General features: G+C 59.4%; 49 protein-coding genes, 2 tRNA genes and 1 pseudogene (2 of these 52 running past the window's edge). 15 read left to right on the top strand and 37 right to left on the bottom strand.

Annotated features, from left to right (window positions below; genetic code table 11):
• The 17 genes from EKL29_RS13075 to EKL29_RS13155 form a co-directional block, all read right to left on the bottom strand.
• On the bottom strand, window positions 1–132 hold the 5' end (the start) of the coding sequence (locus tag EKL29_RS13075; RefSeq protein WP_126689898.1) for a thiamine pyrophosphate-requiring protein. The gene continues 1,647 nt to the left of window position 1, outside the view; 132 of the gene's 1,779 nt are visible here — the first part of the coding sequence; its start codon is at window positions 130–132; its stop codon lies beyond the left edge, outside the window.
• Window positions 133–188: 56 nt separating this feature from the next.
• Entirely contained in the window at window positions 189–2,150 is a 1,962-nt protein-coding gene (locus EKL29_RS13080; RefSeq protein WP_126689899.1) for a hydantoinase B/oxoprolinase family protein, read from the bottom strand.
• 2 nt (window positions 2,151–2,152) lie between these two features.
• Window positions 2,153–4,204 (bottom strand): hydantoinase/oxoprolinase family protein, encoded by a 2,052-nt coding sequence (locus EKL29_RS13085; RefSeq protein WP_126689900.1) that lies wholly within the window; start codon window positions 4,202–4,204, stop codon window positions 2,153–2,155.
• 16 nt (window positions 4,205–4,220) lie between these two features.
• Window positions 4,221–4,667 carry a GNAT family N-acetyltransferase gene (locus EKL29_RS13090; RefSeq protein ID WP_120453462.1) on the bottom strand — a complete coding sequence of 149 codons (447 nt, stop codon included), beginning with the start codon at window positions 4,665–4,667 and terminating at the stop codon, window positions 4,221–4,223.
• A 241-nt stretch (window positions 4,668–4,908) separates the two neighbouring features.
• Entirely contained in the window at window positions 4,909–5,421 is a 513-nt protein-coding gene (locus tag EKL29_RS13095) for an Lrp/AsnC family transcriptional regulator (RefSeq protein WP_120453460.1), read from the bottom strand.
• A gap of 140 nt (window positions 5,422–5,561) precedes the next feature.
• A complete protein-coding gene (gene gabT / locus EKL29_RS13100; RefSeq protein ID WP_126689976.1) occupies window positions 5,562–6,878 on the bottom strand; it encodes a 4-aminobutyrate--2-oxoglutarate transaminase in 1,317 nt (438 codons plus the stop codon).
• 218 nt (window positions 6,879–7,096) lie between these two features.
• The gene (locus tag EKL29_RS13105; protein ID WP_126689901.1) at window positions 7,097–8,023 is read right to left on the bottom strand and encodes a glyoxylate/hydroxypyruvate reductase A; all 927 of its coding nucleotides are present in this window, start codon (window positions 8,021–8,023) and stop codon (window positions 7,097–7,099) included.
• Window positions 8,023–8,871 (bottom strand): GNAT family N-acetyltransferase, encoded by an 849-nt coding sequence (locus tag EKL29_RS13110; RefSeq protein WP_126689902.1) that lies wholly within the window; start codon window positions 8,869–8,871, stop codon window positions 8,023–8,025. The genes EKL29_RS13105 and EKL29_RS13110 overlap by 1 nt, the downstream gene beginning before the upstream one ends.
• A gap of 10 nt (window positions 8,872–8,881) precedes the next feature.
• A complete protein-coding gene (locus EKL29_RS13115) occupies window positions 8,882–10,213 on the bottom strand; it encodes an FAD-binding oxidoreductase (protein ID WP_126689903.1) in 1,332 nt (443 codons plus the stop codon).
• A gap of 115 nt (window positions 10,214–10,328) precedes the next feature.
• A complete protein-coding gene (locus EKL29_RS13120; protein WP_120453453.1) occupies window positions 10,329–11,993 on the bottom strand; it encodes an ABC transporter ATP-binding protein in 1,665 nt (554 codons plus the stop codon).
• The gene (locus EKL29_RS13125) at window positions 11,990–12,838 is read right to left on the bottom strand and encodes an ABC transporter permease (RefSeq protein ID WP_126689904.1); all 849 of its coding nucleotides are present in this window, start codon (window positions 12,836–12,838) and stop codon (window positions 11,990–11,992) included. The genes EKL29_RS13120 and EKL29_RS13125 overlap by 4 nt, the downstream gene beginning before the upstream one ends.
• Window positions 12,835–13,791 (bottom strand): ABC transporter permease, encoded by a 957-nt coding sequence (locus EKL29_RS13130; protein ID WP_126689905.1) that lies wholly within the window; start codon window positions 13,789–13,791, stop codon window positions 12,835–12,837. The genes EKL29_RS13125 and EKL29_RS13130 overlap by 4 nt, the downstream gene beginning before the upstream one ends.
• Window positions 13,792–13,815: 24 nt before the next feature.
• On the bottom strand, window positions 13,816–15,402 hold the full coding sequence (locus EKL29_RS13135; protein ID WP_126689906.1) for an ABC transporter substrate-binding protein: 1,587 nt from the start codon (window positions 15,400–15,402) through the stop codon (window positions 13,816–13,818).
• A 47-nt stretch (window positions 15,403–15,449) separates the two neighbouring features.
• Window positions 15,450–16,727 carry an FAD-binding oxidoreductase gene (locus EKL29_RS13140; RefSeq protein WP_126689907.1) on the bottom strand — a complete coding sequence of 426 codons (1,278 nt, stop codon included), beginning with the start codon at window positions 16,725–16,727 and terminating at the stop codon, window positions 15,450–15,452.
• Between the two features lie 10 nt (window positions 16,728–16,737).
• Entirely contained in the window at window positions 16,738–17,406 is a 669-nt protein-coding gene (locus EKL29_RS13145) for a haloacid dehalogenase type II (protein WP_126689908.1), read from the bottom strand.
• A gap of 28 nt (window positions 17,407–17,434) precedes the next feature.
• Complete coding sequence (locus EKL29_RS13150; RefSeq protein WP_126689909.1) at window positions 17,435–18,904, bottom strand: aldehyde dehydrogenase; 1,470 nt, start codon at window positions 18,902–18,904, stop codon at window positions 17,435–17,437.
• Between the two features lie 373 nt (window positions 18,905–19,277).
• A complete protein-coding gene (locus EKL29_RS13155; RefSeq protein ID WP_126689910.1) occupies window positions 19,278–20,738 on the bottom strand; it encodes an NAD-dependent succinate-semialdehyde dehydrogenase in 1,461 nt (486 codons plus the stop codon).
• A gap of 162 nt (window positions 20,739–20,900) precedes the next feature.
• Here EKL29_RS13155 and EKL29_RS13160 point away from each other — a divergent pair, with 162 nt between their 5' ends.
• A complete protein-coding gene (locus EKL29_RS13160) occupies window positions 20,901–21,566 on the top strand; it encodes an O-methyltransferase (protein ID WP_120453438.1) in 666 nt (221 codons plus the stop codon).
• Here the strand turns inward: EKL29_RS13160 and cbl are convergent.
• The 5 genes from cbl to EKL29_RS13185 all read right to left on the bottom strand — a co-directional run bounded on the left by cbl (window position 21,563) and on the right by EKL29_RS13185 (window position 28,027).
• Window positions 21,563–22,522, bottom strand: a complete 960-nt coding sequence (gene cbl / locus EKL29_RS13165) for an HTH-type transcriptional regulator Cbl (protein ID WP_126689911.1) — start codon at window positions 22,520–22,522, stop codon at window positions 21,563–21,565. The genes EKL29_RS13160 and cbl overlap by 4 nt on opposite strands.
• Before the next feature lie 722 nt (window positions 22,523–23,244).
• Window positions 23,245–24,162 (bottom strand): nitrogen assimilation transcriptional regulator NAC, encoded by a 918-nt coding sequence (nac, locus tag EKL29_RS13170; protein ID WP_126689912.1) that lies wholly within the window; start codon window positions 24,160–24,162, stop codon window positions 23,245–23,247.
• Window positions 24,163–24,540: 378 nt separating this feature from the next.
• Entirely contained in the window at window positions 24,541–25,563 is a 1,023-nt protein-coding gene (locus EKL29_RS13175) for an ABC transporter permease (RefSeq protein WP_311779025.1), read from the bottom strand.
• A gap of 23 nt (window positions 25,564–25,586) precedes the next feature.
• Complete coding sequence (locus tag EKL29_RS13180) at window positions 25,587–27,071, bottom strand: sugar ABC transporter ATP-binding protein (RefSeq protein WP_120453428.1); 1,485 nt, start codon at window positions 27,069–27,071, stop codon at window positions 25,587–25,589.
• Between the two features lie 32 nt (window positions 27,072–27,103).
• Window positions 27,104–28,027 (bottom strand): sugar ABC transporter substrate-binding protein, encoded by a 924-nt coding sequence (locus EKL29_RS13185; protein ID WP_120453426.1) that lies wholly within the window; start codon window positions 28,025–28,027, stop codon window positions 27,104–27,106.
• Window positions 28,028–28,534: 507 nt separating this feature from the next.
• Here EKL29_RS13185 and EKL29_RS13190 point away from each other — a divergent pair.
• Window positions 28,535–28,610 (top strand) — tRNA-Asn (locus tag EKL29_RS13190).
• Window positions 28,611–28,731: 121 nt separating this feature from the next.
• Here the strand turns inward: EKL29_RS13190 and lsrG are convergent.
• Genes lsrG through lsrA form a run of 6 tightly spaced genes read right to left on the bottom strand, consistent with a single transcriptional unit; the run spans window position 28,732 to window position 34,603 of the window.
• Window positions 28,732–29,022: a (4S)-4-hydroxy-5-phosphonooxypentane-2,3-dione isomerase gene (lsrG, locus tag EKL29_RS13195; protein WP_126689914.1), complete on the bottom strand. Its 291-nt coding sequence runs from the start codon at window positions 29,020–29,022 to the stop codon at window positions 28,732–28,734.
• A 15-nt stretch (window positions 29,023–29,037) separates the two neighbouring features.
• On the bottom strand, window positions 29,038–29,913 hold the full coding sequence (gene lsrF, locus EKL29_RS13200; RefSeq protein WP_126689915.1) for a 3-hydroxy-5-phosphonooxypentane-2,4-dione thiolase: 876 nt from the start codon (window positions 29,911–29,913) through the stop codon (window positions 29,038–29,040).
• 29 nt (window positions 29,914–29,942) lie between these two features.
• Window positions 29,943–30,959, bottom strand: a complete 1,017-nt coding sequence (gene lsrB / locus EKL29_RS13205) for an autoinducer 2 ABC transporter substrate-binding protein LsrB (RefSeq protein WP_126689977.1) — start codon at window positions 30,957–30,959, stop codon at window positions 29,943–29,945.
• A 13-nt stretch (window positions 30,960–30,972) separates the two neighbouring features.
• Window positions 30,973–31,995, bottom strand: coding sequence for an autoinducer 2 ABC transporter permease LsrD (gene lsrD / locus EKL29_RS13210; protein WP_126689916.1), 1,023 nt, complete (start codon window positions 31,993–31,995; stop codon window positions 30,973–30,975).
• The gene (gene lsrC, locus EKL29_RS13215; RefSeq protein ID WP_120453416.1) at window positions 31,995–33,059 is read right to left on the bottom strand and encodes an autoinducer 2 ABC transporter permease LsrC; all 1,065 of its coding nucleotides are present in this window, start codon (window positions 33,057–33,059) and stop codon (window positions 31,995–31,997) included. The genes lsrD and lsrC overlap by 1 nt, the downstream gene beginning before the upstream one ends.
• On the bottom strand, window positions 33,059–34,603 hold the full coding sequence (gene lsrA, locus EKL29_RS13220) for an autoinducer 2 ABC transporter ATP-binding protein LsrA (RefSeq protein ID WP_126689917.1): 1,545 nt from the start codon (window positions 34,601–34,603) through the stop codon (window positions 33,059–33,061). The genes lsrC and lsrA overlap by 1 nt, the downstream gene beginning before the upstream one ends.
• Before the next feature lie 233 nt (window positions 34,604–34,836).
• Between lsrA and lsrR the strand changes: the two genes are divergently transcribed.
• Together lsrR and lsrK are read left to right on the top strand one after the other, a co-directional pair.
• Entirely contained in the window at window positions 34,837–35,811 is a 975-nt protein-coding gene (lsrR, locus tag EKL29_RS13225; RefSeq protein WP_240629439.1) for a transcriptional regulator LsrR, read from the top strand.
• A 67-nt stretch (window positions 35,812–35,878) separates the two neighbouring features.
• On the top strand, window positions 35,879–37,468 hold the full coding sequence (lsrK, locus tag EKL29_RS13230; RefSeq protein WP_126689918.1) for an autoinducer-2 kinase: 1,590 nt from the start codon (window positions 35,879–35,881) through the stop codon (window positions 37,466–37,468).
• A 20-nt stretch (window positions 37,469–37,488) separates the two neighbouring features.
• Here lsrK and EKL29_RS23315 read toward each other — a convergent pair.
• Window positions 37,489–37,722: pseudogene (locus tag EKL29_RS23315) on the bottom strand (LysR family transcriptional regulator); the annotation flags it as partial.
• A gap of 253 nt (window positions 37,723–37,975) precedes the next feature.
• Here EKL29_RS23315 and EKL29_RS13240 point away from each other — a divergent pair.
• From EKL29_RS13240 to EKL29_RS13250, 3 genes are all read left to right on the top strand, one after another.
• A complete protein-coding gene (locus EKL29_RS13240) occupies window positions 37,976–38,617 on the top strand; it encodes a TetR family transcriptional regulator (protein WP_120453410.1) in 642 nt (213 codons plus the stop codon).
• A gap of 72 nt (window positions 38,618–38,689) precedes the next feature.
• Complete coding sequence (locus EKL29_RS13245; protein WP_126689919.1) at window positions 38,690–40,072, top strand: D-arabinono-1,4-lactone oxidase; 1,383 nt, start codon at window positions 38,690–38,692, stop codon at window positions 40,070–40,072.
• A gap of 19 nt (window positions 40,073–40,091) precedes the next feature.
• Window positions 40,092–40,919: a glycosyltransferase family 8 protein gene (locus tag EKL29_RS13250; RefSeq protein ID WP_126689920.1), complete on the top strand. Its 828-nt coding sequence runs from the start codon at window positions 40,092–40,094 to the stop codon at window positions 40,917–40,919.
• Window positions 40,920–40,964: 45 nt separating this feature from the next.
• Here the strand turns inward: EKL29_RS13250 and EKL29_RS13255 are convergent, their stop codons facing one another.
• Entirely contained in the window at window positions 40,965–42,086 is a 1,122-nt protein-coding gene (locus EKL29_RS13255) for a Gfo/Idh/MocA family protein (protein WP_126689921.1), read from the bottom strand.
• 329 nt (window positions 42,087–42,415) lie between these two features.
• Here EKL29_RS13255 and EKL29_RS13260 point away from each other — a divergent pair.
• A tRNA-Asn gene (locus EKL29_RS13260) sits at window positions 42,416–42,491 on the top strand.
• Between the two features lie 71 nt (window positions 42,492–42,562).
• Here EKL29_RS13260 and EKL29_RS13265 read toward each other — a convergent pair.
• Window positions 42,563–43,774 (bottom strand): MFS transporter, encoded by a 1,212-nt coding sequence (locus tag EKL29_RS13265; protein ID WP_311779020.1) that lies wholly within the window; start codon window positions 43,772–43,774, stop codon window positions 42,563–42,565.
• Between the two features lie 269 nt (window positions 43,775–44,043).
• Complete coding sequence (locus tag EKL29_RS13270; protein WP_120453401.1) at window positions 44,044–45,066, bottom strand: LLM class flavin-dependent oxidoreductase; 1,023 nt, start codon at window positions 45,064–45,066, stop codon at window positions 44,044–44,046.
• A gap of 282 nt (window positions 45,067–45,348) precedes the next feature.
• Here EKL29_RS13270 and EKL29_RS13275 point away from each other — a divergent pair, with 282 nt between their 5' ends.
• Window positions 45,349–46,107, top strand: coding sequence for a phosphate/phosphite/phosphonate ABC transporter substrate-binding protein (locus tag EKL29_RS13275; protein ID WP_126689923.1), 759 nt, complete (start codon window positions 45,349–45,351; stop codon window positions 46,105–46,107).
• Window position 46,108: 1 nt separating this feature from the next.
• On the opposite strand, the gene fusA is transcribed toward EKL29_RS13275, so the two are convergent.
• The gene (fusA, locus tag EKL29_RS13280; RefSeq protein ID WP_120453397.1) at window positions 46,109–48,205 is read right to left on the bottom strand and encodes an elongation factor G; all 2,097 of its coding nucleotides are present in this window, start codon (window positions 48,203–48,205) and stop codon (window positions 46,109–46,111) included.
• 141 nt (window positions 48,206–48,346) lie between these two features.
• Here fusA and EKL29_RS13285 point away from each other — a divergent pair, with 141 nt between their 5' ends.
• The 3 genes from EKL29_RS13285 to EKL29_RS13295 all read left to right on the top strand — a co-directional run bounded on the left by EKL29_RS13285 (window position 48,347) and on the right by EKL29_RS13295 (window position 50,193).
• Complete coding sequence (locus EKL29_RS13285) at window positions 48,347–48,652, top strand: helix-turn-helix transcriptional regulator (protein ID WP_120453395.1); 306 nt, start codon at window positions 48,347–48,349, stop codon at window positions 48,650–48,652.
• A gap of 74 nt (window positions 48,653–48,726) precedes the next feature.
• Window positions 48,727–49,638 carry a ketopantoate reductase family protein gene (locus EKL29_RS13290; protein WP_126689924.1) on the top strand — a complete coding sequence of 304 codons (912 nt, stop codon included), beginning with the start codon at window positions 48,727–48,729 and terminating at the stop codon, window positions 49,636–49,638.
• A 198-nt stretch (window positions 49,639–49,836) separates the two neighbouring features.
• Entirely contained in the window at window positions 49,837–50,193 is a 357-nt protein-coding gene (locus EKL29_RS13295; protein WP_126689925.1) for a colicin E1 family microcin immunity protein, read from the top strand.
• Between the two features lie 18 nt (window positions 50,194–50,211).
• On the opposite strand, the gene EKL29_RS13300 is transcribed toward EKL29_RS13295, so the two are convergent.
• Together EKL29_RS13300 and EKL29_RS13305 are read right to left on the bottom strand one after the other, a co-directional pair.
• On the bottom strand, window positions 50,212–51,321 hold the full coding sequence (locus EKL29_RS13300; protein WP_311779021.1) for a colicin-like pore-forming protein: 1,110 nt from the start codon (window positions 51,319–51,321) through the stop codon (window positions 50,212–50,214).
• A 365-nt stretch (window positions 51,322–51,686) separates the two neighbouring features.
• Window positions 51,687–52,466, bottom strand: coding sequence for a YdcF family protein (locus EKL29_RS13305; protein ID WP_126689926.1), 780 nt, complete (start codon window positions 52,464–52,466; stop codon window positions 51,687–51,689).
• 93 nt (window positions 52,467–52,559) lie between these two features.
• On the opposite strand from EKL29_RS13305, the gene EKL29_RS13310 reads away from it, so the two are divergent.
• Window positions 52,560–53,621, top strand: a complete 1,062-nt coding sequence (locus EKL29_RS13310) for a LacI family DNA-binding transcriptional regulator (protein WP_126689927.1) — start codon at window positions 52,560–52,562, stop codon at window positions 53,619–53,621.
• Window positions 53,622–53,696: 75 nt separating this feature from the next.
• Here the strand turns inward: EKL29_RS13310 and tmaR are convergent, their stop codons facing one another.
• Together tmaR and EKL29_RS13320 are read right to left on the bottom strand one after the other, a co-directional pair.
• Window positions 53,697–54,017: a PTS system regulator TmaR gene (gene tmaR, locus EKL29_RS13315; RefSeq protein ID WP_103796801.1), complete on the bottom strand. Its 321-nt coding sequence runs from the start codon at window positions 54,015–54,017 to the stop codon at window positions 53,697–53,699.
• Between the two features lie 161 nt (window positions 54,018–54,178).
• On the bottom strand, window positions 54,179–55,237 hold the full coding sequence (locus EKL29_RS13320) for an FUSC family protein (RefSeq protein ID WP_179256390.1): 1,059 nt from the start codon (window positions 55,235–55,237) through the stop codon (window positions 54,179–54,181).
• A 207-nt stretch (window positions 55,238–55,444) separates the two neighbouring features.
• Here EKL29_RS13320 and EKL29_RS13325 point away from each other — a divergent pair, with 207 nt between their 5' ends.
• Window positions 55,445–56,197, top strand: coding sequence for a gluconate 2-dehydrogenase subunit 3 family protein (locus tag EKL29_RS13325; RefSeq protein WP_120453387.1), 753 nt, complete (start codon window positions 55,445–55,447; stop codon window positions 56,195–56,197).
• Window positions 56,194–57,671: the 5' portion of a GMC family oxidoreductase gene (locus EKL29_RS13330; RefSeq protein WP_126689928.1), read on the top strand. Its footprint extends 286 nt past the window's final position; only the first 1,478 of its 1,764 coding nucleotides appear in the window; it begins with the start codon at window positions 56,194–56,196; its stop codon lies beyond the right edge, outside the window. The genes EKL29_RS13325 and EKL29_RS13330 overlap by 4 nt, the downstream gene beginning before the upstream one ends.

Here is a 57,671-nt window from a genome sequence, read left to right on the forward strand (position 1 = left end):
GTCGCCCTTCTCATTGGCGCGCTGGATGGCGCCGAGCACGCCGTTAATGCCGTCGCCGGGATAGCCGTAAATACGGGTTACGCCCCAGGCCTTCAGCCGCTGCACAAAGAAATCGCTGGTTTTCATGCTCATCGTTGTCGCCTCCTTGAAAATCCGTGTCAGAGATTAAGGGTAGACGACAATCTGGCTTATTCGCCTGCTAATGCAGGAAAGCGCAGCCGTAAATCGCTGAATATTTGCGCCATATCCGCCGCTTCACCTGCCTGCTCGACGGCGCGAAATACCTGCGTTTTCAGAAAATGACGCCAGCTTACCGGCGCGTCGGCGAGAAAGGCGGTGAGCAAGCGGTAGCGTTCCGGCGTCCAGCGCGCTTCAAACGTCTGGCGCGCCTCGCCGTGATGAAAATGCGCCTTCGCCTGCTGCGGCATCGCGGCGCGCAGCTGCGCTGTCGCCGCCGCATCCACCTCGCCATCGGTTATCACCACGCCATACTGCTCGCGCGCCGCCGCTGCGCTGAGAAAACCGCAGCGCACATCGCTGCGTACCGCCCCGACGTCGCGCTGCACGGGCAGGCCGTAGCCGCCCGCGCCAGGCCCGCGCACCTCAACCACATCGCCCGGCTGGCAGTGGATTACGTCGCGGTTGCCGTGCTCCAGCACCTTGCCGTCGCGCAGGGTGCGAAAATGAGAAAGGCCGCCTGCGCAGCCGCCCGCCGCGCCCGCCGAGGCGAACACCGAACGGTTGCGGTTGCGCGCGGTGACGGTGGTTTCCGGCGTGAAGATCTCAAAGGCCATTTCGGTCGCCAGCCCGCCGCGAAAGCGTCCGGGCCCGGCGCTGTCGGGCGCCAGACCGTAGCGCAGGAAGCGAATGGGCACTTCCGCTTCGTTGACCTCAATCGGGGTGTTTTTCAGGAAGGCGGAAAGCCCGCCCGATCCATCCGGGCCGTCGTGACGCGGCGTGCCGCCCGCGCCGCCGCCGACTGGACCGAGCGATGCCACTACGCTGCGGTTGTGCGCGTCCAGCGTGCGAATATTCATAATCGAGTTGCCGCCCGGCGAGTTCGCTGGCAGTCGCTCCGGCAGCGCCAGTGAAAAAACGCCGACGGTGGCGATTTGCGACAGGGCGCAGGTAAGCGATCGCATGCCGACGGCGGCAGGCGCTTCGCAGTTCATCACCGTGCCTGGTGGCAAGACAGCGCGCGTCGGGCGCAGCGTGCCGGCGTTAAGCAGCAGCCCGGGGTTGAGCGTCGACAGCACGTAGGTGACGCCGACCAGCGCCAGCGGATGGCGCTCGCGTCCGCCGGTCGGCATATTCAGCGACGAGGCGAGCTGCGGATCGCTGCCGGTGTAGTCCAGCTCCAGCGTATCGTCGCGCACGCGCAGGGTGATCGCCACGCGGCAGGGATAACCGCCTTCGCCATCTTCATCAGCGTAATCGGCGTAAAAATAGTCGCCGTCAGGGATGGTGCGGATAATGGCGCGCGCCTGCTGCTCGGCATAGTCGAGAATTCCCTCGATCCCCTGCAGAAAATCAGCGACGCCGAAGCGGGCGATGATCTCATGGATCTTACGCTCGCCGATATTGACCGAGGCGATCTGCGCCTTAAAGTCGCCCCAGTTCTGCTCCGGCACGCGCACGTTAAGGCGCAGAATACGCGCCACATCCTCATTCAGCTCGCCGTTGCGCACGATCCTGAGCGGCGGAATGCGGATGCCCTCCTGCACAATGTCGGTAAGCGAGCGCGACAGCGAGGCGGGCACCGCGCCGCCGATATCGGTATTGTGAATATGGCCGACGACAAAGCAGACGATTTCGCCGGCGTAAAATACCGGCTTCCAGATATGAATATCGGGCGAATGGGTCGCTACATTGCCTGCATAAGCGTCGTTGGTGATGCAGATGTCCCCTTCGCGATAGTCGCCGATCAGCGTCAGCACAGGCGCATAGTCGATGCCGCTGTACCAGGGCGCGCCGAAGCTGCGCGGCGAGGCGAAGGCCAGCCCGTCGCGGCTGACTATCTGGCAGGAGAAATCTTCAGTCTCTTTCACAAAGGTGGAGTGCGCGGTGCGCATCAAAGTAAACGCCATCGCGTCGGCCGCCGCCGCGCAGTAGTTGGCGAGAATTTGCAGGTTACGTCCGTCAATAGCCATGATTACGGCTCCTCGCCCAGGGGGGTAATTAACAGGTTGCCGAAACTGTCCACCTCTACCTGCATGCGCGGCGGCACGCAGGTGGTGCAGTCATCCTGCGCCACGATGACCGGCCCGCGCAGCTGGTGGCCGGGGCGCAGCGCAGCGCGCAGCACCAGATCGACCTGATGGAAGGCGCCATCTATCCACGCCTCAACCCGCTTCGACGCCTGCACCGGTTCGCTGGCCGCCGGGAGCGTTTTCAGCGTGGGTTTCGGCGTGGGTGAAGCGATCACCAGCCGCAGGTTGATGAGCTGTACCGGCGCGGCGGCGTCGCTGTGGCCGAACAGCTGATGATGCTGCCGGTCGAAAGCCGCATGCAGCGCCGCCACGTCAGCGCTCGCCAGCCACGCCGCCTCCAGCGGCACGTCAATCTCGAACGACTGGCCGCGATAGCGCATATCGGCGCTGAACTGCAGCGTGAACGGCATCTCTTTGCCATGCTCCGCCGCCAGCCAGGCCTGCGCCCGCTGGCTCAGGCTCTCCGCCTCGGTCGCCAGCCGGTCCGCCAGCTGCGCGTTGAGATCGCTGTAGAGCGTGCGGATAAAGTCATTGCGGATATCCGCCACCAGCCCGCCCAGCGCCGACAGCACGCCGGGTGTCGGCGGCACGATAACGCCTTTCATATTGAGTTCGCGCGCCAGAAAGCAGCCCATCATCGGCCCCGCGCCGCCAAAGGCGAGGAACCAGAATTCACGCGGGTCGAGGCCAAAACGCGACAGCAGGCCGCTGGTGTCGCTGTACATGCTGGAGATCGCCAGCTCAATGGCGGTTTCCGCGGTCTGCTCCACCGAGACGCCGAGGCGATCGGCCAGCGGCTGCCAGGCCGCGCGCGCGGCAGCGACATCGACCTGCACCGCGTGGTAGCCGAGATCGCCATGGCCAATCATGCCGCAGGCGGCGAAGGCGTCGGTGGCGGTCGGCTGGGTGCCGCCGCGCTGGAAGCAGACCGGGCCAGGCAGCGAACCGGCGCTGTCCGGTCCCATCTGCATAACGCCCTGCGCGTCGATCCACGCCAGCGAACCGCCGCCCTGCCCGACCGAGGTCACCGCCACCGAGGGAATATAGACCGGGAAGTCGCCGATCATCTCGCCGTTGCCCTGCGCCACTTCGCCATTAATAATCACCGCCACGTCGGCGCTGGTGCCGCCGATATCGAGGCTGAGGATGCGATCAAAACCGCAGGCGCTGGCGAGATAGCTGGCGCCGATAACGCCCGAGGCGGTGCCGGAGAGCACCATCTGCACACATTCGCGCTTCGCCTGCTCGACGCCCATCACCCCGCCGTTGGATTTGGTGATGCGCGGCGGCGTCGTCACGCCTCTGGCGCGCAGCGCGCTTTCAAACTTTTCCAGATAGTTGATGACCATCGGCTGCACGTAGGCGTTGATGGTGGCGGTGATGGTGCGCTCATATTCGCGAATAATCGGCCAGATATCGGCAGAGCAACAGGTCAGCAGATCGGGCGCGACCTCCTCGACAATCGCCTTGACCGCCGCCTCGTTATGCCGGTTGCGGTAGCTGTGCAGCAGCGCCACCACGATGCCCTGACAGCCCGCCTCACGCGCTCGCTCAATGGCCGCCAGCACGCTCTGGCGATCCACGGCCTGTAGCACTCTGCCGTCGCGGTCGGTGCGCTCGCGAATAGCGAAAACGCGGTCGCGGCTTATCAGCGGCGTGGGCCGACGGGAAAAGAGATCGTGAATATGGGGGATTTTCAGCCGCGCCAGCTCCAGCACGTCGCAGAAGCCTTCGGTGGCAAACAGCGCCAGCCGGACGCCGCGCCGCTGGATCACTGCGTTAATGCCGACCGTGGTGCCGTGGGTAAAGTAGCCAATTTCTGCCGGGTCAAGGCCGTCGCGCTCGGCAAACTGCGCCAGCCCGGTCAGAATTTCGCTGCCAGGCGCATCGGGCCGCGACAGCACTTTCAGGGTATGGATCTGGTTGGTTTGCCGATCCAGCACGGCGAAATCAGTAAAAGATCCGCCAATGTCTACGCCAACGCGGTAACGCATCTGTGTCGCTCCAGTGTCAGGAGAGAGGGAACTCCATCAGCTTGTGCGGCTCCTGCACTGTGCGCCAGCCGAGCCGCTGGTAGAGCTGATGGGCATCGTTTGTTGAAAGCATCCAGCGCCGCACCGTGGCAAGCTCTGGATGTTCGCGCACGCAGCTTGCCAGCCAGCTGCCTAAGCCATGTCCGCGCCACGCCTCGTCGATAATCACATCGCACAGCCAGCCGAAACGGGTGTAATCGGTAATCAGCCGTCCAAAGCCGATCTGCGCATCGACATGGTAAAGCCCAAACGGCAGCGACGCGGCAACCGCCCGCTCGGTTGTGGCGCGCGACTGCCCTTTCGCCCAGTAAGAGCGTTCGGCCAGCTGGTAATGGATCCAGTCCATGTCCAGCCGTGTCCGTTTGGTGGAGAGGGTAAAGTCGTCGCGCTGCCAGATATGGTCGGCAATTATTAGTGCAGTCATTAATAACTCCTTGTCGCGGCATGGGTTTATAGTAAATGCGCCCGGTCAGCCGACGCGGCTGAAGAGGCGCGGCGAACCAGTCAGATAAGGTGAAAAACGGGCTGAAATGAAATTTTATGCTGCCTGAAAGCGCAGGGTTCGGCACTAAAAAAAGCCCCTTATGGGGCTGAGTGTCCTGAGGCGTTTTTTTCGAATACGATGGCCCCGGTTACCGGGCAAAAAGAAGAGGAAGCTGTTGCGTTTACACCGTGCCCAGCACATCGTTTTGCCGCGTAATCAGCGAGCGCAACGGTACGCTGCTCTTCATTACCGGCGATTTGATCACGATATAGCTAAAGTATTTATCAATGCCGATCTGCGCATCGAGCATCTTCTCAATCACTTCCTGATAGTGCTCAATGCTGCGGGTGATAAAGCGCAGCAGATAGTCGTAACCGCCGGTGATCAGGTGGCACTCCATCAGCTCATCGACCTCGCGCAGCGCGCTCTCAAACTTCATAAAATCTTCGCGGCGATGGCCGGAGAGCGTTACTTCGGTAAAGACCGTAACCGAATCGGTGATTTTGGTGAGATTGATATGGGCTTCATAGCCGGTGATAAAGCCCGCCTGCTCAAGGCGCTTGACGCGCTGCAGGCACGGGCTGGGCGAAAGTCCCACGGCATCGGCGAGATTAACGTTGCTAATACGGCCATCTTTTTGCAGTTGCACCAGGATGTTGATATCAATGCGGTCAAGTTTCATTAAGCCGTTCATACCACCCCTCATTGTTAACCAATTGTGCAGGACGTGCTGATGGTATAACACGCTTTGCGCCGCCAGCGCCAGCGCTAACGTGCGTGTTATCCATCAGGAAAAATTATAATTATTTCAGGAATATCAATGAGGAAGGTGCATTACCCCAGACGGCCGGTGGCGCGCGCCAGGGCGATATCGAAAATATGCAGCGCCTCCTCAAGTTGTGAATCAGTTGTAACAAGCGGAGCAAGGAAGCGCACCACATTGCGCTGAATGCCGCACTTGATCAGCAGCAGGCCCTCCTGACAGGCGCTGTCGAGGATCTTTTGCGTCAGCGCGGCGTCGGGCTTGCCGGTTTCAAAATCAAGAATCTCCACCGCCAGCATAAAGCCGAGGCCGCGCACGTCACCGATACAGGCGTACTTTTCCGCCAGCTGCTGCAGTCGCGCGTGCAGCTGCTCGCCGAGCTGTTCAGCGCGTGCCAGCAGGTTGTCATGCTCCAGCAGATCGAGCACCGCCAGCGCCGCCGCGCAGCCCAGCGCGTTGCCGCCGTAGGTGCCGCCCAGGCCGCCCGGCGCTGGCGCGTCCATTATTGCCGCTTTGCCCACCACGCCGGAGATCGGCAGACCGCCGCCGAGGCTTTTGGCGACCGTCACCAGATCGGGTTTAATGTTGAGATGCTGGAAGGCGAACATCTTGCCGGTGCGGCCAAAGCCGGTCTGCACTTCATCGCAGATCAGCACGATGCCGTGCTGCTCGGTGATGCGGCGCAGCGCCTGCATAAATGCCGGGCCGGCTGGCAGGAAGCCGCCGTCGCCCTGCACCGGCTCGATAATGATCGCCGCCACGCGCTCTGGGGCGATCTGCACCGCAAAAAGCTGATCCAGCGCCTTCAGGCAGTCTACTTCCGTAACGCCATGCAGCGGATTGGGGAACGGCAGACGATAGATATCCGCCGGGAAAGGCCCAAAGTTCTGCTTATAGGGCTGGCTCATACCGGTCAGCGTGACGCCAAGCAGCGTGCGACCATGAAAAGCGCCGTCAAAAGCGATAACGCCGGAGCGGTTGGTGTGGGCGCGGGCGATCTTAATCGCGTTCTCTACCGCTTCCGCGCCGCTGGTAAAGAAGACGCTTTTATAGGCCTCATCGCCGCCGACCAGCTGATTAAGACGCTGCGCCAGTTCGATATAGCCCGGATAGGCCACTACCTGAAAACAGGCGTGCGATACCAGACTCAGCTGCTGCGTCACCGCATTGACGACCGCCGGATGGTTGTGCCCGACGTTGAGTACGCCGATGCCGCCAACAAAGTCGAGATAGCGGTTGCCCTCTACGTCCCAGACCTCGCTGCCCTTTGCGCGCTCAATGACCAGCGGATGCGCGGTCACTACGCCGCGCGGCACGTTTTGCGCGCGCGCGTCCAGCAGTAAACTGTTGTCTGAATAGGTCTGTTGTTCGGCCATGACATTCTGCATTTTCATACCTCATCCACGTAACGTTCGGTTGGCTCAAGTATCGCAACCCACTGGTTCAACATGCTGCCGTTATGGGTAAGGCTGCGGCATTTCCTGTCAAAATCGGTGCCCTTTCAGCAGGGAAATTTCTTCACATCCCACGCGTCGGGCAGGCCGGGTTCAGGCGTAGACGCCGCGTCAGTTGATGCGGCGCGACACGTTAAGAACGGCAACCTGTATCAGTAACCTCGCGTGCGATCGATAAGGCCGATCATCGGCTCACCGCGCTGATAGCGGCGCAGGTTCTCCAGCAGCGCGGCGACGGCGCTTTCGTTTTGCGTCTGGCTGGCGATATGGGGCGTCAGCCAGATAGCGGGATGTCGCCAGAATGGATGAGCTGGCGGCAGCGGCTCGGGGTCGGTCACGTCGATGACCGCCGCGCCAAGCTGGCCGCTGTCGAGAGCGTCCAGCAGATCCTGATGGCTGAGCTGCGCGCCGCGTCCCGCCTGCACCAGCGCCGCGCCCCTGGGCAGCTGAGAAAAGAGGTCGCGATTAAGCAGGCCGCGCGTCTCCGCCGTCAACGGCAGCAGGCAAACCAGGATGTCGCTGCGTGCCAGAAACGCGCCGAGCTGAGCAGCCCCGTGGAAGCACTCCACGCCGTCGAGTTCGCGCGGCGTACGGCTCCAGCCCGCACAGTCAAAGCCGAACGATGCCAGTTGCCGCAGCGCAGCCTGTCCCAGTTCGCCCAGCCCCATCACGCCGACGCGCCGCGTAGCGGCGGGTTTTACGCTGTGCGCCAGCCACTTCTCTTCGCGCTGCTGCCGCAGATAGCGCACCATATCGCGATGGAGGCCGAGCACCGCAAAGGTAACGTACTCCACCATGCCCTGTGTCAGCCCCGGCTCAATCATGCGCACCACCGGCAGGTCGGGCGGCAAGGCGGCAAGATCGAACTGATCCGCGCCCGCGCCCACCGACAGCAGCACTTTCAGATTGGGAAAGGTCTCCATTAACGTCTCTGGCGGTTGCCAGGCGATCAGCACCTCGATTTCTTGCGGGTCGCCAATCTCCGGCCAGAGGTGGAGCTGAATATCGGGCGCATGCTGCGCCAGCCACTGCTGCCACCGCGCGCCGCGCTGCGGGTCCGATTTATAGAGGATCTGCATCAGGCCATCGCCTGGGTCATCAGGCCAAACGCCTGCATGCCGCCCGCTGGCGGCGTCCAGGGCGTGCCGCGCACCATGGTGGTGGGATTATCCACCTGCGCCAGCCCAAGCGTGGCGAGCCAGCCTGCCAGCGGCAGCGCGGCATCAGTATCGATACGCACAAATTCGCCGCGCAGCCCCTGCATCAGCGAGGCGATCAACGCCTGTGCCACGGCGAAAGTCGTTGCGATAACGGGCCCGATCGCCCAGCCGTGGCCGAAGCGGCGCAGGCTGGCGAAGCCGTGAATTTCGCCCTGCGCATCCTCCAGCAGCACGGTCTGATGCTGGTGAATCAGATGCGCAATAAGCTGCGAACGCAGCATGCCGTGCGCCTGTTGATCAAGCGCGGTCAGCACTGGCGCGTCCTGCGCCTGCGCGCGACGCAGCTGCAGTCCGGCAGGCAGAGAGACCGGCGGCGTCGCGTCCAGCGAGCGCGTCTGGTACTGAAGGATCTGTCCGGTGACCACAAAGCCGAGCTTCTCATAAAGCCCTTTGCCCATCTCGGTGGCGTGCAGCCGCACGTTATAGTCAGGTACCTTTTCCAGCAAAGTCAGCATCAGCTGTTTGCCCAGTCCACGGCCCTGCTGCTGACCATCGACCATCACCAGCCCGATGGTGGCGGCGCGTTCGCCCCAGCGCCAGAGCATGGCGCTGCCGAGCAGTTCGCCCTGCTCCTCTATGACTACGCCCTCGCCGAACGTTATCGCCTGCTGCCAGTCTTCACGGCGGTGCGGCCACTTCAGCTGCTGCGTCATGGCGTGGCAGCGTTCAATATCGTGCGCGGTCAGGGCGCGAAAAATGGTGGTCATGCGTTGCTCCTTACATCATGCCAGGCGTTTCAAGTGCACTGCCGTCAACCAGACGGCTGTAGCGATAAGGTGTGGGATCAACGACCGGCGTCTCGTTAGTGGCGAGATCGGCGGCGAGCCGTCCCGCACCCGGTCCAATGCCGAAGCCGTGCGCGCTGTAGCCTGCCGACAGCACCAGGCCCGGCAGCTTCGCCACGGTGGAGATAACCGGAATCGCGTCGGGGGTGCTGTCGATCATCCCGCCCCAGGCCTGCGCCAGTTTAAGGCCAGCCAGCGCCGGATACTCGTTACGCATGGCAGTTAATCCCTCCTGCACGGTAGCGGCATCGGCGGCAGGATCGAGGATGCGCGTGCGTTCAAAGGGCGATTCGCCATCGAAAGCCCAGCCGCCGAGCGCTTCCGGGCCGTGAAAAAAGGGCTTCATCCCGATATTCAGACGCAGATTTTTGCGTCGGCTTTTAAAGGTGGCATAGAACTGACGCGCGTAGCGAATGCCCTGCGCGCCCGGCTCCAGGCGACCGCGGCCAGAGACAGAAACGGTATAGCTGCCGTCAAGCTGCGGACGACAGGCAAAGCCAGGCGTATAGAGCGGCACGCCGATCGCCTGCGCGATGGGCTGAGTGCGAAAGGCGGTGCCGATAACGTTGCCGAGCGGCAGGTCGATGCCGTGGCGGCGGCAGAACATAGAGGTCCACGCGCCCGCCGCGCAGATCACGCGGCTGGTTTTGATCAGGCCGCGCTCGGTCCAGACGCCGCTGACGCGCCCGGCGGCGATATCCAGCCCGCGCACCGCGCACTGCTGAAACACCAGCGCGCCAAGGCGCTGGGCTGCAATCGCCAGACCCGGCGCGGCCAGGCGCGGCTCGGCGTGGCCGTCAGTGGGCGATGAGACGCCGCCGAGCCAGCGGGTGGTGCTGCCGGGCGTGGCGGCCTTCGCCTGTTCGCCCGTCAGGATGTCGCTGCGCACGCCGTAATTTTTCGCCATGCGGTTCCACGTCTCCCACGCGGCGATATCCGCCTCGTTGCGCGTCGCGTAGATTAGCCCGCTGCGCCGGAAGCCTAGATCTTCACCGGTCTCCTGACCCAGCTCGCCCCAGCGTCGCAGCGCATGAATAATCAGCGGCAGTTCGCGTTCGTCGCGGTTCTGCTGGCGACACCAGCCCCAGTTGCGGCTCGACTGTTCGGCACCGACCAGTCCCTTTTCCAGCAGCGCCACCTTGACCCCTTTTCGGGTCAGCTCCCAGGCAGCGGCGGCCCCGGCGATGCCGGCGCCGATAATCACCACATCGACGGCGTCGGGAAAGTCGGCGCTGTCCTGTACATAGCGGAGTGGAGCGGGCATAGCGTTAGTACCTCTTTTTTGCAGTCAACAGCGCACAATATAAGGGCGTTACCGGCGCAGCCAGATTGTTCACGCCCAGCGTACTGCTGGGGAGAATATGGCAAGCCAGATAGCCCTATTCCGCTTTCAAAATCTCTTCGTGCTCGTCCAGCCAGCCCTGTCGCAGCTCCGGCACCGCGCGTTTCAGGCGCTCGAAATAGAGCTCACGGGTCGGCTTATCGTAATCTTCCCGCGCCAGCTGGGTCACAATGCGTCCCGATTTCATCACCACGATATTGTCGCAGACCGCCCGCACCGCGTGCATATCGTGACTGATAAACAGCACCGACAGGCCCAGTTCGCGCCGCAGCTCGCTGATCAGATCCAGCACCGCCGCCGCGACGACGGTATCCAGCGCCGAGGTGACTTCGTCGCACAGGATCAGATCCGGCTCCGCCGCCAGCGCGCGCGCCAGATTGACGCGCTGCTTCTGACCGCCAGAGAGCGCCCAGGGACGTCGCCACAGCACGCTGCGCGGCAGCTTCACCAGATCGAGCAGCTGATGCAGCCGCTGGGTCAGCGCCTGGCCGCGCAGGCCGTGAAACAGCGCCAGCGGCCGCGACAGAATACGCTCGACGCTGTGCGCCGGATTGAGCGCGGTATCCGCCATCTGAAACACATACTGGATACGGCGCAGCTCATTATCCGGCCGCCGGTGCATATCGCCCGCGATATAGTGGCCGTTAAACAGCATATGGCCGTGACAGGGCGCGTTGAGACCGGCAATGGCGTGCGCCAGGGTAGTTTTGCCCGAACCCGACTCGCCGATAATGCCGATAGCCTGACCTTTCCACAGCTGGAGATTGATATCCTCCAGAATGCGGATCTTCGGCTGGCCGTCGCTGTCGCGCGGGCCGTAGCCGGCGCAGAGGTCGCGCACCTCCAGCAGCGGCTGAAGCTCGCCGCTTGCCTCGCGCCACGGGCTGGGACGCTCTGTCTGTCGCGCCGCGTCCATCAGCAGCCGCGTATACTCCGCCTGCGGCGCGCCGATCAGCCGTTCAGTGGTGCCATATTCGGCGATCTGGCCGCGCAGCAGCACCAGAATGCGATCCGCCATCTGCGCCACCACGGCAAGATCGTGGCTGACGTAGATGGCGGTGACGCCGCGCTGCGCCACCACGCGGCGAAAGGCCTTCAGCACTTCCACCTGGGTGGTGACGTCGAGCGCCGTGGTCGGCTCGTCGAGGATCACCACGTCAGGATCGCCAATCAGCGCCATCGCGGTCATCAGCCGCTGCAGCTGCCCACCGGAAACCTGATGTGGCCAGCGGTCGCCGATGGTGTCGGGGTTGGGCAGCGCCAGCTCGCGGAACAGCGCCACCGCTTTGGCCTTCGCCGCTTTGCGCGTCATGGTGCCGTGGATCACCACCGGCTCGATCACCTGATCGATGATTTTCATGCCGGGATTAAAGGAGGCCGCCGCGCTCTGGGCGATATAGGCGACTTTGTTGCCGCGAAACTCGCGCAGCTGCTGCGGGCTGAGGCTGTTGACGTCGACGCCCGCAACGTGGATGTTGCCTTCGGCGATGCGACAGCCGGGACGGGCATAGCCCATCAGCGCCATGGCGATAGTGGTTTTCCCGGAGCCCGATTCGCCGATCAGGGCGAGCACCTCCCCTTTCTGTACGGTGAAGCGGATATCTGACACCAGGTCAATCGATTCGCCCTTGTCGCTCTGCGCCGTGACGCGCAGCTTTTCCACGGAGATCACCGGCATTGCGGTATGCGGCATCACGTTCATGCGCCCTCCTTCGCCAGCGTCAGCGGACGCATCTGTTGCAGGCTGTCGATAAACAGGTTAGCGCCGACAGTCAGGCTGGCGATCGCCAGCGCAGGCATCAGCACCGCTGGCGAGCCGTCAAACAGCCCCTGAATATTTTCGCGCACCAGGGTGCCCCAGTCGGCGTAGGGCGGCTGTACGCCGAGACCGAGGAAGCTCAGGCCGCTGAGCAGCAAGACGATATAGACAAAGCGCAGACCGAAATCCGCCAGCATCGGATGCACCATATTGGGCAGGATGTCATGAATGGCGATATACCAGCGGCTCTCGCCACGCAGCCGGGAGGCGCGCACATAGTCCATATTGCGCAGGCTGCCCGCCATGGCGAAGGCGATGCGGAACGCGCCCGGCCAGTAGGTGAAGATGGCGGTGAGCAGCAGCATCGGCAGCGAAGAGCCGAATACCGCGACAATCATCAGCGACAGCACTTTGCCCGGCAGCACCAGCATGGCGTCGTTGACACGGCCCAGGATCTCCTCCAGCCAGCGGCCGGTCACGGCCGCCAGCAGCGCCAGCAGCGTGCCGATCAGGCTGGCACCGAGCGCCGCGCCCAGCGCCAGACCGATAGAGAACTTCGCGCCGTAGAGAATTCGGCTGAGAATATCGCGCCCCAGCGCGTCGGTGCCGAGCCAGTTGTCCGCAGTAAAGCCGCCGAACAGCGGGCCGCCGCCGATATCCTCGACGTTGTGCGGCGCCAGCTGGTTGCCGAAAATCGCCATCAGCAGCCAGAACGCCGAGACCGTTAAGCCCAGCCGTCCTGAGATTGACAGCGACTGAAAGAGACGAACGGGAAGTAAAATATTCATGCGCTTCTCCATTTCGGGTTGAAGGCGATGGTCAGCACGTCAGCCAGCAGCAGCAACAGCAGATAGCAGCCGGCGAACAGCATTACGCAGAACTGCACCACCGGCAGGTCGCGGTTGCTTACCGCATCCACCAGCTGGCTGGCGAGGCCGGGATAGCTGAAGATGGTTTCGATAATGATGACCCCACCGAACAGATAGGACAGGCTGAGCGAAATCGCGTTAGCGATAGGGCCGACCGCGTTGGGCAAGGCGTGGCGCAGCACAGCGCGCAGCGGCGACACGCCTTTCAGCAGCGCCATCTCCAGATAGGGGCTGTCGAGCTGGTTGATAATGGCGGCGCGCGTCATGCGCGCCATCTGCGCCACCAGCACGCAGCAGAGCGTCAGCACCGGCAGCGCGTAGGCTTTCAGGTAGCTGACCAGATCCATATTCGGCGAGCCGAAGGACATCGCCGACACCCAGTGCAGCTTCACGGCGAAGATCAACACCGCCACCGTCGCCACCAGAAACTCCGGCACCGCTACCATCGCCATGGTGCCGATCACCAGCACGCGATCCAGCATCGACCCGCGCGTCATGGCGGCGGTCATGCCGATCAGCAGCGCCAGCGGCACGCAAATCAGCGTGGTGATCGCCGCCAGCTCAAAGGTGGCGGGAATGCGCTGTGCCACCAGCTGCATCACCGGCAGATGGCTGGCGAAAGAGGTGCCGAAATCGCCCTGCAGCATGCCGCCCAGCCAGCTGAAGTAGCGCAGCAGCAGCGGCTGATCCAGCCCAAGCTGGGCGCGCAGCGCCGCTACCGTTTCCGGCGTGGCGTTTTGCCCGAGGATCATCTGCGCCGCGTCGCCCGGCAGCAGGCTGGTGATAAAGAACACCACCGCCGAGACGATAAGCAAAGTCAGGATGCCAGCGCCTGCGCGGCGGGCGATCAGGAACATCATGTATCGGTTCATCGGCGTTCTCCAGCGTAGAGAGGGTTAAGCGGACAGCCAGGCGAATTCGTGAAAGCGGTAGCCCATCATCATGCCGGAGGGCCAGGCTTCGACGCCCTTCACCTTTTTGCTGTAGCCGTCGATGGTGCTGATAAAGGTCGGAATAATGGTGCCGCAGTGGTCGTAGATCAGCTTCTGCATATCGCCGTACATCTGCTTGCGTTTCCCCTGGTCGCGCTCGCCGCGCGCCGCCGTCACCAGCTGGTCGAACTGCGGGTTCTTCCAGCCCGACTCATTGTTGGGTGCGCCGGACAGGTAGAACTGCGAGAAGAGCATATCGAGCGTCGGCCGCGGGTTGATAGAGCCGTAGCCCACGGGATCTTTGGTCCAGTGCGTCGACCAGTAGCCGTCATAGGGCACGCGGCGCACCTTCACGTTGATGCCGGCGTTACGCGACACCTGCTGGATCAGCTGGCCGCCTTCGACCGCCCCTTCGATATTCGGCGTGGTGACGATCTCTACCGTCGCGCCCTTCATCCCCGCCTTTTCGATATGGAATTTCGCCTTCTCCACGTCGAGCGGACGCGGCTTCAGCTCGGCGTTATAGAGCGGATGCCAGGGCGGCACCGGCGTATCGTTGCTGACGTCGCCGTAGCCCTGCAGCACGGTTTTGACCAGCATCTCGCGCGGCTGCAGATATTTCATCGCCAGCACAAAGTCTTCGTTGCTGCCCGGTTTGATATCGGTGCGCACAATCAGGTTGGTGTACATCCCTGATTTGCTCTCCAGTACGGCGAAGTCGCTGGTCACCTTAATGCGCTTGCAGTCGTTGGCGCCCAGGGTTGAGACGATATGCAGATCGCCCGACATCAGGGCGTTGACGCGCGCCGCCTGGTCGGTGACGCCCAGCAGTTCCACCTCGTCGAGGTGCGGCAAACCCGGCTTAAAATAGTTGGGATTTTTGCGGCCGACCGAGCGCACGCCCGGCGTAAACTCCTTGCAGACGTAAGGCCCGGTGCCGATGCCTTTGGTAAAGTCTTTGGTGCCGTCCTGCACGATCAAAAACGGCGGCGCGGCGAGGATATAGGGCAGATCGAAGTTCGCCTGGCTCAGCACCAGCTGCACTTCGTTGTCGTTTACCGCATTCAGGCTCTGGAACTGCTCGGCGATTTTAAAAGCGTTAGAGGCAACCGCGGCATCTTTATGGCGGCTCAGCGAGTAGATCACATCTTTAGCGGTCAGCGGCTTGCCGTCGTGAAAGGTCACGCCGCTGCGCAGTTTAATCTGCCAGGTGATGCCGTCGCTGGAGTCGAGCGATGTCGCCAGCGCCGGCAGGGCTTTGAGATTTTTATCCAGCTCGGTCAGGCCGTTGTAGAACATGCACTGCCGGGTATAGTCGCCGCTGTTGTTGGCTTTGGCCGGGTCAAGGGTATCGGTCGCGGAGGCGTTTGACATCGCGGCGCGTATTTTGCCGCCTTTCACCGGCGTTTCGGCGGCGAAGCCCAGCTGTGGGAAGCCGATAATGCCGCTGCTCATCACCGCGCCGGCGGAGAGCATTTTCATCAGGCCGCGGCGTGACAGCGTGCCTTCGGTCAGCATGCGCGTCAGCGCGTTATTATCATTTTTACTCATCTGCGTACCCTCAATAGCGTTTAAGGTTCAACCCCTGGAATGAAGCATCAAGAGAAACGATCTTTGGCTTTGTAATAGAGTCCGGCCAGCGGCAAAAACCACGGCTTGCCGTGATAACCGGGCAGCGCGGGCCAGGCGTCGCGCTGCCAGGGATTGCGATTGCTTTTTTCGGCGATCAGGTCCGCCATCACCGCGCCCATCCACACCGACATCTGGGTGCCGTGGCCGCTGTAGCCCATGGAGTAGAAAACACCGTCATGTTCGCCCGCATGCGGCAGCCGGTCGGCGGACATATCCACCATGCCACCCCAGCAGTAGTCGATGCGCGCCTGCGCCAGCGGCGGAAAGAGCCGGGCCATGGAGGCCTGCAGGATGTCGCCGCTGCGCGAATCGGAGGTGGGATTGCTGACCGCGAAACGCGCGCGGCCGCCAAATACCAGCCGACGATCGGCGGTGGTGCGAAAGTAGTTGCCGAGGTTGAGCGAGGTGACATAGGTGCGATCGTTTGGCAGCACGCGGCGGATTAACGCATCGCCCAGCGGCTCCGTCACCACGATAAAGCTGCCTACCGGCACGATACGACGTTGAAACCAGCGAAAAGGCCCAACGTTAGAGCAGCCGGTCGCCATCAGCACCTTGTCGGCGAGGATCTCCCCTTTGGCGGTCTGTACGCGGTGGCGATAGCCGTCAAGGCGGGTTAAGCCGGTTACGGCGTGGTGCGGAAAGATTTTCGCGCCGCTGCGCGCCGCCGCTTCCGCCAGACCGACGCCGAATTTACCCATATGCATCTGGCCACCGCGCTGTTGCAGCAGCCCGCCGTGAAAGGCGTCGCTGTCGACTTCACGGCGGATCGCCTCTTTGCCGATCAGCTCAATTTCCGGGTCCACGGTGCGGCGCATCAGCTCCCAGGCTTCGCGAAGGCCAGCGAAATGCGACGCCTTACTGGCGAGCTTGAGCTTGCCGCACAGGCGAAAATCGCAGTCGATCCGCTCATCGCGCACCAGCTGTTCGACATAGCTGACCGCATCGTCGTAGGCGCGGTAGAAGCGGCTGGCTTTCTCGATGCCCTGGCTCGCCACCAGCGAGGCGAAGTTCTGCGCCACGCCGGTATTGCAGTGCCCGCCGTTGCGTGCCGAGGCCTGGCTCATCACCTCGCCGCCCTCCAGCAGCACCACGTCCAGACCGCTGCGCGCCAGGCTCAGCGCCGCCGAGACGCCGGTAAAGCCGCCGCCGATCACCACCACGTCAGCATGCGACGGCAGCGAACCTTGCGCCGCGCCGTGAAACGGCGGCGCCGTGGCCTGCCAGAACGATTCGAGTTTCATAGCGCACTCCTCAGAGTCCAACGACGGCAGGCAATGCGCCGATGTCATGGATTTCGGTGTAGCCGTAGTAGGGATTAGCCGGTTCGTGACCGCGATTAACCCAGGCTTTATGGGTGATGCCGAGATCGTGCGCCGTCATCAGGTCGTAGCGAAAGCTGGAGGAGACGTGCAGGATCTCGTCCGGGCGGCAGTCGAGCTTCTGCAGCATATATTCAAAGCCCTTCATCTGCGGCTTATAGGCGCCCACCTCTTCCGCGGTGATCGCCATATGGATCGGCGCGCCCAGACGCGGAATATGGTGCGGCAGCAGATCCTTCATCGAGTTGCTGAGCAGCACCAGCGGGAACTCGGTCGCCAGTTTCGCCAGCCCGGCAGGCACGTCGGGGTGCGGTCCCCAGCTGGCGCAGTCGGTGTAGATAAAGTCGCTGTCGGCCTTATCCCACGCCACGCCCCATTTTTTGCAGGTGCGCTGCAGCGCGTTGCTCACCACGTCGTAGTAAGGCTTCCAGGCGCCCAGCACTTCATCCAGACGATAACGGGAGAAATCGGTTGTGAAGGCCTGCATCTCGTCAGCCGCCACGCGCGCCTTAAAACAGCGCGCCGCCGCGCCCGCCATATCGAAGTTAATCAGCGTGCCGTAACAGTCAAAGGTGATAAATTTCGGTTTAAACAGTGCCATGACGCGACCTCGTTTTAATCAGGAAAAGTTAAAAATCGATCAGTACGCTTTTCTGACGCTGGCAGGCCTGAAACGCCTGCCGCCCCAAATCTTTGCCGACGCCGGAGCCAAGAAAGCCGCCGGTGGGAATGATGAAGTCGCCGGAGCGGCCGTAACGGTTGACCCACACGGTGCCCGCCTCAATGGCGCGAATGGCGCGCAGCGCGCGCGGCAGGCTCAGGGTATGCACGCCCGCGCACAGGCCATAAATCTCATGCGCCGCCAGCCGCAGCCCCTCTTCTTCATCGTCGAAGGTCTGCACCGTCAGCACCGGGCCGAAAATCTCCTGCTGCACCGCCGGGTTATCCTGGGTGACGCCGCACAGCAAGGTGGGCTGCCAGAACCAGCCCTCACCGGTGTCGGCGAAACGATCGCCGCCGACCAGCACTTCCGCGCCCTGCGCCTTCGCGGCGGCGATCACGGAGGCAACTTTTTTGCCCTGCCGTTCATCGATCAACGGCGCGTAGCGGCTGTCGCCGCTCCAGGTCACGCCTGGTCGCACGCCGCGGCACAGCGCGCTCAGGCGATCCAGCAGCGGCGCAGCGATGGCGCGCTGCACAATCAGACGGGTGCCCGCCACGCAGGCCTGGCCGCCGTTGGCGGTAAAACCGCGCAGAATGCGCTGCGCCACCACCTCGATGTCGCCCGCGTCGTCAAACACCAGCTGCGGGCTTTTGCCGCCCAGCTCCAGCGTGACCGGCTTCATGCCGTGCTGCGCCACGTCGCTCATAATGCGCGCGCCGGTCAGGGTCGAGCCGGTAAACGAGACTTTGCGCACCAGCGGATGCGTCACCAGTGCGTGGCCGGTCACCGCGCCGCTGCCCTGCACGATATTGAGCACGCCAGCCGGCAGGCCGGCCTGCACCGCCAGTTCAGCCATGCGCACCGTTGAAAAGGGCGTAAGCTCGGAGGGTTTGAGCACTACCGCGTTGCCCGCCGCCAGCGCCGGGCCGCACTTCCACGACGCCATCGACAGCGGGAAATTCCACGGCGTAATGGCGCCAACCACGCCGTAAGGCTCAGCGATCAGCATACCCAGGCTGCTGTCGCGCGTCGGAAAGAGATCGCCGCTGTACTTATCCGCGCACTCGGCGTAGAAGCGAATCGCTTCGGCGGTGAACGGAATTTCATGCTGGATGACATCGCCGATAGGACGGGTGGAGCCGAGCGCCTCCAGCTGCGCCAGCAGGCTGTCCTGCTCAATAAGATCGGCCCAGCGACGCAGTACCCGGCCGCGTTCGCGCGGCGCGCAGCCAGACCAGCCGCTGATTTTCAGCGCCTGGTGCGCGAGCTGCACCGCGCGGTCGACATCGGCGGCGTCCGCCTCATGCAGCGTGGCGTAGACTCTGCCGTCGGACGGACGTCTGACGGCAAATGCCGCCCCCTGGGTTTGAACGTGATGGCCGTCAATATAATGGCCGACAGGAAGCGAAACTTTTTCAGGGTCGAAACTTAACATGGATAAATCCTTATTTGTTACACCCGTCAACCATCAGGGAATTAGCGCTAAAGCAGGACTTATATTCAGCGTTAATAAGCTTGTGCAAAAAGGTAATGCAGAAAGTATGCCAGCCAGTTGAAAAATAAAAATGCGTTTAAAACAGCGCAAAAAAATTTTCTGCCGTATTGAAAGAGGAAATTTTGCGTAATTGCCGAAGGAATAAACAGATGATTTGGCTCACAAAATTCATGCGTTACCGTGGTGCATTGCGCATGAAACTTGCACTAAAATGGCGAACAGCGAGAAAAACCTGACGCAGCGCACAAAATAAAGAGCGTTTGCCGCTTATGCGACAAACGCTCTTTACAGGATATTAAAAAAATCCGCAGGATTAATTCAGGCTGCCAATATGGAAGGCTTTCTGTTCCAGATATTCTTCAATGCCATAGCGCGATCCTTCCCGGCCAATTCCCGATAATTTTACGCCGCCGAATGGCGCGACTTCTAATGAGATCGCGCCGGTATTAAAGCCGACCATGCCAAATTCCAGCGCTTCGGCGACGCGCCATGCGCGACGAATATTTTCGGTAAAGAAATAGGCGCCCAGACCATAGGGCGTATCGTTGGCCATCGCGACCGCCTCCTCCTCTTCGTCAAAGATAAACAGCGGCGCGACCGGACCGAACGTCTCTTCATGGGCGATACGCATCTGTGCCGTAACCTTGCCGAGCACCGTGGGCTGCACGTAAGTGCCGTTGCCGTGGCTGGCGCCGCCGGTCAGCAGCTCCGCGCCCAGGCCAAGCGCATCTGCGATGTGGCCGTTAACTTTCTCGACCGCGCGTTCGTTGATCAGCGGGCCGATAGTGCTGCCTGGCGCAAAGCCGTCGCCCACCTTCAGGGTGGCGACCGCGTCGAGCAGCTTCGCCGCGAAGCGTTCATAAATAGCGCGCTGCACCAGAATGCGGTTGGCGCAGACGCAGGTCTGCCCGGCGTTGCGAAACTTGCTGACCATTACGCCCGCTACCGCGATATCGACATCGGCGTCGTCGAAGACAATAAAAGGCGCGTTGCCGCCCAGCTCCAGGCTGAGGCGTTTTACGCTGTCGGCGCTCTGCTGCATCAGCAGCTGGCCGACGCGCGTCGAGCCGGTGAAGGAGATTTTCCGCACCAGACGGCTGCCGGTCAGCGCTGCGCCAATCTCGGTGGGCAGACCGGTCACAACCTGCAGCACGCCAGCGGGAAAGCCCGCGCGCTCTGCCAGCACCGCCAGGGCCAGCGCCGAAAGCGGCGTCAGCTCCGACGGCTTGACGATAATCGGGCAGCCTGCCGCCAGCGCAGGCGCGACTTTTCGCGTGATCATGGCGATGGGGAAATTCCACGGCGTGATGGCCGCCGCGACGCCGACAGGCTGTTTCAGCACCAGAATGCGGCGATCTTCGCTCGGCGCAGGAATGGTATCGCCATAGATACGGCGCGCCTCTTCGGCGAACCATTTGACAAAGCTCGCGCCGTACAGCACTTCGCCCTTCGCTTCGGCGAGCGGTTTGCCCTGTTCGGCGGTCATGATCGCCGCCAGGTCGTCGGCGTTATCGAGAATAAGCTGATGCCACTTCTCCAGCAGCGCGGCGCGGCTGGCGTTGGGCGTTTTGCCCCAGGCGATGCGCACCGATTCGGCGCAGGCGATAGCCGCTTCCGTCTCAGCGCGCCCCAGCGCCGGAATGGTCGCCAGCGTTTCACGGCTGGCGGGATCGACAACCGGCAAGGTCTCGCCGCTGTGAGCATCCTGCCAGCGGCCGCCGAACAGCGCCTGCTGGCGCAGCAGATCGGAATCTTTTAGTTGAAGACGCGACATCTCACTCCCCTTTTTCATCGGTTTTCTTCCACTCTATCGCGTCGTCTCAGCGCAGGATGTTTTTCTCACCAGGCAGAAACCCGAAACAGCGAGTTTTGCGGAGTTAAAAAAAATTTTATGCCGCGCGGCTGCTATGCTCAGTTTTTAAACAAGGAGATAAGTATGAGCGATCATATGTGGCGAGCAGTCGATGACTATTTCACCCAGACGCTGGTGAAACCGGATGCGGCGCTGGAGGCGGTGCTGGCGCGCAATGCCGCCGCTGGCCTGCCGCCGATTGACGTGGCGGCCAACCAGGGCAAGCTGCTCTACCTGCTGGCGCGCATGATGAACGCCTCGCGCATTCTGGAGATCGGCACGCTGGGCGGTTACAGCACGCTGTGGCTGGCGCGCGCCCTGCCGGAGAGCGGCCGCATCGTGACGCTGGAGTTTTCGCCGCAGCATGCGCAGGTGGCGCGCGAAAATTTCGCCGAAGCGGGCATGGCAGACAAAATCGACGTGCGGGTGGGGGCGGCGCTGGAGAGCCTGCCGACGCTGCAGGGGCCGTTCGATATGATCTTTATTGACGCCGATAAACGCAATAATCCGCACTACCTGCGCTGGGCGCTGAAGCTGGCGCGCGTCGGCAGCGTGATTATCGGCGATAACGTGGTGCGCGGCGGGCGTATTGTCGATTCGCAATCAACAGACGAAAACGTGCAGGGGCTGCGGCAGTATCTGTCCGACGTCGGCAACAGCCCACATCTGACGGCCACCGCGCTGCAAACCGTCGGCAGTAAAGGCTGGGATGGCCTTCAGCTGGCCATCGTCGAGTCGCTGCCGGATTAGATCTGGAAGTCGATAACCGGCTCTTCTTCGCGCTGAGAGGAGAGCGCCTGACGTTTAATCTCTTCCAGCGACAGATTGGCGTTGCATAGTTCCATAAACTGCCAGACATAGTTGCGCTGCAGCTGTCCGCGCTTCAGGCCAAGCCAGACGGTATTGGCATCAAACAGATGGTGCGCGTCGATGCGCACCAGCGCCTCTTCACGCTGGGTTTCACACGCCTGATCGGCAAGGATGCCGACGCCTAATCCCAGTTCGACATAGGTTTTTACCACGTCAGAATCCTGCGCGCTCAACACGATATCGGGCTTCAGGCCCGCGCTCTGGAACGCGCGGTCGACGCGCGAGCGCCCGGTGATGCCCTGACGATAGGTAATAAGCGGATAACGGCTCAGGGTGCTGAGCGAGACCGGTTGCTGCTGCACCAGTTCATGATCGCTGGGCACCAGCAGCGCATGGTGCCAGCTGAACCAGGGGAACGCCGCCAGGCTGGGGTTATTCACCAGCAGTTCGCTGGCGATGCCGACGTCCGCCTCACCGGCCAGCAGCATGGCGACAATCTCTTGCGGCGATCCCTGATTAAGCTCCAGCCGCACGTTGGGATAGAGCTGGCGAAACGCCTTGATGACGCGCGGCAGGCTGTAGCGCGCCTGGGTATGCGTCGTGGCGATGGTCAGAATGCCGCTGGTTTCGTTGGTGAAGACGTCCGCCAGACGGCGCACTTTTCCCGCTTCGTCGAGGATGCGTTCGGCGATGGTCAGCAGCGCTTTGCCCGGCTCGGTCATGCCCAGCAGGCGCTTGCCGCGGCGGATAAAGATCTCTACGCCAAGCTCATCCTCCAGATCGCGGATATGACGGCTGACGCCTGACTGTGAGGTAAATAGCGTGTTTGCGACTTCCGTCAGATTGAACTCGCAGCGTGCCGCCTCGCGGATAATTTTAAGTTGCTGGAAATTCACGGTATTTACCTCCCTTTACGAAATTGTTATCTCCGATGGTAAGAAGGTTTATTGATATCAACAAATAATAAAAACTTTGTGCTTATGCGCAGGGGGAATATATGGTAGCGGGTGGGCGCCCCGCCAGAGTCCCTGGGTGCCTGCTGCGCAGGCGGGCAGGCGTTCGCTGCGCGAATGGCTCTGAGCGGGTTCGCCCACCAGTGGCTTGTCTGCCGTTCGCTGTGCGAACGGCTGGCTCTGAGCGGGTTCCGCCCGCCAGGCGCTGAGGAGTTTCAGCAGCTGCGCTGCCGGCGTGCGTGTTAAGGGGCTCGCCAGCCCCTTAACAATCCCGGCTTCCGGCAGCCTCCACGCCGCGCTCCGCGCGGTCCCTTCGTTGCTTACGTCAGCCTTACGGACCGCGCGGATTCGCCGTCCTGGCTCATGCCGCGCTCTCGCCGACGTCCTGTCGGCTCGTCCTGGCCGCCGTGCGCGCCTCAGCGTGTCGGATGCCTCTGGCACACCCTCGCCTGTGATTGCTCATTTTTTTAAAAATGGCTGCGTTGTCTGACGCTTTTAAGGATAAACCTGCGTCGTCTGAATCCAGGATTCGCGCTTGTAGCAATGAGCTTATGGGAAAAGATTCGGGATTCGTGGTGGGGTGTGGGAAACCAAAAGCGGGTGGCGGAGCTGGACAGGCATCTGCACAACAGGAAAAGCGGCCCCGTGGGGCCGCCAGAGCGAGGCTAGCTGACCAGCAGCAGCGCTCGCTCCTCTGCCATAGGTTTGTTAAGCAGCGACAGCAAAATATCCTTCACCGCCTGCGCGGACGGCGAAAGCGGCAGACGCGCCGAGACGTTCAGCGACAGCGGCAGATGCAGCGCCGGGCTGTTGATGCGCGCCATCCAGGCCTGGGTTGAGCTGACCAGCGCCCGCGCGGCAGATTCCGGTAGCACCGTCACGCCCATCCCGCTGGCGACGGCGGCGGTCAGCATCGACAGCGATTCGATCTCGCCGATAATGCGCGCGCTCAGACGACGCAGCGAAAAGGCTTCGTCAACGCGCTTGCGCACCGCACTATAGTCGCGCGGCAAAAACAGGCTCATCTGCGCCACCTGGGCGAGATCGACCGATCCGCCGGGGCAGTCGGTCGCGCCGACCAGGTAAAGCTCTTCTTTTATCAGCGGCATACTGGTAATGCCCGCCGTCGGCGAACGGTCGTAGAGCACCGCCATATCAAGCTGGCCGTTCATTACCTTTTCATTCAGCGAACTGCCGCTGTTCTCGTGCAGATAAACCAGAATTTCCGGATGCTGCTCCCGAACCGTTTGCAGCAGCGGCATGGTCAGCGATGATGCCGCCGTGCCCGGCGCCATGCCGATAGAGACCTGTCCGCTGAGCACCTGTCCGGCGTTGATTACCGCCGTCTGCGCCTGCTCGCACTGCCGTAAAATCGTTCGCGCATGCGCATAGAGAATTTTACCGGCTTCGGTCGGCGTTACGCCGCGCTTGGTACGAATTAACAGCTGCTGATCCAGTTCATTCTCCAGCGTGGCAACCTGTTGACTGAGCGCAGGTTGCGCGATATGCAGCACTTCAGCCGCCTGCGTCAAACTGCCAATATCGACGATTTTCACAAAGTATTTCAGTCGTCTTAAGTTCATCTTGCCTCCGTCACATTCCCCGAATGCCAATAACATCTGTTCATGCGGCCTGCTGGCCTGGTAACAGACAAATTGCAATTAACAGGCCAGTTTTTCTGCCGGCGCGCCCTGCCTGATGCAGAAAAATCCTAACAGCGCGAAAAATAAACCTTTCTGATTACGCATAAAGAGGTAATAAGCTGCAGGAATGGCGCGGCAGTAACGGACAACCCGGCGGATGCACTTCACTGGTGCAGCCTGTGCGAGCCAGACGTGCATATAGCGGATGGCAGAAATGAACGGATGAGATAAGAAAAACAGAGGTGTGCAGCAGAAAGGGAGCCAGTTAAAAAAAAGCCTGCCCGCTTTCACAAGCGGGCAGGCCTGAGCGCAGGAAAATCAGCGTTTTTTGCGGTTGCGATGCATATCAATCGAGACGGCGGCCACAATAATAATGCCTTTAATAATGTCCTGAACGTAAGCATCGACGCCGACAAAGGTAAACCCGCTCTTGATCAGGCCCAGGATCACTGCGCCAATCAGCGTGCCCGTAATGCGCCCGACGCCGCCCATCAGGCTGCTGCCGCCGATAACCGCTGCGGCGATCGCGTCCAGCTCGTAAGACATCCCCATGCTTGACTGACCGCTGCTGACGCGCGCCGCCAGCACCACGCCCGCCAGGCCGGAGAGCGCACCGGCGATGGTATAGACGATAATCAGATATTTATTAACGTTAATGCCGGAGACCTTGGCCGAGGTCATATTGCCGCCGATAGCGTAAACGTATTTGCCGTAGCGGGTGTGCTTCAGGGCGATATGAAAGAGCAGCGCCACCACAAGAAAGATAATAACCGGCATCGCGCCCTGGCCGATGGAGGTAAAGCCGTCGGAGAGAAAGCTGATTGGATTACCCTGGGTGTAATACTGCGCCAGACCACGCGCCGAGACCATCATGCCCAGCGTAGCGATAAAGGGCGGAATGCCGGTACGGGTGATCAATATGCCATTGACCATACCGCACAGCAGCCCCACGCCGATGCCCGCGCCGATAGGCACCACGGCAGGCATATCCACCAGCGATGGAAACATCGGTGACAGGCTGTCAGAGGTTTGTGCCAGGCTGGCCGCCACCACGGCGGTCAGCGCAATCACCGAACCCGATGAGAGATCGATACCGGTAGTAATGATGACCTGAGTGACCCCGACGGCGATAATGCCGATGATCGCCACCTGCAATACAATCAGGATCAGGCGGTTGGTGTTCATCAGAAATGACTGGTCTCGCACATACCAGCCGGCTATTTCGAAAATCAGCGCGATACCGACCATAACGATAAAGATGCCGGTATCTTTGGGCAGTTTATGCCGCAGATTGCCGAAAAACGATGTCTGTTCAGCTGCCGGAGTGGCAGTCACTTTGATATTGCTCATAGTTGTCTCGCGCCTCACTCGGATGCCAGCGACAAAATGGTTTCCTGGTCGGCCTCTTCTTTATCGAGGATGCCGGTAATACGCCCCTGATGCATAACCATCACGCGGTCGCTCATGCCGAGAATTTCCGGCAGTTCCGACGACACCATGATGATTGCCACGCCGCGGTTGGCCAGTTCAGAGATCAAACGGTAGATTTCCGCTTTGGCGCCGACGTCGATGCCGCGCGTCGGCTCGTCGAGGATCAGGATTTTAGGCTGCGCCAGCAGCCAGCGGGCGATCAGCACCTTCTGCTGGTTGCCGCCGCTCAGGTTGTTGATGATCTGATCCATGGTCGGCGTCTTGATATTCAGCCGGCGGATCTGCTCCATACAATCCTGCGCCATCTTGATATGACTGACGAAGCCGCTCTTGCCGCTGTACTCCGGCATATTGACGATGCTCATGTTCTCCATCACCGACAGCACAAGAAACAGCCCCGATTTCTTGCGGTCTTCGGTTAAAAACGCCATGCCCTTCTCTATCGCCGTTGAAGGCGAATCGATATTGACCGGCACGCCGTCAATCAGCACTTCACCGCTGTCGATGCTCTCCATGCCGAACAGGCTTTCCATTACCTCGCTGCGCCCTGCGCCCACCAGACCGGCGACGCCAAGGATTTCACCGCGCCGCAGGCTGAAACTGACGTCATGAAAGCGATCTTTGCTGCTGAGGTTGCGCACCGTCAGCACCTCTTCGCCAATCGAATTGTTGAATTTTGGAAAGAGTTGAGTCAGTTCGCGCCCGACCATCTGGGTGATCAGCGACTGACGAGTAAATTGCGCGGTGTGATTGCTGCCGACCCAGCTGCCGTCGCGGAAGATGCTGATCTCATCGGTGATAGCGAAGATCTCATCCATTTTATGGCTGATATAGATGATGGCTTTGCCCTGCGCGCGCAGGTCGCGAATGATGGTGAACAGATGCGCCACTTCGCTTTCAGTCAGGGCGGAGGTCGGCTCATCCATAATCACGATATCGGCGTTCCAGGAGACCGCTTTGGCGATCTCCACCATTTGCTGCGCGGCGATGCTCAACTCGCCCACCAGACGATCGGCCTTGAGACGGATATTAAGCTGGTTGAGCAGCGTCTGCGTCTGCTGGTTGAGCTTGCCGTGATCAACAAAGCCATATTTCATCGGCTCGCGTCCCAGCCATATATTCTCTGCGACGGTCATGTAGGGCACCAGATTAAGTTCCTGGTGGATCATGGAAATGCCTGAACGCAAGGCGTCCATGGTGTCCTGAAACTGCACCGGCTCCCCTTTAATGCGGATGGTGCCCCGATCGGGACGGTACATCCCGATCAGGCACTTCATTAAAGTGGATTTGCCCGCGCCATTTTCGCCCATCAAGGCATGCACCGATCCCGGACGCACGCGCAGCGAAACGTTGTCGAGTGCCTTTACACCGGGAAAGAACTTGCTGATGCCTTCGGCTTCAAGCGCAAAAGCGGTCATACATCACCTCCGTACGGCTGAGTCGGGATCGGTTATTTCTGATTACGGTTAACGAACTGCTGCATATTGTCTTTCGTGATCAGCTGGTAAGGAATATCGATAATCTTTTGTACCTTTTCGCCCTTCGCCAGCTTAACGGCCGTCTGAACTGCGCCCTCGCCCTGCCCTTTAGCGTCCTGGAACACCGTGGCGACCATCTTGCCGTTTTTCAGCATCTGCAGCGCGTCCGGGGTGCCGTCCACGCCAGCGATCAGGATATGGTTGGGATTTTTGCCCAGCGCCTGCAGCGCGCCGATAGCCATCTCATCATTGTTAGAGGCGATCGCCTGGATATCGTCGCCTGCGGTCAGCCAGTTGCTCACCACGTCTACCGCATCGTTACGCATAAATTTGGCAGTCTGCTTCTGCACGACTTTGATGCCAGGGTATTTGGCGACAACCGCCTCGACGCCTTTGGTGCGGTCGCGCGTGGCTTCGTTAGCGAGATCGCCCATCAGAATGGCGACGTTGCCTTTGCCGTTTAACGCTTTCGCCAGCGCTTCCATCTGCAGACGACCCGCCAGTTCGGAGTCCGATCCGACATAAGCCATCTTGTCGCTAAGCTCCGCCTGCGGGCGACGGTTAACAAAGATCAGCGGGATGCCCGCTTTGGTGGCCTGATCCATGATCGGCTTCACCGCGTTGGTATCCACCGGGTTGACGATGATGGCGTCAACGCCCTGGCCGATAAAGTTCTGCACCTGCTGCAGCTGCTGGGAGACATCGCCTTTGGCGTCTTCCATCTGCCCCTGAACGCCCTCTTTTTGCATCTCTTTTTGCATCGCGGTACGCAGAATGGTGAGGAAGTTGTCGTCGAACAACGCCATCGATACGCCGACCGAAAGATCTTTCGCCATCGCGGCGGCGGGCAACATGCAGGCTAACAGTGTGACAGCGAGTGTTTTTTTGATGTTCATGAGTAACCCTTATTGTCGTTAACTTGCCGACGCCGCTGATACCGCGAATGAAAAATATCTTTTACATTCACTCAACGTTGCTGGCGGTTTCAAATCTGTTTACAGAGGTGGGGCCTGGACGATCGCGCTTTTTTGTGACTCACTCCTCCTTTTTACAATTGCTTGTTTCCGCAGGAATTAATTTTAAAATCACGTTCCAGTTTTGCTGATTCATTCCGGCGGTGATAATAAGCAGTTTATTTATTCCATTAATATTGCTTTTGAAATTTTTATCATAAAAGCACTGAAACAGTTGTTTTAACATCGACAAATAACAAAACTTTGACACGTATCTAACATCTGCAGGGAAATGCGTTTAAAGTGAGATCCTGTTGGCAGTTTGAAATCTCGCCGAATTTGTTGAAAAAGCGGCAAACCGCTGCTTTTGCGAGCGTTCAGTCGGGAAAAATGAAATCGTGCTTTGACAAGCCACAACGGCGTCGCTAATATTCGCCCCGTTCCAACGATTCCTCTGTAGTTCAGTCGGTAGAACGGCGGACTGTTAATCCGTATGTCACTGGTTCGAGTCCAGTCAGAGGAGCCAGATTTAAAAAGCCCGCTCAGGGAAACCTGAGCGGGCTTTTGGTTTTTTGATGTTGGCTGGGTGTGAATACTCTCATGCTTACGGGCATACATTCTGTTAACAGAGGAAGTAAAAGCTGTCTTTAGGGATAGATCCCTTTAAAACTGGTTTTTTTCCTGGGGCCAGTCATGATTTCCTCCAGCGCCTCGACGCACTTTAGATAATGTGGCGTTTTCTTGTGCGCGGCGACGGCGTCACTATCGGCATAAGCCTCATAGATGTAAAACCTGGTAGGCTCCTGTTTGTCTTGCAGCACATCAAATCGCAGATTGCCTGGTTCTTTAATTGCACCTAAATGGTTTTCGCGAAACACGTTCAGAAACTCATCGACCTTATCGGCTTTGACATTAATTTCTACGAGAGTGACTTCCATAACGCCTCCTCTGGCTCAGCATGTGTGGTCGAGAAACAGCTGGTAGGCATGATCTACGCTGGCGTTGTCGTGCACCACGGCCTGTACCGCTTTCAGCATGGCAATCGGCGATTCGGACTGGAAGATGTTGCGCCCCATATCCACGCCCGACGCCCCCTGATCGATTGCCTGAAAGCACATCTCCAGCGCCTCGCGTTCGGGCAGTTTCTTGCCACCAGCGATAACAATCGGCACCGGGCAGCCTGCGGCGACGCGCTCGAAGCCGCTGTCCACATAGTACGTTTTGATGATGTGCGCCCCCATCTCGGCGGCAATGCGGGTTGCCAATGAGAAGTAACGCTGATCGCGCACCATATCTTTCCCCACGCCGGTCACCGCCATGGTTGGCATGCCGTAGCGGGTGCCTTGATCCACCAGTTGAATAATGTTTTTGATCGACTGATGCTCGTGCTCGCTGCCGATATACACCTGCGCGGCCATGGCTGACACATTCAGGCGCAGCGCGTCTTCAATCGCTACAGCAACCGTTTCATTCGACAGCTCGGTCAGAATCGAGTTACCTCCTGAGGCCCGTAGCACCACAGGTTTATTGACGGCGGCGGGCACCACGCTGCGCAGAATACCGCGCGTACACATCAACACGTCAGTGTATTCAAACAGCGGCGCGATATTGAGATCGATCCGCTCCAGGCCGGTGGTTGGCCCCTGAAAATAGCCGTGGTCGAACGCCAGCATGACGGTGCGCCCGGAGGCCGGATTGAAAATGCGTGCCAGCCGTGACTGCATCCCCCAGTCCAGCGCCCCACTTCCCTTGAGAAAGAACGCGCGGCTGCTTTGCGGCGTACCAATACCAAAATTCTTCCCGTCTTTGATGTCGTCTAGATCAGCCATCTCAAGCTCCCCTTACATTGACGTTAATGTCAAAAATCGTATTTACCGATATTGTCTTTGGTGAACACCACGCGCTCCGGCAGCAGAACAATGCCGTTACCCCTGGCTTCATACTGGTAGCCCTGCACGCTGTTTGGTGAGACGCCAACCTGGCCGATTTTCGGCACATCCAGCTTGTCGCCCACGTTTAGCTCGCCCTTTTTCAGCAGCTGTTCGGCGACATAAACTGAAATCTTGCCCTGCGCGACCACGTCCCACAGGCCGAACTGCTTCACTGTCCCGCGCTCGACATAGGGTCGCATGACGTTTGGTGTGCTAAAGCCGACGATGGCGATATCCTTGCGCCCGAGGTTTTCCGCCGCCTGCGCCGCCGCTGGCAAAGCATTAGCGTCTGGCGCGATGATGGCATCGAGGTCATTCCACGACTTCATAATGCCCTCGGCGGTTTGCAGCGACCTGGTGGCGTCGTTATAGCCATACTGCGTGGTGACGATTTCCCAGCCTGGATGCGCTTTGGCGATGCTGGCTTTTGCCTCTTTCACCCACTGGTTCTGGTCAGTTACCGTGGGGCTGGAGTAAAAAAACGCCACTTTGGCTTTCTCTTTAGTGACCTGGCTGGCAGTCATATCCACCAGCATGGAACCCAGCTGCTGCGGCGTGCCCTGATTGATGTAAATCGAGCGGCAGTCGGGCCTGGTGTCCGAGTCCCAGGTCAGGACTTTCACCCCACGCTGCATGGCGCGTTTCAAGGCCGGGCACAGGCCGTCTGGGGAGACTGCCGCCACGACAATGGCGCCATAACCCTGATTAACGAAGTTGTTGATCATTTGCACCTGCCCCGACACGCTTGGCTCCGTCGGGCCGTCGTAGGTCACATCGACACCCAACTCTTTTCCCGCCGCCATTGCCCCATTGCCGCCGCTGGTGAAGTAACCGACCCCCACCAGTTTCGGGATAAAGGCTATGCGATCGGCCGCCTGTACACTGGCACAAACCAAAGCTAATGCACTGACAGCGAACAGGGTTTTCCACGCGGTTATTTTCATCATTCACTCCACATTATTTCGAGGTCAGAGAAGCAGAAGGCGCAGACCAGCGGCGGTAATAGCGCTGGAAAACACTGCGAAGCAGGCCACGGTTGAGGCTGGCTGAACGGCCAATCACTACCAGAATCAGCAGCGCGCCGGAGAATGCGCTGGAAACCTGACTGGAAATGCCGATCATCTGCAGCCCTTGTTGCAAATAGCCAATCAGCAAGGTCGCCAGCGCCGTGCCGAGCACCGAGCCAGAACCGCCATAAATATTCGCGCCGCCAAGCACTACCGCGGTGATGGCAGGCATGAGTAAGGAGACGCCAAGATCCGAGCGCGCCGAGCCGAAGTAGGATGTCATGACTATTGCCGCCGCTGCCGAGGCCAGCCCGGTCATGCCATAAAGCACGAATAAGGTGCGGCTGACTGGCAGTGCGCCATAGCGCGCCACGCGGGCATTTTGCCCAATCAGGAACACATTGCGGCCGGTGCGCGTGCGGTGCATCAAGCCCCAGAAGAACAGCGTCGCTAAAAGAAAAATCAGCAGCGGCATTGGCAGGCCCAGCAGCACCTGGTTAGCGAAGTCAGTAAAGGCCGCCGGGAAGCCGCCGATGCCTTCAAAGCCTGTCGCGCCTGCCAGCCCGGAGAGGAGCAGCGCGCTGCCGCCAAACAGGTATAACGTGCCAAGGGTGATCACCAGCGGATTCACGCCGGTATAGAGGATCAGCGTGGCATTGAGCAGGCCACAGGCAGTGCCAAGCGCCAGCGTCAGGCCAATCGCCAGCGGCAGAGGCACGCCCGCCTGGCACAGCACGCCGAGCGCAATGGCGCACAGGCCGATGGTTGAACCGAATGAAATATCGATGCCGCCGCTAACAATCACCATTGTCAGCGGCAGCGCCACGATACCTATGGTGATAAAATCGCTGGTGCTGTACAGCAGCGTGTTAACGTCCAGCATGCGCGGGTTGGTAAGGCCGAACAGTAAAATCTCCACCACCAGCAGGGCCAGCAATGCCCCCTCCCAGCCGTAACGCTTCAGATTGTTCATCACAGCACCCCGCTTTTATTGGTGTTCATACGTCGGGAAGTGCGCGTCTCCGACGATTTGGTTTTGGCTCTTGCCACCCCCGCCGCTTTCGGCTGGAAACGGGCGTACTTCTGGCGGCGCAGATTTTTGTCGAGTGCCTGCCGCAAACGCCCGTCAAACACCAGTACCGCCAGCAACACGACGCCCGCGATGAAGTCGTTCCACCACGCGGGCAGGCGTAGCAGCACTAACACGCTGTCGATTTGCGTCAGGAAATAGGCCCCCAGCACCGCGCCAACAAGGCTGCCGGTGCCGCCAAGCAGGCTGATTCCCCCCAGCACGCAGGCAGCAATGGCTTTCATTTCCAGCCCGCTGCCGGTTTGGTTCGGGACAAATCCAATCTGCGACGCGAAGACAATCCCGGCCAGCGCCGCCATCGAGCCATTAATGCCAAAAGCCAGAATACGTATGCGGTTCACCGGCACGCCGAGCTGGCGCGCGCCCTGTAGATTGTCTCCGACGGCGTAAAAGCTGCGGCCAAAAGGCGTGCGCGACAGCACCCAGAACATCACTAACAACAGAACAATCACCAGCAGCCCGAGAGGAGAAATGCCCAGCACCAGCGGCGTAGAAAGAGCTTTTAAGTCAGCAGGTAGCCCCTCAATCCACTTGCCGCCGGTCAGCAGCAGCATCAATCCGCGGTATAAACCCAGAGTGCCGAGGGTGGCGACAATCGCCGGAATACGCAGCCACGTTACCAGCACGCCGTTGAATAAGCCCGCCGCGATCCCTACCGCCAGCGTCGCCAGGCAGGCCAGCGGCAAAGCAAGACCGCTATTGAGCAAGATGCCCAGCGACACGGCGCACAGCCCGGTTATCGACCCCACCGACACGTCAATATTGCGGGTCAGCATCACTAACGTGGCACCCATCGCCAGCAGCATCAGGATCTGCGCACTGCCGAAAATCATCCCCAGCGTCTGGAAGCTAAAGGAGTGGCTGTCCATCGCGCCGAGCAGGCCGAACAACGCGATAATCGCCAGTAGCGCGGTCAGCTCACGGTTATTCTGAATCAGTCTCAGCATCAGGCTTCTCCCTCTAAAGCGTTGACAGGGGCGGGTTGGTGCGCATTGCCGAAGGCGATATGCATGATGCCGTTAACGTTAATATCGCCACCGCGCAGCTCGCCGCTCATCTCCCCCTGATGCATGACAAAGACCCGGTCCGCCAGCTCTTCTATCTCGTCCAGGTCGGAAGAAATCAGCAGCACAGCGACATTTTGTTTCACCACGCTTTGCAGCAGCTGGTAGATGTCGGCGCGGGCGGAAACGTCCACGCCACGGGTTGGCTCATCGACAATCAGCAGCGCGGGGTCAGCTTCAAGACACTTGGCAATCAGCAGTTTTTGTTGATTACCGCCGGACAGCGTGCGGGCGTGCTGGTCGCCGTGAGAATATTTGATGCCAAGCGCGCGGTGGTAGCGCTCGAGCACGGCGGCCTCACGTTTGGGGTTAAGCCACCAGCCGGTGCGGTTAAAGGTCAGCGAAGTGGTGTTCCATGACAGCGACGCGTCAAGATATAAGCCGGAGGCCTGGCGATCTTCGGGCAGGTAGACCAGTCCCTGTTCCAGTCGGGCCAGGGTATTGAGCGAAGTGATATCGCGCCCCGCCAGCCACACCTGCCCGGCCCGGGCGGCGCGCAGGCCATACAGCGTTTCCGCCAACTCGGTGCGCCCGGCCCCCACCACGCCGGCCAGCCCGACGATTTCTCCGGCATTCACCGTCAGGGAAATATCGATAAAGCCTTCGCCGGTGAGATTTTCCACCTGTAGCACTGGCGTACCGGCTGCGCCATTACGGCGCGAACCGGACAGATCCAGCCATAGCTTCTGTTCGGCGGGCAGCGCCGTTTCGGCCGCCTGCGGGGTAATGGCCTGAATCAGCTGGTCGTTATCAAGCTCGCTCAGTGCGCCGCTGAGGGCAATCTTGCCGTCACGCATCACGCTGACGCGGTCGGCAATCTGGCGAATTTCAGGCAGCTTGTGGGAGATAAACACCACGCCGACGCCCTGCGCAGCCAGCTTTTTAACCTGAGTAAACAGCCGCGCGGATTCAGCAGGAGTCAGCGACGCCGTAGGTTCATCAAGGATCAGCAGCCGCGCGTCGCGCATCAGCCCGCGCAGAATCTCTACCAGCTGCTGGTCAGCGACTTCCAGCGTCCCCGCCAGCGCGCCGAGGGGTAAAGTGCAGCCCAACTGGTCAAGACGCTGTTTCAGCTTGTCAGCACTGGCCTGATGGGCGGGCAAACGGAACAAGATGTTCTCCTTTACCGTCAGGCTGGGGAAGAGCATCGGCTCCTGCGGCACCAGATAGATCCCTGCCTGATGGGCCCTGGCGGGCGTCATACCGGTGTGCACTTTACCGTTCAGCCACAGCGTTCCGCTGTCCGCCACCTCGACCCCGGCGATGATTTTCATCAAAGTGGATTTTCCCGCGCCATTGCCTCCCAGCAGCGCGTGGATCTCTCCGCCGTGCAGGGTAAAGTCGATATTTTTAAGTACCGCCACGCCGGAAAAGCCTTTGCTGACACCGGAAACGTGTAATAACGCGTTAAGAGAGTCTGTGTGCATGAAGCGGCCTCTGATTAAAAACACACTCAATGAGCAAATGTATTTATCATTTAATATTGTTCAAAAGCCTAGTTTGCAGCGGTGGATAAAACCTGAACAGCGATCACGGTTTGTTTAATCCCTATATTCTGCGATATGATTCACACGGCAATCCTTCACGATTTGCCATGCCCATCACAGTTAACATCATTTCGTTAACGAACAATTGATCTATATTTTGATAAGTGTTCACTATGAATGACAAAGCAAACCAGTCCAACCTGACTATCCCAATGGAATATGGCATGGGCGAAGAAGAGCTGTTGGCTCGCACCGCGTGGTTCTATTACCACGACGGACTGACCCAAAATGAGATCGGTGACCGGCTGGGGCTGACGCGCCTGAAAGTCTCACGCTTGCTGGAAAAAGGCCGCCAGTCTGGGGTGATCCGCGTGCAGATTAACTCGCGCTTTGAGGGGTGTCTGGCGCTGGAAAACACCTTACTGGATCGCTTTGATTTGCAGCATATCCGCGTGTTACCGCACCTGTCGGAAGGCGTTTTGAGCAGCCGTTTGGGCGTGGGTGCCGCGCATATGCTGATGACCTTGCTCAAGCCCGATCAGCTGCTGGCGGTGGGTTTTGGCGAAACGGCGATGAGCACCCTGCAGCATCTGAGTGGGTTTATCAGCTCGCAGCAGATTCGCATGGTGACGCTGTCCGGCGGCGTCGGGCCTTATATGACCGGCATCGGCCAGCTCGACGCGGCCTGTGGCGTAAGCATTATCCCCGCACCACTGCGGGCCTCGTCCGCCAGCGTCGCGGCGATTTTCCGCCAGGAGCGCAGCGTGCATGACGTGATGCTGGCGGCCTGCGCGGCAGACATTGCCATCGTCGGCATTGGCTCACTGAACCAGAAGCACGACGCGACGATCCTGCGCTCGGGCTATATCAGCGAAGGCGAACAACTGATTTTTGGCCGCAAAGGCGCGGTTGGCGACATTCTCGGCTACTTCATGCAGCGCAACGGCGAGCTGGCGGAGAACATGACGATCCACGACGAGCTGATTGCCGTCTCGCCAGATGATTTAGCCAATATTCCCACCGTGTTGGGCGTCGCCGCCGGGGTGGAAAAAGCCGAGGCGATTATCGCGGCGCTGAAAGGTAAACGAATCAACGCACTGGTTACCGAAGAGAGCACGGCGCAGGCGATGCTGGCGCTACTCGACTAACACGCAAGATGTGTTCTGCGTGGCGACGGTAACGGGTATGGATAAAAACCGTTATGAGAGGCGGACTATGAGCACATCATCTGCAACAAAAAACGATGCTTATTTGATGGCACTGGATGCCGGTACGGGCAGTATCCGCGCGGTGATTTTCAATCTCGAAGGTGAGCAGATAGCCGCGGGACAGGCCGAGTGGATCCATCTGGCGGTGCCGGACGTGCCCGGTTCGATGGAGTTTGATTTGAGCAAGAACTGGCAGTTGGCCTGCCAGTGCATTCGCCAGGCCCTGCATGAAGCACAACTCCCCGCCTCAAGTATTCGCGCCGTCGCCGCCTGTTCAATGCGCGAAGGCATCGTTCTCTATAATAAAGCCGGTGAACCCATCTGGGCCTGCGCCAACGTTGATGCTCGCGCCAGTCGCGAAGTCTCCGAGCTAAAGGAAATTCACGACTTTGAATTCGAGCGCGAAGTGTATGAATGCTCCGGCCAGACGCTGGCGCTAAGCGCCATGCCGCGCCTGCTGTGGCTGGCGCATCATCGCCCGGATATTTATCGTCAGGCCGCCACCGTCACCATGATTAGCGACTGGCTGGCCTTTATGCTGAGTGGCGAGCTGGCGGTAGACCCCTCTAACGCGGGCACCACCGGCATGTTAGACCTCGCCACCCGCAACTGGCGCCCAGAGCTGCTCGACATGGCCGGTCTGCGCGCCGATATGCTCTCTCCAGTAGCCGAAACCGGCACCCGGCTGGGCTCCGTCACAGCCAGAGCAGCAGAAGCCAGCGGTTTACAGGCTGGTACGCCCGTGGGCATGGGCGGCGGCGATGTACAGCTTGGCACGCTGGGGCTGGGCGTGGTGTGCGCCGGGCAGACCGCCGTGCTGGGTGGCACCTTCTGGCAGCAAGTGGTTAACCTGCCAAAGCCCGTCACCGATCCGGAAATGAACATCCGCATCAATCCGCATGTCATCCCCGGCATGGCGCAAGCCGAGTCGATCAGCTTTTTCACCGGCCTGACCATGCGCTGGTTCCGCGACGCCTTCTGCTCCGAAGAAAAGCTGCTCTCCCAGCGTCTGGGGGTCGACACCTACTCGCTGTTGGAGGATATGGCTGCCCGCGTGCCAGTCGGCTCATGGGGCATCACACCGATTTTCTCCGATGCGATGCATTTCAAAACCTGGTATCACGCCGCGCCTTCTTTTATCAATTTGTCGATTGATCCTGAACGCTGCAATAAGCAAACCCTGTTCCGTGCCCTGGAGGAAAACGCCGCGATTGTCTCAGCCTGCAACCTGGACTTGATTGCCGAGTTCTCCGGCGTCCGCGCCAGGTCGCTTGTGTTCGCGGGTGGCGGCTCGAAAGGAAAGTTGTGGTGCCAGATCCTCAGTGACGTGACCGGCATTCCGGTAAAAGTGCCAGTGGTGAAAGAAGCCACTGCCCTGGGCTGCGCGATTGCCGCAGGCGTCGCGGCGGGTGTCTATTCCACCCTCGCCGAAACCGGGGAATCTTTAGTGCATTGGGAGCGAGAGTATCAACCCGACGCGGCGAATCATGAAATTTATCTGCTGCAGAAGAGTAACTGGCAGGCCGTTTACTCGGACCAACTTGGGTTAGTAGACAGGGCGTTAACAACGTCGATGTGGAAAGCACCCGGGTTGTAACAGTTGGCGGCCACGTTGGGCGCTGCGCTGCTGCCGAGGGACAGACCGAGGGTCACTTGCCCGCTGAGCGCCTGACCGGCGCAGTTCAGAGCGCGGCGCGCCTGCTCGCACTGACGTAAAACCGTCTGGGCGTGCATATAAAGAATATTTCCGGCCTCGGTCGGCGTCTTAGTGCGGATTAATCATTGCTGCTCCCCTTCCAGCGTCGCCAGTTACTGACGCAACGCAGGCTGCACGATATGTAAAACAGCTGCCGGTTATTGCCGTTACCGGCAAAGGCGATCCCAGTCAGAGGAGCCAGATTTAAAAAGCCCGCTCAGCGAAACCCGAGCGGGCTTTTGGTTTTTGGGGCAATACTGCGAATAACCCGCCGCGCCAGCATTCTCGCCGGTGTAATAACAGCTCACTCTTTGAAACCCTCGCCTTACCATTTCCCCTGGATCTGCAAATGCCCGGCTGCCGCGCTGTGATACCATAGCGGCTGAATTTTCCTTGTTACTGAACGCTATGTCAGATACCACACCAAAACGAAAAAACGATCCTGAAGGGCTGAAAAAACGCATTATCGCTGGCGCCCTGACGACTTTTGCCGAGTATGGCATGCAGGGCGCGCGTCTGGAGCAGATCGCCGAAAACGCGCAGACCACCAAACGCATGGTGGTTTACCATTTCGGCACCAAAGAGAAGCTCTATATCGAGGTGCTTGAACAGGTCTATCAGGCGATCCGTGAGCATGAGACCGGCCTGAACCTGGCGGCGATGGAGCCTGAGCTGGCGATGAGCAAGCTGGTGGAAGCCAGCTTCGACTACCACGTCTCGCATCCCGATTTTATGCGGCTGGTCTGCACGGAAAACCTGCTGCGCGGCCGCTATATCAGCCAGTCGCCGCGCATCAAGGCGCTGAACCGCAGCGCCCTCGACCTGCTGGACGATATCCTGACGCGCGGCCAGCAGCAGGGCATCTTTATTCGGGAGGTCGAAACCATCGACGTTCACCGCCTGATTAGCAGCATCTGCGTGCATCACGTCTCCAACCGCTACACCTTTAACGCGCTCTTCAGCCCGGATAACAGCGAAGAGGAGAGTATCCGCCGCAATCGACAGCTGGCGGTGACGGCGACGCTGCGTTACATCCGTAAACCGGCTTAAGGGAAGCGACAACGCTGCGATGGGCTACGCTTAACGGACGAAATTCACCGATCTCAACACAGGAATGTAGTCGTGAGCAGAGACGTCGAACGCTATCCCCTTCGCAACACTACCCTCAGCGACCAGGATGAGTCGCTGTGGAACTGGGCGCAAAACGCCCGCATCGGCAGCCGTCGGCAGCTGCATCAACCGCGCAGCGAAGCGGAGCTGCAACAGCTTTTGCGCGGCACGCAGGGCCGCGTGCGCGTGGTGGGCAGTCGTTTGTCGCCAGGCCGTATGCTGGACGTCGGAGAGGATGACGTGCTGGTAGATATCAGCGCCCTTTCCGGTCTGCTGGCACAGGATGAGCAGAGCGTCACCGTGGCGGCGGGCACCACGCTCAACGATCTTTATATCCGGCTGACCGCAATGGATCGCATGCTGGCCGCGTCGCCTGGCGTGATTGCGGTGCAAAAGCTGGCGGCCGCGATGGCGACCGGCACCCACGGCCAGGGCCTGCACCAAAGCTCGCTGGCGGACGAAGCGCTGCGCATTCGCATGGTGCTGGCCGACGGTTCGGTGCGCGAGTTTACGCGCGGCGAGCCTGACTTCCCCGCCGCGCAGGTCACCCTTGGCGCGCTTGGCATTGTCACTGCCGTGACGCTGCGCACCCAGCCCTTCCGCATCTACACCTGTTATAAAAACGCCGTGACGGCGGACAACCTTGAGCAGGATCTGCTGCGCTGGAACGAAGAGTATGCGCTGAGCAAGGCATGGTGGTTCGTCGATGACAATCTGATGCACGTCTGGAACGCCCGCGAAGCAGACGCGCAGGAAACCGCAGAGTGGCAAGCGAACGGCCGCGAAGTGGTGAAGCACGACGATCAAGGCAATGACAGCCTGAACAGCACCATCGACCAGACGCTGGAGCAGATGCATCGCGACACGCAGATCCACGGCAAAGGCGGCAAACAGTTCCGCACCGTCACTCGATTTCGCGACTTTACCGACGTCACCGGTGATATCTACCAGCTATTCTGCCGCGGCATCGCGGTGCCGCAGATCAACGTAGAGATCGGCATCCCGCTGGCGCGTACACCCGCCGCGATCGGCAAAATCAAACGCTGGTACGCCGCTAACCGCCCCCATATGCACTATCCGATTATCCTGCGCTGCACCGGCGCGTCCGAAGCCTGGCTCAGTCCCGCTTACGGCGAGCCAACCTGCTTCTTTGGTTTTGTGGTCTATTACGCCGATGACGGTTCGCTGTCGCAGGACGGCCTGCACTTTCTCACCGAAGTGGAAAAGCTGCTGGCGGAGGAAGGCGGTCGGCCGCACTGGGGCAAATATTACGACGCCGGGCGCTACGTCTGGCGCGAAGTTTATCCGCACTGGGATGATTTCCGCGCGCTGTGCCGCGAACTGGATCCGCAACGCCGCTTCAGCAACCGCTATCTGACCGCGCTTTTTGACTGACTTTTACAGGGAGAGAACCATGAATGCATGGGTAACGCTGCTGACGCAGCCCGATTATCTGGTGGGCGTAAAGACACTGCACCGTTCACTGAAGCAGAGCAACACGCGCTGGCCGCTGGTGGTGATGGCTACCGAGGCGATCCCCCAGGCGGATCGCGCCGCGCTTCAGGCGGAAGGCTGTGTGGTGCAGCAGGTCGAGCCGATCTATCCCAACCGCGAGCTGGAACAGCACTACGCGTCAGCGCAGTTCGGCGAAGTATGGACCAAGCTGCGCGCCTGGCAGCTAACCGCTTATGAGCGCGTGGTGTTTCTTGATGCTGATATGCTGGTGCTGCGCAATATGGATGAGCTGTTCACGCTCGATCTTGGCGACAATCAGCTGGCGGCCTGTCACGCCTGTCGCTGCAACCCTAATCAGATCGCCTCCTATCCCGCCAGCTGGCAGCCGGAAAACTGTCACTATACCTGGCAGGATCGCAACCAGCCCGCGCCCGCGTCGCTGGATAACTACCTGAACGGCGGCTTTCTGGTGCTGAAGCCGGACAACGCCATCTATGAGCAGCTGGCGGGTCGTATTGCGGCGATCGAGGATCTGAAGGCCTACCCGTTCTCCGAACAGGATCTGCTGAACGAGGCGTTCGCTGGCCGCTGGCAGCCGCTTCCCTATATCTACAACGCGCTGAAAACGCTGCCGTTTCAGCACAGTCGGATGTGGAATGCGCGCGAGGTGAAGAACCTGCACTATATTCTGGCGAAGCCGTGGAAGCGCGATTTGCAGCAGCCGGAGAGCGAGCGCGACCGCTACTATGCGCTGGATAAGCTCTGGTGGGAGAAGGCTACGGGTTGAGGAAAATTCTGGCGCGCGGCCTGCCAGACCGCGCGCTTTGATTCGCTACACTTTTTGCCAGCGCCGCTCGGCCGCCGACACCGCAATCGCCTCCAGCACCTTCTGCACCTGCAAACCTTCAGCAAAGTCGGGCCACAGGCGATCGTCCGCCGCAACGCCGTTGATTAAATCCCGAATCTCTACCGTTTTCTGATCGTTAAAACCGATGCCGTGTCCTGCCGAGACGCAGAAGCTGGCATAGTCGGGATGCGCCGGACCGGTCAAAATGGTTTTAAAACCCTGTCGTCCCGCCGGTTCGTCATGCAGATAGAGCGCCAGCTCCGCCATACGCTCCTGGCTGTAGCGCAGCGTGCCCCGGGTGCCGGTAACCACATAGGTCAGCCCCATTTTGCTGCCGCAGGCGATACGCGACGTTTCAATCACACCGTGCGCGCCGTTACGAAAGCGCAGCAGCGCGCTGGCCTGATCTTCATTCTCTACCGGCAGCAGACGGCTGGGATCTTTTGCATCGGGACGGGTTTTGATCACCGTCATCATGTCGCCGCTGACCTCTTCAATCTCACCCACCAGATAGTGCGCCATATTGACGATATGCGCCGCCAGATCGCCCAGCGCGCCGAGGCCCGCCAGCGCCTTCTGACAGTGCCAGTCGAGCGGCGTCTCCGGCTTGGCCAGATAATCTTCGTTGTGGGTGCCGTAGAAATGCACCACCTCGCCGATTTCGCCGCGTGAGATAATCTCTTTCGCCAGCTGGCTGGTCGGGTTCTTCATATAGTTGAAGCCCACCAGCGTTTTTACGCCCGCCGCCCGGGCGGCGTTAACCATCTCTTCTGCATCGGCCACCGACAGCGACAGCGGCTTTTCCGAATAGACATGTTTGCCGTGGCGAATTGCCTCCAGCGCCATCTCTTTATGCAGAAAATTAGGGGCGCAGATATCCACGACGTCAATGGCGGGATCGCGCACCAGCTCACGCCAGTCACCGGTTGAGCGGGCGAAACCAAAGGCGGCGGCCTGCTTTTCCGCCAGCGCCGGATTAACCTCCGCCAGCATTTCCCGCACGATTTCGCCTTTAAGCGCAAAGACCGTCGGCGCCTGCGCATAGGCGATTGCGTGACAGCGTCCGATATAGCCGCTGCCGATCATGCCGATCCTGACTCTGTTCATCGACTGCCCTCTGGTTTCATAATGAGATTTTTGCGGAATATACGTTCCGAAAAATGCGCAGGCAAACGGCAGAGATAAGAAGTGTGAGCCGCTTTGAGATCTTTATCTTACGGAAGAAAAGCGGCGATTAAGAGGAGATAGCCAGCCGCGCAGTGTTAAGCATTTTTTTCATTAAGGCTTTTAAAGAAAAATAATTTTCATCTGGCGCACGCCTTTTCTGCCGGTGGCGGCGCTGCCCCTGATGTTTATTTCAGCAGTTGAACAATTTTGTGAAAAAGGGCTTTGACATGACCGATGCAGGTCGATAATATGCGCCCCGTTCAAACGATTCCTCTGTAGTTCAGTCGGTAGAACGGCGGACTGTTAATCCGTATGTCACTGGTTCGAGTCCAGTCAGAGGAGCCATATTTAGAGAAGCCCGCTCAGGGAAACCTGAGCGGGCTTTTTGCATTCCTCGCCTCAGCAGCCGACAGCGGCTATTCAGTCAGTTTAAGTCTTCTGATCGCCGGCACCAGGCTGGCCGCAAGCGTCGCTGCCAGCACCGCCGCCGCGCAGCTCAACAGCACAGCCTGAGTGCCGAACTGCATCGCCAGCGGCCCGGCGGCCAGCTCTCCCAGCGGAATGGTAATAAAGGAGCCCATCGCGTCATAGGCATAGACACGCGCCAGCCTGTCGCGCGGGATATGGGTTTGCAGCGCCTGCGCCCAGATGACACCGAACTGCCCAAACCCGGTGCCGGCCAGGCAAAACGCGCCCATCAGCCAGCCGGAAGAAGCGCCGCCTGCCAGCAGCAGAATGGGAAAGACACAGAGCGCCACCAGCATCACGCCGGTGAACATTGCGCGCCGCGGCCGCCAGCGCAGCGCGATACCGGAGCCGATAATCAGCCCGACGCTCTGCGCCGCAATCATCATGCCCCAGCGGGTGCGACCAAAAGCGCTGTCGGCGATAACCGGGCCGAGCACCATTACCATGCCGGTAAAGGCGGCGTTGACCACGGCGAACTGCGCCACTACCGCCCAGACCCAGCTTCGGGAGATAAACTCCCGCCAGCCGTCGCGTAAATCCTGCCAGAGCGTGGTTTGCGTTCCTGACGGCTGTGCCTCGGTGCGAACGGAGAAATAGAGCGGCGCGGCGAGCGCGAAGCCCAGCGCATCGACCGCCAGTCCCCAGCCAGCGCCCAGGGTACTGGTGAGGAGACCGCCCAGCGACGCGCCGATAATGGTGCCGGCATAGACGCCCGACTGAATAAAGGCGTTCGCCTGGCGCAGCTTCTGCGTCGGTACGGTTTGCGGCACCAGCGCCGATGAGGCAGGCAGCGCAATGCCCGCTGCCGCGCCGTTCACGGCGCTCAGCATCGCTAAACCAGCGAGGGTCGCTGAGCCGTCCAGCACCAGCCAGGCGACGCCGCTCTGGGAAAGCGCGGCAATCATTGAAGAGATCAGCAGCACCCGATTACGCGAATAACGATCGGCCAGCACGCCGCCAGTCAGCAAAAAAAGCACGTTAAACAGAGAGCGCGCGGCCACCACCACGCCCAGATCGGCGGCGGAACCGCCCATATCGAGCACCGCAAAGGCAAGCGCTACCGGCGCGACGCTGTTGCCCAGCACCGTCAGCGTGCGGGCGAAAAAGAGGTTACGGAAGGGGGCGTAATGAAAGGCATGACGCGGTGCTTTAACCTTCACGGTCAGGCTCCCCGTTGCCTTTTTTTATCCTGATGCGGCTGATAGTTCCTCCTTGCTTCTCGCGGCCATCCATTCAGACAGAGGCGAAATCATAACCGGAGTGGCGCGCGCTGCACAGATGATTCCCGATCAGGAGGCAAGTCTGGTTGTCGCGGAAAGATTAACTTGAGCCGAACCGATAAGAGCGCCTGACAACGCCAGCGGGAGGGAAAAGAGCTGAAGAATAACAATTTATAATAAAAAAGGCGGCCGCAGCCGCCCTCTCATACTTAGCGCCAGCCCAGCTCCGGGGCGACATATTTCAGAATCGCTTCGATAACGTGCGCGTTGTACGCCACGCCAAGCTGGTTCGGCACCGTCAGCAGCAGCGTGTCCGCTTCGGCGATGGCCTCATCCTGCGCCAGCTGTTTAATCAGCGCTTCCGGCTCCGCCGCGTAGCTGCGGCCGAAAATGGCGCGCGTCTTCTCATCAAGGAAACCGACGGAGTCCTGCTCCTGGCCGCTGCGGCCAAAGTAGGCGCGGTCCATATCGTTAACCAGCGCGAAGATGCTGCGGCTGACCGATACGCGCGGCTCACGCGTATGCCCCGCCGCTTTCCAGGCTTCGCGGTAGGCGCGGATCTGTTTCGCCTGCTGAACGTGGAACGGCTCGCCGGTCTCGTCATCTTTCAGCGTGGAGCTTTGCAGGTTCATGCCCATTTTCGCTGCCCACTCCGCCGTCGCGTTAGAGCCAGACCCCCACCAGATGCGCTCACGCAGTCCTTCAGAGAAAGGCTCCAGGCGCAGCAGGCCCGGCGGGTTCGGGAACATCGGCTGCGGGTTGGGCTTAGCGAAACCTTCGCCGCGCAGCACCTCTAAAAATGCTTCAGTATGACGGCGGCCCATATCGGCATCGGTTTCGCCCTCCTGCGGCGCATAGCCGAAGTAGCGGTAGCCTTCTACCACCTGCTCCGGCGAGCCGCGGCTAATGCCGAGCTGAAGGCGCCCGTTAGCGATCAGGTCCGCCGAGCCAGCATCCTCCGCCATATAGAGCGGGTTTTCGTAGCGCATATCGATAACGCCGGTGCCAATCTCAATTTTACTGGTGCGCGCGCCGACCGCCGCCAGCAGCGGGAACGGCGAGCTGAGCTGACGGGCAAAGTGGTGCACGCGGAAGTAAGCGCCGTCTGCGCCCAGCTCTTCAGCGGCGACTGCAAGGTCAATAGACTGCAACAGCACATCCTGCGCAGAGCGGGTGGCGGATTGTGAAGAGGGAGTCCAGTGACCGAAGGATAAGAAGCCAATTTTTTTCATAATTCAGTTCCTTTCGCGGGCAAACTTCGCCGCTGCGTGAGAGATAAGATTCGATGACCAAAGGTTACGACAGCCGCGTCTGTACTGATAGCCAATAGTTTTCAACCGTATCATCAACTTTTTCGACATAAGTCAATTCCTGATAAGCCTTCTCTTTTTCGTCATTCTGGCGCAGGGTTTATCTGCTGCGGCTTGCGCGCCGGATCAGACCGAAAGGGACAAACGTTTTTCACCCAGGCCAGCAGACTCTCACGCCCTCTGACAGACAACAGGAGTGACGGCATGAAACGGCTTTCGTTACCAATGTACGACATTCATCATCCCGACACGCGGGCGTTGACCGGCATTCTGGCGCAGCGCCTGCGGGCGGAGGTTGAGTGGCCTGCGGATCTGCTGGCGCACTGGCGCGCTGACGACCTGCTGCTGAGCCAGACCTGCGGCTATCCGCTGGTGACGATGCTGCCTGACGTGCAGCTGGTCGGCGCGTTTCAGCTCAGCGCGCCGGGGTGTGACGGCGCACGCTACCGTAGCTGGCTGGTTGCGCGTCAGGAGGATGAGGATTGCGCGTTAGCGGATTTTCGCGGCCGCCGTGCGGTGGCGAACAGCGTCGATTCCCACTCCGGCTATAACGCGCTGCGCTATCTTATTGCGCCGCTGGCGCAAGCGGGCCGCTTTTTCAGCTCCACGTTGTTGAGCGGCAGCCATCGCCAGTCGCTGGCGAATCTGCGCGCGGGCAAAGCGGATATCGCGGCGATCGATTGTCTTAGCTGGGCGCTGTTGCGACGCCATGCCCCGCACGAGCTGGCGTCGCTGGCGATTGTCGGCGAAACGCCGCTCTGCCCCGCCCCGCCGCTGATCGCCTCGGCGCAGACTGATGCGCAGACGCTGGCGACGCTGCGCCGCGTACTCACGCAGTTTGCAGAGGAAAAGGCGGCGCGCGCCAGCTTTATCAGTGGATTCACCGTGCCGGAACGCGCTGCCTATAACGAAATAAAACGCTGGGAGGAGCAGGCCGCCGCGCATGGCGTGACCTGCCTGTAACTCAATGACGCGCTGCGACCACCGCGTCGGCCACCTGACGCGGCGCCTGGGCGTAGTGGGCGAACTCCATGCTGTAGGTGGCGCGGCCCTGCGTTAGCGAGCGCAGCGAAGTAGAGTAGCCAAACATCTCCGCCAGCGGCACTTCAGCGCGAATAATACGCCCGCCGAAGTGCTCATCCATGCCCTGTACATGCCCGCGGCGCGACGAGAGGTCGCCCATAATGCCGCCCGCATACTCTTCCGGCGTCTCTACCTCGACTTTCATGACCGGCTCCAGCAGCACCGGATCGGCCTGCTTCGCCGCTGCGCGAAAGCCCAGAATCGCCGCCATGCGGAATGCCATCTCCGAGGAGTCGACGTCGTGGTAGGAGCCGAAGGTGAGGATCGCCTTCACATCCACTATCGGGTAACCGGCAATCACGCCGCTGTTCAGCGCCTCGCGGATACCTTTTTCCACCGACGGGATATATTCACGCGGCACCACGCCGCCTTTGGTGGCGTCTTCAAACACAAAGCCGCCGCCCGGCTCCAGCGGCTCGAGCGTCAGCACCACATGACCATACTGCCCTTTACCGCCGGACTGACGCACAAATTTGCCCTCTACCTCGCGCGCCGCTTTGCGCAAGGTTTCACGGTAGGTTACCTGCGGACGGCCAATATTCGCTTCAACGCCAAATTCACGTTTCAGACGGTCCACGATAATCTCCAGGTGCAGCTCGCCCATACCGGAAATAATCGCCTGGCCAGACTCCTCATCGGTATGCAGCCGAAACGAGGGATCTTCCGCCGCCAGCCGCTGCAGCGCCAGGCTCATTTTCTCCTGATCGCCTTTGGTTTTCGGCTCGATTGAGAGCGAGATCACCGGCTCCGGAAACTCCATGCGCTCCAGCGTGATGATGGCATTAGGATCACACAGCGTTTCGCCGGTCGTCACCTCTTTCAGTCCGACGCAGGCGGCGATATCCCCGGCGCGGATCTCTTCAATTTCATGACGCGCGTTGGCATGCATCTGGACGATGCGTCCGATACGCTCTTTTTTGCCCTTCACCGCATTCCAGACGCTGTCGCCTTTGCGCAGCACGCCGGAATAGACGCGCACAAAAGTAAGCTGTCCGACGAAGGGATCGCTCATTAGCTTGAACGCCAGCGCGGAAAAAGGCTCATCGTCGCTCGGATGCCGCTCCGCCTCGTTGCCTTTTTCATCTGTGCCCTTGATCGCGGGAATATCCGCCGGCGACGGCATCAGCTCGACCACCGCATCCAGCATGCGCTGTACGCCTTTGTTCTTGAACGCGCTGCCGCACAGCATCGGCTGTATTTCGTTGCGTAGCGTGCGCTGGCGCAGACCGGCGATAATCTGGTCATGCTCCAGATCGCCGCTTTCCAGCCAGGCCTCCATCAGCTCGTCGCTCGCCTCGGCCGCCGCCGACACCATTTTTTCGCGCCACAGGGTCGCCTCTTCGCGCAGGCCGTCCGGGATCGGCGCATAGCTGAAGCTCATGCCCTGCGACGCGTCGTCCCAGTAGATCGCCTGCATTTTCAGCAGATCTACCACGCCGCTGAAGTGCTCTTCCGCACCGATGGGGATGACGATCGGCACCGGGTTGGCGCTGAGGCGATCTTTCATCATCTGCACCACGCGAAAGAAGTCCGCGCCCTGCCGATCCATTTTGTTGACGAACGCCAGGCGCGGTACGTGATATTTATTGGCCTGCCGCCACACGGTTTCCGACTGCGGCTGCACGCCGCCGACGGCGTCATAGACCATCACCGCGCCGTCCAGCACGCGCATCGAACGCTCGACTTCAATGGTGAAGTCAACGTGGCCGGGCGTGTCGATAATATTGATGCGATGCGGCGAGAAACTGCCGTCCATGCCGGGCCAGAAGCAGCTGACCGCCGCCGAAGTAATGGTGATGCCGCGCTCCTGCTCCTGTGCCATCCAGTCGGTCGTTGCGGCGCCATCGTGCACCTCACCCAGCTTGTGGCTCATTCCGGTATAAAACAGAATGCGCTCGGTCGTGGTGGTTTTACCGGCATCAATATGCGCGGAGATGCCGATGTTGCGGTAACGCTCAACGGGAAGTGTTCGGGGCATGATGCGTCCTTAGTCTGTTGACTCGTGGTGCGGCGCGCACGATTGCGCGTCGTCGCAGATCAGCTTACGCTCACTGTACGACTAAATACGAACAGTTTGAGCTATAATTGCACAACTCATAGAGCGTAGAACAGGAAGACCATGCTGGAAAATCATCCGCAGCCGCACGAAATTAAACTGGAAAATGTGCTGTTTGCGCTGGGCAATCCGATTCGACTGGCGGTTTTTCAGGCGCTGGCGCAGCACGGCGAACAGAGCTGCAACGCGCTGCGCGGCGAAATTGCCAAATCGACCATGACCCATCACTGGCGCGTATTGCGCGACAGCGGCGTCATCTGGCAGCGGCCCGTCGGACGGGAGAATCTGATTTCGCTGCGCCGCGACTGTCTGGACCGGCGCTTTCCCGGTCTGCTCCCCGCCCTGCTGGCGGCGATAGCGCGCAGCTGATCCACGCGGCGCTGGCAACCGCAGCCGTCAGGTTTTAAGGTAGGGAGTTCAACAGAAAAGGAAAAAAATCGATCATGCGCATTCTTATCGTGGGCGCCGGAGCCACCGGCGGATATTTTGGCGCGCGTCTGGCGCAGGCGGGGCGTGATGTTACTTTCCTGGTGCGCGAGCGGCGCTTCAGGCAGCTAAAGGAGAACGGGCTGGTGCTGAGAACGCCGCAGGGCGTTGAGAAACTTCAGCCGCAGCTGGCGCAGGCGGGATCGCTGAGCGGCACGTACGACCTGATTATCCTTACGGTGAAAAGCTTTGGCCTGGCGCAGGCGATAGAGGATATTGCCCCCGTCGTCGGCGAGCAAACGCTGATCATGCCGATCCTCAACGGGATGCGCCATATCGACAGGCTGCGTGAACGCTTCGGCGATAAAGCGATCGGCGGACTGGTGAAGATTAACGCCACGCTGGGCGAACAGGGCGAAGTGGTGCAGATGACGCCGCTGCATCAGATCTATTACGGCGCGCTCGACGGCCATAACGATGCGCGGCTACAGCGCGTCGATGAGGCGCTGCGCGCGGCCAGCGTCGATACCTTTTTTACCGACAATATTATCAGCGAACTGTGGGAGAAGTGGCTGCTGCTGAGCACGCTCGGCGCGGTCTGCTGCCTGGCACGCGGCGATACGCAGCAGGTGCTTACCGCCGATGGCGGCGAAGCGCTGCTGCGCGGTATCTTTAGCGAGGTGCTGGCGACCATTACCGCCGACGGCTACCAGCCGCGCCCGGCGGTGACAGCAAAAATCCTCGAGCTGCTGAATAACCCCGCCACGCCGATGACCTCTTCGATGTACCGCGATTTAACGCAGGGATACGATATTGAAGCGGAACAGGTGATCGGCGATCTGGTTGAGCGCGCGGCGCGCCACGGCGTCAGCGTCCCGCTGCTTAACGCGGTGAATGTGAATTTACAGGTCTATTTAAAAAGCCGTTGATACTAACAGTGCAAGGGCAGATATTTTCTGGAAAATGTCTGCCAGTGTTCTATTAAAAAAACATTTAAAGAGGCGGGGATTACCTGTTTATCAGGTAAGACTGCCATCCCAAAAGCTTGCTTTGAAATAAAATGCGTAAAGCCATACAGGTACCGCTTGAGGTGACCGAAAAATCAGGTATATTTTCAAAGAGGTATAATGTGTGATGCTTCATGGGAGGAAGCTATGTCGGCAAGATATTATTTTAAAAAACTCGTTACCGGTTTTATTTGTCTCGCAGCAGTATATCTGGAATGGGAAAAGAGCCCTCAAAGTTTGAAGATGCAATACTTGCTTTTATATTCAATTTTTTCATGCCCACTCTACCCCTACACCTTATATGCTCTAGAGAAAATAGCTTTAAAGTTTACAACAAAAGAATTTTGGCATACAGGTTTTTTTAACGATGATGTTGGTAAAAATGGCATAGTGGCAATCTACTGCGTATTTTGTTTTATATTCTCAATACCGTTGTTAATCATTCTTTTACCATTTTTTATAAAAAAGGTCAGGTAAACCCCGACCTTTATAAGCTTAAATTCCAAGCTTCTTGTTTAGTGACTCAAGAAACTCTTCGTTAATAAGCGCGCCAGCGAGCGCCATAATAATGGCAAATGATATAATACCTAGCGGAGTCCCGAAAATGCCTGAGAACACAAAGGCAACAAGAGCAGAAGCAACTCGACCGGCAGTAAGCGTCTCAATTTTGACGAACAAGGGACGCCAGTTATCTGTCTCAAAAGCTTTTATGGCTTCCTGAACGACACCAACCCTATCGAGAAACTTGCCATAATAGCCAAAAGCTTTGCTCATTTTAGATAACTGTGAAGCCATATGCGCTTGATCGAGAGAGCGCAGCGCATTAGCCACGGCAACGCGATCTGCGGCATTAAGCTTATATCCAAGAGAGGCTCGGTATTTATCATATGCAGCTATTGCTTGATCAACATTGCGAATGGTTTTTCCTTTAGCCTGCTCAGCTAATTCTTGAGCTAATGCGGCAGCTTTCTGACCAAATTTCTCAGTCAACTCTTTATAGAAAGCGGCAGTTAATTTTATACCTTCCTGTAGGTCGGCAGCTTCTTGTTCCTTTTGCTTACGCGAATAGTTAATAGCTGCTAGTTCTCTCTGCGCCTTTAAGGTTTCTTGCTTAGCCTTGTAAATTCTGTTGCCACTTTGCCCGCTATGAACCAGAGAATATTTATCACGAATAGTTTTCTTGAGTTGTGCAATATGCGTCTCAGACTGATCGCCCGTATAGCCCGGCCCAGGCCCTTGCAAAGGCGCATCTTTTTTCATGCCGCCAGTATTGCCTTGCGCAGATAACAGACCAAGATCTTGCCCATCAGCATCATCTATACCAACAGGGAATTCTCCTACTATATTGCCATAATCATCAACGATATAGCCTATATATAATCCTGGCTGCATACCATTGGCTTTCGCAGCTGCATCTCCTATTGTTTTAGAAATAGTTGAATATGATTGTAATTGAGGGCTACTGCCTGTATTTTTGGCGCTATCCGTTCCACCGCTGTCTCGATTACCGGCATTGCCCGTACTGCCGCCCCCCGGAGCAGGGCTACCGCGCTCGCTACTCCAGCCCGTACCATCTCCCTGACCACCATAATTAAAGCCAGCCATTTTCACTCCTCCTTGCTTTTATGAAAATGAAGATTTTCTATATTTTAAGATACAGATACGCCAGCGATAACCAGCTCAAAGACGCCAGCATTTCTATAAAAAATCTCATTACTTACACCATGCTAAATTATTAATAAATCAGCCATCAATAGTAGAAAATCCATTTATTTAAGGAGAATCAAAAAGTGATATTAAAATCATTTATAACAACAATGCTTAATAAAGAAAGCATTTAGCACAGCGAGATATAATGCTCCTTTATATTATGAATAAAACATAAAAAGCATTAGCTATTTCAGAAGATAATCTAATGCTTAACATGGTGGTAAAAAATGAATTTACAGGCCTGTCTGAAAAGCCGTTAATCAACGCTTCGCCGTCAGCCGCGCCTGCACAGCGGGCAGCTGTACCAGGCGATGCCAGGCATTATCCACCGCGTCGGGCATCGCCACTTCGCCGAAGAATCCGGCACCGCGCGGGCCGTAGCCTTTTTCATCGTTGCGCAGGCGCTGCACCTCGCCCATCAGCAGTTGCACAAAGCGCTCCATCGACCATAAACCCTGCGGCGGCGCGCCGGTGATGCGCGCCATGCCAGAATCGAGCGTCACTACCGGCGTAAATACTGGCCAGTTGATAAAGAGCGGCGCGTTGTCGCGCTCGCGCCACTGCCAGCGAAAAGTGGCGTCAGCGCGGCGCTGCAGCAGCGGATCCTGAATCAGCACCACGCGCTGCGGCCGCAGTTGCCGCGCGTCAAGCAGGCGCTGGCTAAAGGCGGCATTCTCGCCGGAGTTGCGCGATTCGCCCTCCAGCAGCAGCTTATCCTCGTCGATACCGCCGAACTGGCGGGCAATCTCCGCCAGCATCTGTGCCTCGCTTTTGCCGCGCGTCTCGATATCGCGATAGAAAGGATGCAGCGCCATCGCCTGCGCCAGCGCGCCGGTGGCGTGGCCGATGCCGCCGCTGAGCAGCAGAGGAAGCCCAAACCTCTTTGCCAGCGCTATGGCGCCTTCGATATTCGGCAGCACCGCGTGCCCGGCCAGTATCGCCATATCGGCTTCAATGTCGCCTTCGACAGGCATATCGTCCAGCGCCAGCCATGCGGCGATAAGATTGAGATCCTGAATAGCCTGATGACTGAGTTGCATCTCTCCTCCAGTTCGGGTTGTTCGCAGACGCGACGGAACGCCTGCGCATGAAAATTTTGCTACACTGGCCGCCTCTGTCCTGTGGAGAAATCAATGACTTCCCGCCCTATCACTCTTGATGACGTCGCTCGCCTTGCTGGCGTCTCCTACCAGACCGTCTCCCGCGTGCTGAACCATTCGCCGCAGGTGTCGCCGCGCACCCGGGCGAAAGTGGAAGCGGCCATGCAGCAGCTCAACTATGTGCCAAACCGCGTGGCGCAGCAACTGGCGGGCAAGGCGACGCGTACGCTTGGTCTCGCCACCAGCGATCTGGCGCTAATGGCACCGGCGCAGATCGCCTCAGCGATACAGCAGCGCGCCAGCCGCGCCGGTTATCATCTGGTGATCGCCATGCGCAGTCATAACAGCGCCGCCGAGACCGTCAATGAACTGCTGGCGCAGCGCGTGGATGCGCTGATGATCAATCTGCCGCTGGTTGCCGCAGAGGCGGAGCAGATTCAGACCCTGTGCGGCGATAAGCCGGTTATTTTTATGGATGTCGAACCGCAGGCGAAGGTGCCGCAGTGTCAATACTCTAACGCGCGCGGCGCGCGGGCTGCCGTTGAGCACCTGGTTGCGCTGGGACATCACCAGATTGGCCTGCTGAACGGTCCACAGCAGGCAATCTCAGCGCAAATCCGGGAAGCGGCATGGCGCGAGGCGCTGGCGGCGCACCAGCTGACGCCCTTTTGCATCTTGCAGGGCGACTGGAGCGCACAGTCCGGCTATCAGGCCATGCTGCAGCAGCTGCCGGATCGCCTGCCGCAGGCGCTGCTGGTGGCGAACGATCAGATGGCGCTTGGCGCGATGCGCGCGCTGCACCAGCACGGCGTCGCCATCCCAGAGCAGATCTCCGTCATCGGCTATGACGATACCGCCGAAAGCGCCTGGTATCAGCCGCCTCTGACCACGGTGCGTCAGGATCTGCAGGCGCTGGGCGAAGCAAGCGTCGAGACGCTGCTGGCGCAGATGCAGGATGAAGCGCCACCGCAAAGGGCGCTGGAGCCGTCGCTGGTGCTGCGCGAAACCACCGCCGCGCCGCGTGGCGCATCACCCGACCTCGCTGCGCTGGCGCAACAGCTGCAGCGGATAGCGCGTCAGTTGCAAAACCGCTAATCCAGCGGCAAGGCGCGGGCTTCAGGCGAAAAAAAACCCACGCAGACGCGTGGGTTTCAACGGTAATGCATGAACTTACTGCGCTTTCGGCTCGCCCATCGCTTTCAGTTTTTTCGACAGGTCGCGACGCTCTTTCGACAGATCGGCGTTTTTGATGATGTATTCATCGACGCGGTCTTCATAGTCGGAACGCATTGACGCGATGATTTCCTGAATCGCTTCAATGCTCATGCCCGGCTTAATATACTCGCTCAGGTTGTCCAGCAGCAGAACGCGCTTCTGGTTATCACGAATTTTCTTTTCATTATCCGTGATTTCACGCTGCAGTTTGTTTTTACGACGGAACATACGCACAAACTCCAGTACGTCCTGAAATGATTGCTTGGCATTTTCCATGGTGGCACCTTTTTTTGGGCCTGCTTACGCAGGGGGTAGAGTCATAACCTTCAGCTTAGCGGTTCGCCAGCCGGGGCGACAATTGTCGCCGCTAAAATCGGACTGGCGCTTATCTTAGCGCAAAGAATGCGCCTTTCGCATTAAGTCATTGTCCAAGGTGATTATTTGCGCAGCGCCAGACGGATGAGATCGGTCATGCGCTCCAGCTGTTTCGCCAGCTCCAGGCTCAGCCAGACATAGCCATAGATCGGCGTCTCTTCCAGCCGTTCGCTGCCCGCATCGGCAATGAGCTGCTTCAGCTCGCGGGTAATCTCCGTCAGCTCGTGGCTGTTGGCCACCACCTCGTCTGTCTCGCCGCGCAGCGCCAGCACCGACAGCGCGCGCAGCGTCTTTTCAGTCATCTGTTGGGTGCGCCGCAGCGTCGCCGCGTTAAGCAAAATCAGATGCGTTTCGCGCGAGGCCCACCAGGCTTCGATCTGCATCTCGACGGTATTCACCATATTGCGGTTAATGGTCTGAATCGCCTCAAACACCGATTTCGGTATACGCGTCTCTTTACTGGCAGGCACCAGCAGCGCGCGCATTTTCACCACGCTGGTCAGCAGCTTGCCCAGCGGCTTTTTGAGACGCGGCTTCTCAATCAGGTTCGGCGAAAAACCGGCGTGATAAATTTTTGCGATCTCTGCCAGCGAGTCCGACAGCTGGATGCGCCAGTGGGTATAGGCGCGCTGCGCCCAGATGGCGCTGAACAGCAGCGCCAGCAGCGAGCCGAGGATGACGTCGCCGCCGCGCCACAGCGCGACGGTAAAATCGCCCGCTGGCGCGCCCACCACCACGCTGAGCGTAATGCCAATCAGCAGCGCCATATAGGGATGTTTCCCTAACGTCAGGTAGCCGCACACCATCATCACGATACCGCACCACGCGAGCATGACCGGCAACGACATCAGCTCCAGCTTGAGCGCGATCAGGCCTGAAATCGACCCGGCGAAGGTGCCGCAGATGCGCTGAATGGCGCGCGGAAAAACGTTGCCCCAGGTTGAGATCGGCCCCATCACCACCACCAGCGTAATCAGCGGCCAGGTGCCTTCCGGAATACCAGTGAGCCGCACCAGCAAAAAGGTGAGTAAAAAGGCGATAGCAATGCGTACGCCATGCACGCTGCGGTAGTGGCGGTAGAGCCAGAACTCGATATTCGATATGGGCTTATCTGGGCGCAAGATGGCTTTCCGGGTGAGGATCATAAAGTGCGTTATTTTATCCCATGACGTTGCTAAGGCTTACTGCCGCTTCTACATTTCAATACAGTTTTGACGCCTTCTTACAATTCTCAACACAGCCTTTACAAGCACACAAAACCATAAAAACAACCGTATAACCACTTATTCCATTTTCGTTTATTTGATAACACGACTAAAGGAAGCGATATGAAGAAAAGAGCCAAAACTCTGCCAGGGGTCACGCGACGGCAGGTGTTGACCTGGTCGACGTTAGGCGTAGCCGCCACCGTCACGCGGGCGGCCGATGCCGTCTCTCTGAAAGGTTCGCCGGGCTGGACGCCCTTCTCCGATAATCCCCCTGAAACCTTCGATCAGCCCGGCTGGCTCTTTTTCACGCAGGAAGAGGCCGAAACGGTTGAAGCTATCGTTGATCGCCTGATCCCCGCCGACGAACTGAGCGTGGGCGGTAAAGAGGCAGGATGCGCACAGTTTATCGATCGTCAGCTGCATGGTTTTTACGGCACCTTTGAACGCCTTTATATGGAAGGTCCGTTCCAGAAAGGCACTACCGAGCAGGGCGATCAGTCCGCGCTGGTGCCGCAACAGCGCTATCGCCAGGGCCTCGCCGCGCTTAACCGCTACGTCCAGCAGACCTCTAAAAAAAGCTTTAAAGAGCTGACGCCGCAGCAGCAGGACGCGCTGCTGGAAGCGATGGAAGCGGGCAAAGTGCACTTTGAAGGTTTTGAGGCGCAGTCGCTGTTTCTTGAGGTGCTGAATAACACCATGGAGGGCTTTTTCGCCGATCCTATCTATGGCGGCAACCGCGATATGGCCTCGTGGAAAATGCTGGGTTTCCCTGGCGCGCGCTACGACTATCGCCCCTACATCGAACGTCATAACGAAGATCTGCATCTCGAGCCCATCAGCATCGGCCAGTGGAAAGCCAAGGATAAGCCATGAAAAAATTACCCAAAACGGATGTCGTGGTGATCGGCCTCGGCTGGGCAGGATCGATTATTGCCAATGAGCTGGCCGATGAGGGGCTGGAGGTCATTGGCATCGAGCGCGGCCCGTGGCGCGATACCGCGCGCGATTTTAATATTGGCACGGTTACCGATGAGCTGCGCTATGTCATGCGCGAAGAGCTGATGCTGCGCACGCGACAGAACACCTGCACCATGCGCAATAATCCTTCCCAGACCGCGCTGCCGATGCGCACCTGGGGATCGTTTCACCCCGGTAACGGCACCGGCGGCGCGGGCAACCACTGGGCGGGGATTACCTTTCGCTTCCAGCCGCATGAATTTCACCTGAAAAGCTATCTCACCGAGCGTTACGGCGCTGACGCGATGCCCGGCGAGCTGGCTTTACAGGACTGGGGCACTACCTGGGAAGAGATGGAACCGCACTATATGCAGTTCGAGCGCGTCGCGGGCACCTCCGGCTATGCGGGCAACCTCAACGGCGAGAAGCGCGAAGGCGGCAACCCGTTTGAAGGCCCGCGCAGCGGCGAATATCCGACGCCGCCGCTGCGTCAGCCTTACAGCCCGACGCTGTTCGCCCAGGCGGCAAAAAATATGGGCTATAAGCCCTTCCCCGTTCCCTCTTCTCTGGTCTCCGAGGCCTATACCAATCCCTACGGCGTTACTATGGGGCCCTGTACTTTCTGCGGCTTCTGCACTAACTACGGCTGCGCCAACTACTCTAAAGCCAGCGCCATCACCACCGTGCTGCCCGCGCTGATGCGCAAAGAGAATTTCACGGCCTATACCAACTGCGAAGTGCTGGAAGTTCTGACCGACTCCAGCGGTAAAAAAGCCACCGGCGTAACCTATATCGACTCCTCCGGCGATACGTGGGAGCAGCCTGCCGATCTGGTGATCGTCGCCGCCTTTACCTTTGAGAACGTTCGGCTGATGCTGCTTTCAAAAATCGGCGAAGCCTACGATCCGGTCACTAACAAGGGCACTACCGGCCGTAACTACGCCTACCAGACCGCCAACAACGTGACGCTGTTTTTTGATGACAAGAACTTTAACCCCTTTATCGGCGCGGGCGCGGTCGGTATGGGCATCGATGAGTTCAACAACGATAACTTCGACCACAGCGGGCTGGGCTTTTTCGGCGGTGGCAGCATCCGCGTCACGCCGATCGGCTCCGCGCCTATCGGTTATCGTCCGCTGCCGCCCGGCACGCCGAAGTGGGGATCGAAATGGAAGCGCGCGCTGAAAGATAACTACCTCAGCACCATGTCTATCGGCTGCGAGGCGAGCAGCTACACCACGCGCACTAATTACCTTTCGCTCGATCCTAACTACAAAGATCCGCACGGCCGTCCGCTGCTGCGCATTACCTTCGACTTTTCGCAGAACGATTTGAAAATGGCGCAATACTGCACCGGCAAGGTGGCAGAAATTGCCAAAACGATGAACCC

Origin of the sequence: Pantoea sp. YU22, from assembly GCF_003970755.1 — a bacterium.
GTDB classification, from domain to species: Bacteria; Pseudomonadota; Gammaproteobacteria; order Enterobacterales; family Enterobacteriaceae; genus Pantoea; species Pantoea piersonii.

What these genes read in the sequence shown, in the direction of transcription:
- EKL29_RS13080 (WP_126689899.1), bottom strand. Translation starts at nt 2,150, where the DNA reads ATGGCTATTGACGGACGTAACCTGCAAATTCTCGCCAACTACTGCGCG.
- EKL29_RS13085 (WP_126689900.1), bottom strand. Translation starts at nt 4,204, where the DNA reads ATGCGTTACCGCGTTGGCGTAGACATTGGCGGATCTTTTACTGATTTC.
- EKL29_RS13090 (WP_120453462.1), bottom strand. Translation starts at nt 4,667, where the DNA reads ATGACTGCACTAATAATTGCCGACCATATCTGGCAGCGCGACGACTTT.
- EKL29_RS13095 (WP_120453460.1), bottom strand. Translation starts at nt 5,421, where the DNA reads ATGAACGGCTTAATGAAACTTGACCGCATTGATATCAACATCCTGGTG.
- gabT (WP_126689976.1), bottom strand. Translation starts at nt 6,878, where the DNA reads ATGCAGAATGTCATGGCCGAACAACAGACCTATTCAGACAACAGTTTA.
- EKL29_RS13105 (WP_126689901.1), bottom strand. Translation starts at nt 8,023, where the DNA reads ATGCAGATCCTCTATAAATCGGACCCGCAGCGCGGCGCGCGGTGGCAG.
- EKL29_RS13110 (WP_126689902.1), bottom strand. Translation starts at nt 8,871, where the DNA reads ATGACCACCATTTTTCGCGCCCTGACCGCGCACGATATTGAACGCTGC.
- EKL29_RS13115 (WP_126689903.1), bottom strand. Translation starts at nt 10,213, where the DNA reads ATGCCCGCTCCACTCCGCTATGTACAGGACAGCGCCGACTTTCCCGAC.
- EKL29_RS13120 (WP_120453453.1), bottom strand. Translation starts at nt 11,993, where the DNA reads ATGAACGTGATGCCGCATACCGCAATGCCGGTGATCTCCGTGGAAAAG.
- EKL29_RS13125 (WP_126689904.1), bottom strand. Translation starts at nt 12,838, where the DNA reads ATGAATATTTTACTTCCCGTTCGTCTCTTTCAGTCGCTGTCAATCTCA.
- EKL29_RS13130 (WP_126689905.1), bottom strand. Translation starts at nt 13,791, where the DNA reads ATGAACCGATACATGATGTTCCTGATCGCCCGCCGCGCAGGCGCTGGC.
- EKL29_RS13135 (WP_126689906.1), bottom strand. Translation starts at nt 15,402, where the DNA reads ATGAGTAAAAATGATAATAACGCGCTGACGCGCATGCTGACCGAAGGC.
- EKL29_RS13140 (WP_126689907.1), bottom strand. Translation starts at nt 16,727, where the DNA reads ATGAAACTCGAATCGTTCTGGCAGGCCACGGCGCCGCCGTTTCACGGC.
- EKL29_RS13145 (WP_126689908.1), bottom strand. Translation starts at nt 17,406, where the DNA reads ATGGCACTGTTTAAACCGAAATTTATCACCTTTGACTGTTACGGCACG.
- EKL29_RS13150 (WP_126689909.1), bottom strand. Translation starts at nt 18,904, where the DNA reads ATGTTAAGTTTCGACCCTGAAAAAGTTTCGCTTCCTGTCGGCCATTAT.
- EKL29_RS13155 (WP_126689910.1), bottom strand. Translation starts at nt 20,738, where the DNA reads ATGTCGCGTCTTCAACTAAAAGATTCCGATCTGCTGCGCCAGCAGGCG.
- EKL29_RS13160 (WP_120453438.1), top strand. Translation starts at nt 20,901, where the DNA reads ATGAGCGATCATATGTGGCGAGCAGTCGATGACTATTTCACCCAGACG.
- nac (WP_126689912.1), bottom strand. Translation starts at nt 24,162, where the DNA reads ATGAACTTAAGACGACTGAAATACTTTGTGAAAATCGTCGATATTGGC.
- EKL29_RS13180 (WP_120453428.1), bottom strand. Translation starts at nt 27,071, where the DNA reads ATGACCGCTTTTGCGCTTGAAGCCGAAGGCATCAGCAAGTTCTTTCCC.
- EKL29_RS13185 (WP_120453426.1), bottom strand. Translation starts at nt 28,027, where the DNA reads ATGAACATCAAAAAAACACTCGCTGTCACACTGTTAGCCTGCATGTTG.
- lsrG (WP_126689914.1), bottom strand. Translation starts at nt 29,022, where the DNA reads ATGGAAGTCACTCTCGTAGAAATTAATGTCAAAGCCGATAAGGTCGAT.
- lsrF (WP_126689915.1), bottom strand. Translation starts at nt 29,913, where the DNA reads ATGGCTGATCTAGACGACATCAAAGACGGGAAGAATTTTGGTATTGGT.
- lsrB (WP_126689977.1), bottom strand. Translation starts at nt 30,959, where the DNA reads ATGAAAATAACCGCGTGGAAAACCCTGTTCGCTGTCAGTGCATTAGCT.
- lsrD (WP_126689916.1), bottom strand. Translation starts at nt 31,995, where the DNA reads ATGAACAATCTGAAGCGTTACGGCTGGGAGGGGGCATTGCTGGCCCTG.
- lsrC (WP_120453416.1), bottom strand. Translation starts at nt 33,059, where the DNA reads ATGCTGAGACTGATTCAGAATAACCGTGAGCTGACCGCGCTACTGGCG.
- lsrA (WP_126689917.1), bottom strand. Translation starts at nt 34,603, where the DNA reads ATGCACACAGACTCTCTTAACGCGTTATTACACGTTTCCGGTGTCAGC.
- lsrR (WP_240629439.1), top strand. Translation starts at nt 34,837, where the DNA reads ATGAATGACAAAGCAAACCAGTCCAACCTGACTATCCCAATGGAATAT.
- lsrK (WP_126689918.1), top strand. Translation starts at nt 35,879, where the DNA reads ATGAGCACATCATCTGCAACAAAAAACGATGCTTATTTGATGGCACTG.
- EKL29_RS13240 (WP_120453410.1), top strand. Translation starts at nt 37,976, where the DNA reads ATGTCAGATACCACACCAAAACGAAAAAACGATCCTGAAGGGCTGAAA.
- EKL29_RS13250 (WP_126689920.1), top strand. Translation starts at nt 40,092, where the DNA reads ATGAATGCATGGGTAACGCTGCTGACGCAGCCCGATTATCTGGTGGGC.
- EKL29_RS13255 (WP_126689921.1), bottom strand. Translation starts at nt 42,086, where the DNA reads ATGAACAGAGTCAGGATCGGCATGATCGGCAGCGGCTATATCGGACGC.
- EKL29_RS13270 (WP_120453401.1), bottom strand. Translation starts at nt 45,066, where the DNA reads ATGAAAAAAATTGGCTTCTTATCCTTCGGTCACTGGACTCCCTCTTCA.
- EKL29_RS13275 (WP_126689923.1), top strand. Translation starts at nt 45,349, where the DNA reads ATGAAACGGCTTTCGTTACCAATGTACGACATTCATCATCCCGACACG.
- fusA (WP_120453397.1), bottom strand. Translation starts at nt 48,205, where the DNA reads ATGCCCCGAACACTTCCCGTTGAGCGTTACCGCAACATCGGCATCTCC.
- EKL29_RS13285 (WP_120453395.1), top strand. Translation starts at nt 48,347, where the DNA reads ATGCTGGAAAATCATCCGCAGCCGCACGAAATTAAACTGGAAAATGTG.
- EKL29_RS13290 (WP_126689924.1), top strand. Translation starts at nt 48,727, where the DNA reads ATGCGCATTCTTATCGTGGGCGCCGGAGCCACCGGCGGATATTTTGGC.
- EKL29_RS13295 (WP_126689925.1), top strand. Translation starts at nt 49,837, where the DNA reads ATGTGTGATGCTTCATGGGAGGAAGCTATGTCGGCAAGATATTATTTT.
- EKL29_RS13300 (WP_311779021.1), bottom strand. Translation starts at nt 51,321, where the DNA reads ATGGCTGGCTTTAATTATGGTGGTCAGGGAGATGGTACGGGCTGGAGT.
- EKL29_RS13305 (WP_126689926.1), bottom strand. Translation starts at nt 52,466, where the DNA reads ATGCAACTCAGTCATCAGGCTATTCAGGATCTCAATCTTATCGCCGCA.
- EKL29_RS13310 (WP_126689927.1), top strand. Translation starts at nt 52,560, where the DNA reads ATGACTTCCCGCCCTATCACTCTTGATGACGTCGCTCGCCTTGCTGGC.
- tmaR (WP_103796801.1), bottom strand. Translation starts at nt 54,017, where the DNA reads ATGGAAAATGCCAAGCAATCATTTCAGGACGTACTGGAGTTTGTGCGT.
- EKL29_RS13325 (WP_120453387.1), top strand. Translation starts at nt 55,445, where the DNA reads ATGAAGAAAAGAGCCAAAACTCTGCCAGGGGTCACGCGACGGCAGGTG.